We start from the raw sequence: 57671 nt of genomic DNA, 5'->3' as shown, positions 1-57671 counted from the left end.
GAATCCAGAATCAGCATCTAGCCTCGAATCTTGTCAGGCCTGACAGGATTGACCGCCCTGCCCGCCCTGGCATCCATGACAATGCAAAGAACCGGCCAAGACCGGTCAGCCTGCGAGGAAAACGGCATGTCCCTGTTGATCCGTGGCGCCACCGTGGTTACCCACGAAGAGAGTTATCCCGCCGATGTCCTGTGTGCCGATGGCCTGATCCGTGCCATCGGGCAAAACCTCGAACCACCCACCGACTGCGAGATCCTCGACGGCAGTGGCCAGTACCTGATGCCCGGCGGCATCGACCCGCACACCCACATGCAGTTGCCGTTCATGGGCACGGTGGCCAGCGAGGACTTCTTCAGCGGCACCGCTGCGGGCCTGGCTGGCGGCACCACCTCGATCATCGACTTCGTCATACCCAACCCGCAGCAGTCGTTGCTGGAGGCCTTCCACACGTGGCGCGGCTGGGCCCAGAAAAGCGCCAGCGACTATGGCTTCCACGTCGCCATCACCTGGTGGAGCGAGCAGGTGGCCGAAGAGATGGGCGAGCTGGTGGCCAAGCACGGGGTGAACAGCTTCAAGCATTTCATGGCCTACAAAAATGCAATCATGGCCGCCGACGATACCCTGGTGGCCAGCTTCGAGCGTTGCCTGCAACTGGGCGCGGTGCCCACCGTGCATGCCGAAAACGGCGAGCTGGTGTACCACCTGCAGAAAAAACTGCTCGCCCAGGGCATGACCGGGCCGGAAGCCCACCCGCTGTCGCGCCCCTCGCAGGTTGAAGGTGAAGCGGCCAGCCGCGCCATCCGCATTGCCGAAACCCTCGGCACGCCGTTGTACCTGGTGCACATTTCCAGCCGCGAGGCACTGGATGAAATCGCCTATGCCCGGGGCAAGGGCCAGCCGGTGTATGGCGAGGTGCTGCCCGGCCACCTGCTGCTGGACGACAGTGTCTACCGTGACCCGGACTGGGCCACCGCCGCCGGTTATGTGATGAGCCCGCCGTTCCGCCCACGCGAACACCAGGAGGCGCTGTGGCGCGGCTTGCAGTCGGGCAACCTGCACACCACCGCCACCGACCACTGCTGCTTCTGCGCCGAGCAGAAAGCCATGGGCCGCGACGACTTCAGCCGCATCCCCAACGGCACCGCCGGCATCGAAGACCGCATGGCAGTACTGTGGGATGCCGGGGTCAACAGCGGGCGTTTGTCGATGCACGAATTCGTTGCGCTGACCTCTACCAACACGGCGAAAATCTTCAACCTGTTCCCGCGCAAGGGCGCTATCCGGGTGGGTGCCGATGCCGACCTGGTGCTGTGGGACCCGCAGGGCACCCGCACCATCTCCGCCAAAACCCACCACCAGCAGGTGGACTTCAACATTTTCGAAGGCCGCACCGTGCGCGGCATCCCAAGCCACACCATCAGCCAGGGCAAGGTGCTCTGGGCCGATGGCGACCTGCGCGCCGAGCCGGGCGCGGGGCGCTATGTGGAACGGCCGGCGTACCCGGCGGTGTATGAGGTGCTGGGGCGCCGGGCCGAGCATCAGCGGCCGATGCCTGTTCAGCGCTGAAGTCATTGGGGCTGCTGTGCAGCCCATCGCGACGCAAGGCCGCTCCCACAAGGACCGCGATCGCCTGTGGGAGCGGCCCCAGAATCGACCGCAATACCTGTCGCCTGCACCAAAAAAAATAGAGAGGCTACAACCGTGACCAACGCCCTGAACCATTTGCCGCGCCCACGGGCCGGCGCCGACCAGTTGGCCGAGCGCTTCAGCGACCTGGCCCCACCCCTCACCGCGCGCCAGGCCGCCCTGGAAAGTGCACGCTGCCTGTACTGCTACGACGCCCCCTGCGTCAACGCTTGCCCCAGCGAAATTGACATCCCCTCGTTCATACACCGCATCAGTGACGAAAACCTGCAAGGCGCCGCCGAGCGCATTCTTTCGGCCAACATTCTGGGCGGTAGTTGCGCCCGCGTGTGCCCCACCGAAATCCTCTGCCAGCAAGCCTGCGTGCGCAACAACGCCCAGGAATGCGCGCCGGTGCTGATCGGCCAGTTGCAGCGTTACGCCCTGGACAACGCCCAGTTCAGCGCACACCCGTTCAAGCGCTCGGCAGCCACCGGCAAGCGTATCGCCGTGGTGGGCGCCGGCCCGGCAGGGCTGTCCTGCGCCCACCGCCTGGCCATGCACGGGCATGACGTGGTGGTGTTCGAGGCCTGCGACAAAGCCGGTGGCCTCAACGAGTACGGCATCGCCCGCTACAAGCTGGTAGACGACTATGCCCAGCGTGAAGTGGATTTCTTGTTGGGCATTGGCGGCATCGAAGTCCGCCATGGCCAGCGCCTGGGTGGCAACCTTAGCCTGGGCGAACTGCGCGATCAGTACGACGCGGTGTTCCTGGGCCTCGGCCTGAATGCCGTGCGCCAGCTAGGGCTGCCCGACGAGGAAGCCCCCGGTGTGGTCGCCGCCACCGAATACATCCGCGAGCTACGCCAGGCCGATGACCTGAGCCAGCTACCGTTGGCCGACCGCTGCCTGGTGATCGGTGCTGGCAACACGGCCATCGACATGGCCGTGCAGATGAGCCGTCTGGGTGCCCGCGACGTCAACCTGGTTTATCGCCGTGGCCACGCCGACATGGGCGCGACCGGCCACGAGCAGGACATTGCCAAGGCCAACCAGGTACGCCTGCACACCTGGGCCCGCCCTGATGCCGTGCTGCTGGATGACGCCGGCAAGGTCCGCGGCATGCGCTTTGCCCGCACCGAGCTGGCGGAAGGCCGCCTGCGCGATACCGGCGAAACCTTCGAGCTGGCTGCGGACGCCATTTTCAAGGCCATTGGCCAACGCTTTGACGATGCCAGCCTCGGCGACCCGGTGGCTGCGCAACTGGCCCGCGAGGGTGAGCGCATCCGCGTGGACGAAAACCTGCAGACCAGCCTGCCGGGCGTGTACGCAGGCGGCGACTGCACCGCGCTGGGGCAGGACCTTACCGTGCAGGCCGTGCAACACGGCAAGCTGGCCGCCGAAGCCATCCATGCCCAACTCATGCTCAACGTGGAGGCAGCGTAAATGGCCGACTTGTCTATCGTATTTGCCGGCATCAAGGCACCCAACCCCTTCTGGCTGGCCTCCGCACCGCCAACCGACAAGGCCTACAACGTGGTCCGCGCCTTCGAGGCCGGCTGGGGCGGCGTGGTCTGGAAGACCCTGGGCGAAGACCCTGCGGCGGTCAACGTGTCGTCGCGCTACTCGGCGCACTATGGCCCCAACCGTCAGGTACAGGGGATCAACAATATCGAGTTGATCACCGACCGCTCCCTGGAAATCAACCTGCGCGAGATCACCCAGGTGAAGAAGGACTGGCCCGACCGCGCATTGATCGTGTCGCTGATGGTGCCGTGCATAGAGGAATCGTGGAAGTTCATCCTGCCGCTGGTGGAAGCCACGGGGGCCGATGGCATCGAGCTGAACTTCGGTTGCCCACACGGTATGCCGGAGCGCGGCATGGGGGCAGCCGTCGGCCAGGTGCCGGAATATGTGGAAATGGTCACCCGCTGGTGCAAGACGTACTGCTCGCTGCCGGTGATCGTGAAGCTTACGCCGAACATCACCGATATCCGCCAGTCGGCCCGCGCCGCGCACCGAGGCGGGGCCGATGCCGTGTCGTTGATCAATACCATCAACTCCATCACCAGCGTCGACCTGGACCGCATGGTGGCCCACCCGATTGTCGGGGACCAGAGTACCCATGGCGGTTACTGCGGTTCGGCAGTGAAGCCGATTGCCTTGAACATGGTGGCGGAAATCGCCCGCGACCCGGAAACGCGGGGCTTGCCGATTTGTGGCATTGGCGGCATCGGCAACTGGCGTGACGCCGCCGAGTTCATGGCCCTGGGCAGTGGCGCCGTGCAGGTGTGCACAGCGGCGATGCTGCATGGCTTCCGTATCGTCGAGGACATGCAGGACGGCCTGGCACGCTGGATGTACCAGCATGGGCATGCCACTATCGAAGCGTTCCGCGGGCAGGCGGTGGGGCATACCACCGACTGGAAATACCTGGACATCAACTATAAATCGGTAGCGCATATTGACCAGGAGGCGTGCATTGGCTGCGGGCGCTGCCACATTGCGTGCGAGGACACCTCGCACCAGGCGATTGCCAGCACGCTGAAGCCTGACGGCACGCATGCCTACAGTGTGATCGAAGAGGAATGCGTAGGCTGCAACCTGTGCCAGATCACCTGCCCGGTGGAAAACTGCATCGAAATGGAGGCACAGGATACCGGCAAGCCGTACCTGAACTGGACGCAGGATCCGCGTAACCCGTACCGCGAGGCCAGTTGAAGCAATGGGGGCTGCCATGCAGCCCTTCGCGGGCTTGCCCGCTCCCACAGGACTGCGCCGTTTCTGAGGACAGCGCAGAACCTGTGGGAGCGGGCAAGCCCGCGAATGCCGCGCAGCGGCCTCCATCGCCGGTTCACGGCGCCAGCCCGATCCCCCGCAAGATCACGCTGGTCACCGTCTGCACCGCATTCTCGAAGGCCATGTCCGACAGCACCTCGCCGCCGTTGAGCAACTGCACCTGGTAACCAAAGTCAGCATAGTGCTGGGTAGACGCCCAGATCATGTACAACAGCGCCGACGGCTCCACCGGCAGGATGCGCCCCTCTTCCACCCAACAGCGGATCTTGGCCTCTTTCATCTTCGCCCAGGGCACCAGGCTTTCGTCGAGGTTAACCCCCAGCACCGGCGCCCCGTGCAGCATCTCTTCGGCCCAGATTTTCGAGCCCAGCGGCCGCGAGCGCGAATGGCCCATCTTCGCCCGAATGTAGCTGGTCAGCACCACACGCGGGTCGTCGAAGTTCTCGAAGCAAAGGGCGTCCTGCTTCCACACATCCAGCAGGTCCTGCAGTACCGCGCGGAACAGCTCGTCCTTGGTGCTGAAGTAATAATGCAGGTTGGAGCGTGGCAGCTCAGCCTGCTCGGCGATATCCCCCATGGAGGTGGCGCCGTAGCCCTTCTCGGCAAACACCTTTTCCGCCGCTTGCAGAATTTTTTCGATATTGCGTCGGCGGATTTCGATCTTGTGATTGGCCATCAGGCTTGCGCCGTCCACACCGCCAGCTCATAACCGTCCGGGTCGATGAAATGAAAGCGCCGCCCGCCGGGAAAGGCAAAGGACGCCCGGCTGATTTTCGCCCCGGCAGCTTCGATCCGGCGCTGCGTGGCCTCCAGGTCGTCGGCGTACAGGATGACCAGCGGGCCGCCCGGGCGCACCGGCTCACCCGTGGTGAAGCCGCCCGTCAACCGGCCATCGCTGAACTCGGTGTAGGTCGGCCCGTAGTCGGTGAAAGCCCAGCCGAATACACTGCCATAGAAGGCCTTGCTCCGTGAGATGTCGCTGACATTGAACTCGATGTTGTCGATCTGCCGGTCAGTACCGCGAATGCCCATGTATGCTCCGTGCCGAAAGGGTTTGGCCTAGTCTACTCCGGTCAAGGCAGTCGCCCTACTCATTCGCTACCCACAACGCGCCCGGTCGCGTGCCGGGCACTGTGCGCGGTGCAGATTCAGCGCGGTGTTGATGATGCCTATCTGGCTGAAGGCCTGGGGGAAGTTGCCGAGCATGCGCTGGCCGGCCGGGTCGTACTGTTCGGCCAGCAGGCCGAGGTCGTTGCACAGGCCGGTCAGGTGTTGGTACAGCGCTTCGGCTTTGGCCTGGCGCCCCAGCAATACATAAACGTCAGCCAGCCAGAACGAACACACCAGGAAGGTGCCCTCTCCCGGCGTCAGGCCGTCGCTGCAGCTGTCACTGTCATAGCGCAGCAGCAGGCCGTTCTTCATCAGACGCTGTTCGATCTGTTCCAGGGTGCGCATGAAGCGTGGGTCATTCGCCGGCAGGAAGCCGGTCAGGGCGATCTGCAACAGGCTGGCGTCCATTTCGGTCGAACCATAGGCCTGGACGAAAAACCGGCCGCTGGGGTCCAGTCCGTGCTCGCACACGTCGTGGTGAATTTCGTCAGCCACCTGGCGATAATGCTGCCCGCGCTCACGGCCTTCTTCCGTGGTGTCGGCCAGCCCTGCGGCGCGGTCGAAGGCGACCCAGGCCATCACCTTGGAGTGCACGAACTGCTGCCGGCCGCCACGCACTTCCCAGATGCCTTCGTCCGGCTCGCGCCAGATACGTTCGACATAAGGCAATATCAAGCGCGAAATGGCGGCGCTGCGCGGGTGACGGGGCAATCCGCCCTTGATCGCCTGGGTCATCGCATCGGCCAGTTCGCCATAGATGTCCAGTTGCGTCTGCGCCGAGGCGGCGTTGCCCACCCGCACCGGCTGCGAATGCTCATAACCGGCCAACCACGGCAAGGTGTACTCCTGCAGGTCACGCTCGCCAGCCAGGCCATACATGATCTGCATCTGCTCGGGGTTGCCGGCCACCGAGCGCAGCAGCCACTCGCGCCAGGCCTGTGCCTCGTCGAAATAGCCAAGGTTCATGAAGGCCAGCAGGGTCATGGTCGCGTCGCGCAGCCAACAGAAGCGGTAGTCCCAGTTGCGCTCGCCGCCCACACGCTCGGGCAGCGACGTGGTGACGGCAGCGACAATACCGCCGGTGGGAGCGTAGGTCATGGCCTTGAGGGTGAGCAGCGAGCGGCGCACCAGGGCGGTATACGGTCCTACCTGCGGGCAGCGGTCGGCGAAGGCCTGCCATTGCTCGCAAGTGTTTGCCAGGGCTTGGTCGATGTTGCAGTCAGGCTGCACCGGCAAGTGCGAGGGCTGGTGACGCAGGCTGAAGACCTGGCGCTGGCCCGTGCTGACGCGAAAGCGGCAGCCGGTATGGTGGTCGCGGGCTTGCGGGGGCACGGTGCTGCACAGGATCAATCGGTCAGGGCCGGCGACGGCGCTGAGGGTCAGTGGGTCCAGTCGTTCCACCCAGGGCACGCTGCGGCCGTAGTCGAAGCGCATGACCAGGTCCATTTCGAAATGGGTTTCGCCAGACAAGCCTTCGACGATGCGCACCACCGAATTGACTTCGCCCAGGGGCATGAAGTCGAGCACCCTGGCACGACCGCTGGCAGTGACCCAGGTGGTTTCCAGCACCAGGGTGTCGCCCAGGTATTGGCGGCTACTGTGCGTTACCGGGTCGCAAGGGGCCAGGCGCCAGCGGCCATTTTCTTCGTTGCCCAGCAGGGCCGCGAACACGGCGGGGGCGTCGAAGCGTGGCAGGCACAGCCAGTCCAGCGCACCATCGCGGCTGACCAGCGCCGCACTGCGGCAGTTGCCCAGCAGGGCGTAGTCTTCGATTTGGGCAGGCATCGAGTCTCCTTTGTGTGGTTGCCTGTGCTTGCCCGCGAAAGGGCCGGCACAGGCTTGCAAACCTCTCACCCCAACCGGTGCCACTCCCGCTTGTCGCGGGTCAGCAATTCATTGCCGGCCTCAGGCCCGTCTTCGCCAGCCGAGTACTCATGCACTTCGCCACCCTGGGCCCAGGCATCAAGAAACGGTTGCACCGCTCGCCAGCCGTTTTCGATGTTGTCAGCCCGCTGGAACAGGGTCTGGTCACCGGTCAGGCAGTCATAGATCAGCGTCTCGTAGCCAGTGGCCGGGGTCATCTTGAAGAAGTCCTTGTAGGCAAAACCCAACTCGACATTCTCCATCACCAGCTCTGGCCCGGGCCGTTTGGCTTGCAGGTCGAACCACATGCCCTCATTGGGCTGGATCTGGATTTTCAGGTAGTTGGGTTTGGGCCGTTCCAGCTCCGACTCGCGAAACTGCGCATACGGTGCGGGCTTGAAGCAGATGGCAATCTCGGTGTCACGCACGCTCATGCGCTTGCCAGTGCGCAGGTAGAACGGCACGCCGGCCCAGCGCCAGTTGTCGATCATCACTTTCAGCGCCACGTAGGTCTCGGTCTGGCTGTCCGGCGCGACGTTGGCCTCCTGACGGTAGCCTGGCAACGGCTTGCGCCCCTGCTTGCCGGCGCTGTACTGGCCTCGTACGGAATTCTTCAGGGCCATTTTTGCCGACCATGGGCGGATAGCGCCGACCACCTTGGCCTTTTCACCGCGCACCGCATCGGCGCCGAACGCGGCCGGCGGCTCCATGGCCACCATCGCCAGCAACTGGAACAGGTGGTTGGGCACCATGTCGCGCAGGGCGCCGGTGCTGTCATAGAAGGCACCACGGGTCTCGACACCGACAGTTTCCGCTGCGGTGATCTGCACGTGGTCGATATAGTGGTTGTTCCAGAACGATTCGAACAAGCCGTTGGAAAAGCGGCTGACCAGAATATTCTGCACCGTCTCTTTGCCCAGGTAATGGTCAATGCGGTAGATCTGCCGCTCGCCCATCACCTTCAGCAGGCAGGCGTTGAGCGCCTCGGCGCTGGCCAGATCGGTGCCGAACGGTTTTTCAACCACCACCCGGCGAAAGCCGCCGGCAGACTCGTCCAACAGGCCGGCCTGCCCCAGGCGCTGCGCCACCTCGGGGAAGAAGCGTGGTGACGTGGCCAGATAGAAGATGGCATTGCCGTGGCTGGTCTTGTCGATGCGCCTGGCCAGGGCCTGGTAGGTGGCCGGATCGAGAAAGTCGCCCGTCTGGTAATCCAGGCGCTTGGCCAGGCGGGCCCATAGCTTCTCGTCCAGGCACTTGGCGCTGCCCTCGCTTCCTTTGTCACGCTCGACCATGAACGCGTGCAGGCGCGCGACGAATTCTTCGGCGCTGGCCGGGTTATGGTCAACGCCGACGATGCGCAGGTTACGGTCCAGCAAACCGTCGCGGCTGAGGTTGTAAAGCGCGGGCATCAGCAGGCGCTTGACCAGGTCGCCATTGGCGCCGAACAGGAACAGGGTACAAGGGGGGGCGGCCGCAAGGGTCTGTTTAGTCATTCGCCTTTCTTCTCGACGTGGCCACCGAAGCCCAGGCGCATTGCCGAGAGGATCTTGTCACCGTAGGTGCCCTGTTGCTGGCGCGAACGGAAGCGCGCGAATAGTGCGCTGGACAACACCGGCACCGGCACCGCCTGCTCGACGGCGGCGTCGATGGTCCAGCGGCCTTCGCCACTGTCGGACACCGAGCCACTGAATTGCGACAGCTGAGGGTCGGCCACCAGCGCATCGGCGGTGAGGTCGAGCAGCCACGAGGTCACCACGCTGCCGCGTCGCCACACTTCGGCAATTTCGGCCACGTTCAGGTCGAAGCGCTGGTCTTCGGGCAGCTCGTTGCCGCCTTTGCTGCGCAGCAGGTCGAAGCCTTCGGCATAGGCCTGCATCAGGCCGTACTCGATGCCGTTATGCACCATTTTCACGTAGTGCCCGGCGCCCGGTGGGCCGGCATGGATGTAGCCGTGCTCGGCACGCTGATGCTCGCCGTTGCGGCCATGGGTACGCGGGATGTCGCCCACGCCCGGCGCCAGCGCCTTGAACAGCGGTTCAAGGCGCTCGAACACGTCCTTTTCGCCGCCGATCATCATGCAGTAGCCGCGGTCCAGGCCCCACACGCCGCCGGAAGTCCCGACGTCCAGGTAATGCAGGCCGCGCTTGGCCAGTTCGGCGGCGCGGCGCATGTCGTCCTTGTAGAAGGTGTTGCCGCCGTCGATGATCGCATCGCCCGGCTCCAGCATTTCGGCCAGCTGGGCGATGGTCTGCTCAGTGGCGTCCCCAGCCGGCAGCATCACCCATACCGCGCGCGGCGCTTTCAGCTTTTGTACCAGTGCACCGAGGTCATGCGCGCCCTGGGCGCCTTCGCCTTCCAGGCCGGTGATGGCTTCACGGTTGCGGTCGTGCACCACGGTGCGGTGACCGGCGCGCATCAGGCGCCTTGCGATATTCCCGCCCATACGGCCCAGCCCGATGATTCCCAGTTGCATGAGCCAATGCTCCCTTTTCGAAATGGATGACGACAGTCCAGCTTTTCAGATTAGTCCAGCATGCCGCCCGAGGGTTCAGCGACGAACGGCAAGACCACAATAAACAAAAAAGTTCCCAAACCCGGTGAAAGAATTCAGAATGCGCCCCGCGTGAAGCGTCTACGCTTTGACTTGTCACCAGCCAAAACCGCGAGGTGTGCTCATGGGTACATTGATGCCAGCAACCCCACCCCAGACCCTCTATGTCTCCGTGCGCCGTGATGAGCTGCGTAAACTGAAGGACGAACGTGACCAGCTGCGTCAGCAGGTCGCCCAGTTGAACTTGCTGCTGGCGCAACAGCGCGCTGGCGATAAAGCTGTCAGCCTCTGATCGATTCCCTTGCCGCCTGTGGGAGCTGCATGGCTCCCACCCGATCCTGAATCCAGTCGCCGTCTTTGAACCCTATCGGGCAACCGAAGCGGCTTTGTGCCCAAAAGGGCCTGCACTGAAGCAGAATCCTGCGCCCATACCCGCCTCTTCGCAGCCTAAAGCCATGCTTACGCTTACGCACCCAAAAGGTGCATGGCGCGTAACGAGCCACAATTTGGCGCAGCTCGAAACCCCTCTGCCCCACACTCGCCCACCCCTTTTCACAACCCCTCACAAACGCCAACGTTTGCGTCTATTGCGCACATAACAATAGTGACCAGTGGGTCACCTTTTTAGCACTTTCTCTCCTACACTCGGTTTTCGGCCCGCCATTTGCTCAACGGAAGAGTGACCCCAAAAAAGTCGAACTTTCAGGAAACCCGGCAGGTCATGAACATAAGTAGGCCAGACGCATTGGGCTATTCCCGATCCTCGGCCCACACACCACAACCAGTCCAAGCGCCTTCGGCCGGAATGCTGATCGCGTAGTGCCTGCGCGCACGACCCTGGGGCATGGAACGCACTAAGCAGATTCAAACTAGAGAGAACCAGCACGAAACATCGCCACGGGTGCCAGCACCCGACCAAGCATAGGGACGGAGAGAAGTATGATCAGTGCCGCTGTCGAGCCTCACGTAGACGCTTTCAAACCGGATAACCGCGAGCCGCTCACCCCGGACTTCGCCACGACAGGCAAGGCACCCGGCGCCCAGCGCCAGCACAACCCGAACATGCGCAAGATTCTGTTCGTGACCTCGGAAATCGCCGACCTGGTGAAAACCGGTGGCCTGGGTGACGTGTCCGCGGCCCTGCCCCGTGCCCTGGCGCACCTGCACGATGTGCGGGTCCTCATCCCCGGCTACCGCCAGGTGATGGAAAGCGATAACCCTATACATATCGTGGGTGAACTGGGCGGTCATGCGGCCCTGCCGCCATGCAAGATCGGGCGCATGGACATGGCCGACGGCCTGGTCATCTATGTGTTGATCTGCCCCGAACTGTACCAGCGCGACGGCACACCCTATGGTGCCAACAATGGCCGCGACTGGCCCGACAACCACATCCGCTTCGCCCGCCTGGGCCTGGCTGCCGCAGAAATCGCTGCCGGCGAAGGCAAGATCCACTGGACGCCGGAAGTCGTGCACGCGCATGACTGGCCCGCCGGCCTGGCCCCGGCCTACATGCACTGGCGCGGCCTGAATACGCCCACGCTATTCACCATCCACAACCTGGCGTACCAAGGTGTGTACAGCCGCGGCTGCAGCCCGGAGCTGGCGATACCCGAACATGCCATGCAGCAAGAAGGCATGGAGTTCTACGGCAAGCTGTCGTTCCTCAAGGCCGGCCTGGCCTACTCCAGCCACATCACCACAGTCAGCGCCACCTATGCCCGGGAAATCACCACCCCGGAATTCGGCTGCGGTCTGGACGGTTTCCTCGCCAGCAAGGCCCAGCAAGGCCTGCTCGGTGGCATTCCCAACGGCATCGACGAAAGCTGGGACTCGGCTACCGACAAGCACCTGCAACACAACTTCAGCATCAATGACTGGGAGGGCAAAGCGCGTAACACCCAGGAGGTGCGCGAGCTGTTCGGCCTGGAAGATTCCGAAGGCCCACTATTCGCCGTAGTGTCGCGGCTGGTCTATCAAAAGGGCCTGGACCTGACCCTGGGGGTGGCCGACTACATCGTCGAGCAAGGCGGGCAGATCGCGATCATCGGCCGCGGCGAGCCGGAAGAGGAACAGGCCATGCGCGAGCTGGCACTGCGTCACCCGGGCCGCATCGGTGTGCGTATCGGCTTCAATGAAACCGATGCCCGGCGCATGTTCGCCGGCAGCGATTTCCTGCTGATGCCGTCGCGCTACGAGCCGTGTGGCCTCAGCCAGATGTACGCACAACGCTTCGGCTCGCTGCCGGTGGCACGCAATACCGGTGGCCTGGCCGACACCATCGAGTGCGGGGTGACGGGCTTCCTGTTCAACGAGTCCACCGTCGAGAGCTACCGCGAGGCACTCAGCCGCGCCTTCTACGTTTACGGCAAGAAGGACCTGCTGAACGCCATGCGCTGCCTGTCGATGACCCAACCGTTCAACTGGTGCCAGGCGGTTGAACCCTATGCCCGCCTGTACGAGGACCTGGTCAAGCAGACACAACTGAGCCACTACTGAGCGGGGGTCGGAAGATGCACAGACATGGCGCACACTTGCTGGACGCCACGTCGGCGCGCTTCGCCCTCTGGGCGCCGGATGCGCGCAGCGTGAGCGTAGAACTGGAGCGGCAGCCGGCCATCGAACTGCTGCCGGATGATGAGGGTTGGTACAGCGGCGTGGCGCCATGCCAGGCCGGTGACCGTTACCACTACCGTATCGACGGTGAGCTGCAGGTGGCCGACCCTGCCTCGCGCTATCAGCCCGACGGCGTACACGGGCCAAGCCAGGTAGTGGATGTGGCCGGTTACGCCTGGCAACACCCGTGGCAAGGCCGACCTTGGCATGAGGCCGTGATCCAGGAGGTGCATGTCGGCCTGCTCGGGGGTTACGCCGGGGTTGCCCGGGAACTGCCGCGTCTGGCCGAACTGGGCATCAGCGCGATCGAGTTGATGCCGCTGGGGCAGTTTCCCGGAGAACGCAACTGGGGCTACGACGGCGTACTGCCATACGCCCCACAGAATACCTACGGCCGCCCCGAGCAGCTGTGCGCACTGGTCGACCAGGCCCACGGCCACGGGCTGATGGTGCTGGTCGATGTGGTGTACAACCACTTCGGACCCGACGGCAATTACCTGCACCATTACGCCAGCCCTTTCTTCCGTGAAGACCGGCAGACACCCTGGGGCGCGGCCATCGACTTTCGCCGCCCGCAGGTGCGCGAGTACTTTATCCAGAACGCCCTGATGTGGCTGTGCGACTACTGCTGCGACGGCCTGCGCCTGGATGCCGTGCATGCCATCGACCAGCCCGACTTCCTGATCGAGCTGGCCCAACGGGTGCGCGCCGCCGTAGAACCGGGCCGGCACGTGTGGCTGGTGCTGGAGAACGAGCACAACCAGGCGGGCCTGCTGGAACAGGGTTACGACGCCCAGTGGAACGATGACGGCCACAATGCCCTGCACGTGCTGCTGACCGGTGAAACCGAAGGTTACTATGCCGACTACCAGCATCGCCCCATCGACCAACTGGCACGGTGCCTTGGCGAAGGTTTCGTGTTCCAGGGCCAGGCCAACCGGCATGGCAAACCACGCGGCGAACCCAGCGGGCATTTGCCGCCCAGCGCCTTCGTGTTGTTCCTGCAGAACCACGACCAGATCGGCAACCGCGCGCTGGGTGAGCGCCTGACCCGGCTGTGCCCCGTGCCAGCCTTGCGTGCAGCCACCGGCCTGTTGCTGCTGACACCCATGATTCCGCTGCTGTTCATGGGCGACGAAGCCGGCAGCTGCCAGCCGTTCCTGTTTTTTACCGACTTCCATGACGCGTTGGCCGACGCCGTCCGCGAAGGCCGTCGTGGCGAGTTCGCCCACTTCGCCGCGTTCGCCGACCCCAAGCAGCGTGAGCACATTCCCGACCCCAACGCCGAACAGACCTTCGCCTCTTCACGCCCGCAGAACAAGGCGGTGATCGCCGGCTGGCACGGCCTTTACCAGCAACTGCTCGACCTGCGCCGCCGCCACGTCATCCCGCACTTGCCCGGCAGCCGTGCGCTGGGCGCCGAGGTGCACGCAGACAAAGCGCTGACCGCGCGCTGGCGGCTGGGCAATGGCAACACACTGCGCATCGACCTGAACCTGGCCGACACCCCGCAGGCGGTCGAACTGCCCGCGCCATCCACACGGCTGTTCGACAGCAGCGACACCCGCCACCCGGATACCCACCTGGCTGCCTACAGCTGCGTGGTCAGCCTGCTTCCCCCTGCCCTGGAGCGCCCATGAGCGAAACCGCCTTGCACCGTCTGGCAACCAGCGTCGGGCTGAGCCGCGACTGGATTGACGCCAATGCCAGGCCCCAGCGTGTCAGCGACGACGTGCTGCGCAGCATCCTCGAAGGCCTTGGCCACCCGGCCGGCGATGACGCGGACGTTGCCGCCAGCCTGCGTGCGGTGGAAACCGCCGAAGACAGCGAACACCTGCCGCCCTTGCTGACCGCCGACCTAGGCCAGCCGCTGGCGCTGTCGCGCTACTTCAGTGCCGCCAGCGTGGCCCACTGCACCCTGGAAGATCACACCTCGGTCACCCTCAGCCTCGATGACCAGGCGCGCCTGCCCGGCGAGCTGCCCATCGGCTATCACCAGGTGGAAATCGACAGCCGCCGCTTCACCGTGGCGGTGGCGCCAACACGCTGCCACAGCCTGGAAGACAAGGTGCAACAGCCGCCACCACGCTGCTGGGGCCTGGCAGTGCAGCTGTACAGCCTGCGCCGCCCCGGCGATGGTGGCTTCGGCGACTGCCTGGCGCTGGAGCAGTTGGCCCGCTCGGCCGCCGAGCGCGGCGCCGATGCCTTGGCTATCAGCCCGATTCACGCCCTGTCGGCCATCGACCAGGAACACTACAGCCCCTACTCACCTTCCAGTCGCCTGCTGCTCAACACCCTGTACACCAGCCCCGCGGCCCTGCTGGGTGAACGGGAGGTGCGCATGGCCATCGAAGCCTGCGGGCTGGAGCAACAACTCGAAGAGCTGGAGCAACGCCCTCTGGTCGACTGGCCGCGCGCCGCCAGCGCCCGGCTGCGTTTGCTTGAAGCGCTTTACCAAGGCTTCAGCCAAGGCGACCACCCGCTACGCACTGATTTTGACAGCTTCCGCGAAGCCGGCGGCCAGACCCTGGAGCACCACTGCCGCTTCGAGGTGCTGCAGGCCCAGGCGGTGGAGCACGGCCTCGGTGCCGACTGGCGCAACTGGCCCAAAGCCTGGCATGACCCCTACCACCCGGAAGTGGAGGCTTTAGCCAATGCCTACCCGGCCAAGGTCGAGTTCCACGCGTTCTGCCAGTGGCTGACCGAACGTGGCCTGCAACGTGCCCACGAAGCGGCCCGCAGCAACGGCATGGCCGTGGGCCTGATCGCCGACCTGGCGGTGGGTGCCGACGGTGCCGGCAGCCAGGCCTGGAGCCGCCAGGACGAACTGCTGGCCGGCCTGAGCGTGGGTGCGCCGCCCGACATCCTCAACCACGTCGGGCAGGATTGGGGCATTTGCGCCTTCTCGCCCGAGGGCCTCAAGCGCAATGGCTATCGCGCCTTCATCGAGATGCTTCGGGCCAACCTCGCCCACGCTGGCGGCCTGCGCATCGACCATGTGATGGGCCTGCGCCGGCTATGGCTGATCCCGCAGGGGGCCAAACCCAGCGAGGGCGCCTACCTCGACTACCCGCTAGACGACCTGTTGCGCCTGCTGGCGCTGGAGTCGGTGCGTCACCAGGCGATCATCCTCGGCGAAGACCTGGGCACCGTGCCCGACAGCTTGCGCGAAAAGCTGGCCGAGAAAGCGGTGCTGGGCATGCGCGTGCTGCCCTTCGAGCAGACCCAGCCGGGCCAGTTCAAGCCCATTCTCGACTGGCCAGACAATGCCCTGGCCACAACCGGCACCCACGACCTGGCGCCACTGGCAGGCTGGCTGGCAAACCGCGACATCGACTGGAGACACCGTTTGCAACTGATTGATGCTGCTGCCGAATTGCACTGGCGACACGAGCGTCAGAAAGAACGCGATGGCCTGCGCCGCATCCTGGAGGCCAACTACGGCGAACTGAAGGACAACGACGCGCTGATCGATGCGGCCATCCGCTTCGTTGGCCATACCCGTGCGCCGCTGGTGCTGGTTCCACTGGAAGACCTGCTGGGCTGCGACGAGCAACCCAACCTGCCGGGCACCACCAATGGCCATCCCAACTGGCGGCGGCGCTTTGCCCGCCCCGTACGCGAACTGCTCGACGACGAGGATGCCGCACGGCGCCTGGAGCTGCTGGCCCAGGCCCGTGAACAGGCGTGGGAGCGCGACCGATGAAGCCACTGACCGCGACCCTGCGCCTGCAATTTCACAGCGACTTCACCCTCGATCACGCCGTACCGCTGGTGCCATATTTCGCCCAGCTGGGCATCAGCCACCTGTATGCCTCGCCCATCCTCAAGGCCCGCGCTGGCTCGCGCCATGGCTACGACGTGGTCGATCCTACCTGCGTCAACCCGGAGCTGGGCGGCGAGGCCGCGCTGGAGCGCCTGGTCGCCGCCCTGCGCCAGCATGGCATGGGGCTGATCCTCGACACGGTGTCCAACCACATGGCCGTGGGCGGTGCCGACAACCCCTGGTGGCAAAGCCTGCTGGCCTGGGGACGGCGCAGCCCGTATGCCGAGTTCTTCGACATCCAGTGGCACTCCAGCGACCCGCTGCTGGCCGGGCAACTGCTGTTGCCGTTCCTTGGCAGCGACTACGGCGTGGCGCTCAAGAATGGTGAAATACCGCTGCAGTTCGACAAACAGCAGGGGCTGCTGCAAGTGGCCCACTACGCGCATCGTTTCCCGATCTGCCCGGTCGATTACGGCTGGATTCTCGCGCTCAGCCCAGAGCCTGCGCTTAAGGCTCTGGCCGAACGTTTCACTGCTTTGGGCGACTCGGCCACCCCGCTGGCCGATAGCCTACCGCTACAAGCCGAACTGGCACGTCTGGTGCGCGAAGGTGCCGACCTCGAATCGGCCCTGGTGGCCTTCGACAGCCGCAGCGAGGCCGGTTTCAAGCGCCTGCACCTGCTGCTGGAGCGCCAGACTTACCGCCTGGCCAGCTGGCGCACCGCCGCCGACGACATCAACTGGCGGCGCTTCTTCGACATCAACGAATTGGGCGGCCTGCGCGTGGAGCGCGCCGTGGTGTTCGAAGCCACCCATGCCAAGCTGTTCGAACTCATCGAACGCGGCCTGGTGGACGGCCTGCGCATCGACCATATAGACGGCCTTGCCGACCCGCGTGGCTACTGCCGCAAACTGCGCCGGCGGGTTGATAGCCTGCTGGCGCGGCGGCCGCTGGATGCAGGGCTGGAGCACTTCCCTCTGTACGTGGAAAAGATCCTGGGTGCCGACGAGCACCTGCACCGCGACTGGCTTACCGACGGCACCACTGGCTACGAGTTCATGAACCAGGTGTCGCTGCTGCAGCATGATCCGGCCGGCGAAGCGCCGCTGAGCGAACTGTGGAGCAACGTCAGCGAGCGCCCGGCGTTCACCGAAGAAGTGCGCCAGGCCCGTCACCTGGTGCTCAACGCCAGCCTGGCCGGTGACTGCGAATCGGTGGCCCAGGCACTGTTGCAGGTCGCGCGCAACGACCTGATGACCCGTGACCTGACCCTGGGCGCGATTCGCCGGGCCTTGCAGGCGTTGGTGGCGCATTACCCGGTTTACCGAACCTACTTCAATGCCTGCGGGCGCCCGGCGCAGGACGAAACGTTCTTCCAGCAGGCCCTGACCAACGCACGGCAAGACCTTGCCGAAGCTGACTGGCCGCTACTGGACCAACTTGAACGGTGGCTGGGCGGGCAAGCCTGGCGGCATCTACCACCGGGGCGCGCCCGCAAGCAACTGCGCCACGCCTGCGTGCGCTTCCAGCAACTGACAGCGCCCAGCGCCGCCAAAGCCGTGGAAGACACCGCCTTCTACCGCAGCGCGCGGCTGCTGTCGCGTAACGACGTGGGTTTCGAGGCCGAGCGCTTCAGCGCCCCGACCATGCATTTCCACAACGAGGCCCAGCGGCGCCTGCGCGATTTCCCCGACAACCTGCTGACCACCGCCACCCACGACCACAAGCGCGGCGAAGACACGCGGGCACGCCTGGCTGTACTCAGCGAGCGCGGCACGTGGCTGGCCAGCCGGGTGGAGCACTGGCGTGAGCTGGCCGCCCCCCTGCGCGCGCAGTTGGACGACGGGCTGGCACCCAGCCCCGGCGACGAGTTGATGCTGCTACAAACCCTGCTCGGCAGTTGGCCGTTGGACCTCGACCTGAACGACGACAATGCCCTGCGCCAATACGCCGAGCGTGTTCGCCAGTGGCAGCAGAAGGCCCTGCGCGAGGGCAAGCTGCGCAGTAGCTGGAGTGCACCGAACGAGGCCTACGAAGGCGCCTGTGCTCATTACCTCGACGGCCTGCTGCTGGACAGCGAGAACCAGCAACTGCGCAAGTCACTGGCCGACGCGGCGCAGCTGCTGGCCTGCCCCGGCGCACTCAATGGCTTGGTCCAGGCCCTGTTGCGCATGACCACACCCGGTGTGCCCGACCTGTACCAAGGTAACGAATACTGGGACTTCAGCCTGGTCGACCCGGACAACCGCCGCGCCGTGGACTACGCTTCGAGGCGTCGCACGCTGGACGACACGCCGGCAGCCGAGCTGCTGGCGCAATGGCGTGACGGCCGTGTCAAGCAGGCCTTGATCGCCCGCGTGCTGGACTGCCGCCAGGCCCATGCCGAGCTGTTCCGCCGCGGTGCCTACCTGCCACTGACCGTACAGGGCCGGCACGCTGACAAGGTCATTGCCTTTGCTCGCCTGGGGGAAGGCGAGCACGCCATCGTCGTCGCCCCCCGCCTGGCCAGCAGCCTGCTCGGAGGTGCCGCTACACCGTTGATCCCGGCGCAGAACTGGGACGACACCCGGCTGGTATTGCCGTTTGCCTTGTCACCTGCCAACTCGACGGGACTTTTCGCTTGTGCGGCGGTCAGCTCTTCAAAGGAGTTGCCGTTGAGCGCCGTGCTGGCGGAGTTTCCGGTCAATGTGTTGATACAAAAATCTTGAGCATCAGGAGCGTCATGATGAGTGTCGATGAAAAGCGTATTCGCGAATTTGCCTACCAGATCTGGGAATCCGAAGGTAAGCCCGTAGGGGAGGAAGAACGCCACTGGGAAATGGCCCGCAAGCTGGCCGAGGCCGAAGCGCTGGCGCCCAAGGCAGCCCCGCGCAAGAAAGCAGCGGCCAAGCCGAAGCCGCCTGCCGAACCCAAGGCGGCTGCCCTGCCGGGGGTTAAACCCGCTGCAGCGAAAAAGCCCCGGGCGGTGAAAAAGCCTACTGCCAGTTAAACCTGTCCTGGCCTCTTCGCGGGTAAACCCGCTCCTACAGGTTCATCACAGGTGCATGCAGGAGCGGGTTTACCCGCGAAGAGGCCCATGCAGGACAGCCCGATTCCCCTTCCATCACGGCCACTCGAGGATCGTCATGAGCCCCCGCACCCCAAAGAAAACCCGCTCGGTCGCACCATCGCGCATCCGCGAAGGCATGCCCTTCCCCCTCGGCGCCACCTGGGATGGCCTTGGGGTCAACTTCGCCCTCTTCTCGGCCAACGCCACCAAGGTCGAGCTGTGCCTGTTCGACTCCACCGGCGAACAGGAAATCGAGCGCATAGAGCTGCCCGAATACACCGATGAGATCTACCATGGCTACCTCCCCGACGCTCACCCCGGCCTGGTCTATGGCTACCGGGTGTATGGCCCCTACGAGCCGGAAAACGGCCACCGCTTCAACCCCAACAAACTGCTGATCGACCCGTACGCCAAGCAACTGGTCGGCAGCCTGAAATGGTCCGAGGCACTGTTCGGCTACACCATCGGCCACCCCGACGGTGACCTGTCGTTCGACGAGCGCGACAGCGCGCCTTTCGTGCCCAAATGCAAAGTCATCGACCCGGCGTTCACCTGGGGCCGCGACCAGCGCGTGCAGATCCCATGGGAGCGCACGATCATCTATGAAGCGCATGCCCGCGGCATCAGCATGCGCCACCCGGCTGTGCCTGAAAAACTGCGCGGCACCTTCGCAGGCCTGGCCAACGACGAGTTGCTCAAACACATCAAGGACCTTGGCGTGTCGAGCATCGAGCTGCTGCCGATTCACGCCTTCGTCAACGACCAGCACCTGCTGGACAAGGGCCTGAACAACTACTGGGGCTACAACAGCATCGCCTTTTTCGCCCCACACCCGCGCTACCTGGCCAGCGGCAAGATCGCCGAGTTCAAGGAGATGGTCGCGCACCTGCACGACGCCGGGCTCGAGGTGATCCTGGACGTGGTCTACAACCACACCGCCGAAGGCAACGAACGCGGCCCGACCCTGTCGATGCGCGGCATCGACAACGCCTCGTACTACCGCCTGATGCCGGACGACAAGCGCTACTACATCAACGACTCCGGCACCGGCAACACCCTGGACCTGAGCCACCCCTGCGTGCTGCAGTTGGTTACCGACTCGCTTCGCTACTGGGCCGGCGAAATGCACGTGGATGGCTTTCGCTTCGACCTGGCGACCATCCTTGGCCGTTACCACGATGGCTACAGCGAGCGTCATGGCTTCCTGGTCGCCTGCCGCCAGGACCCGATGCTGAGCCAGGTCAAGCTGATTGCCGAACCATGGGACTGCGGCCCCGGCGGCTACCAGGTAGGCAACTTCGCCCCGGGCTGGGCGGAATGGAACGACCGCTTCCGCGATACCGCACGCGCCTTCTGGAAAGGTGACGAAGGCCAGTTGGCCGATTTTGCCGCCCGCTTGACCGCCTCGGGCGACATGTTCAACAACCGCGGGCGCCGGCCCTATTCCTCGGTCAACTTCATCACCGCCCACGATGGTTTCACCCTGCGCGACCTGGTGTCCTACAACCACAAGCACAACGAAGACAACGACGAAAATAACCAGGACGGCACCGACAACAACCTGTCCTGGAACTGCGGCGTCGAAGGGCCGACCGACGACCCGGGGATCAATGCCCTGCGCATGCGCCAGATGCGCAACTACTTCGCCACCCTGCTGCTGGCCCAGGGCACGCCAATGATCGTTGCAGGTGACGAATTCAGCCGCACCCAGCACGGCAACAACAATGCCTACTGCCAGGACAGCGAGATCGGCTGGGTGAACTGGGACCTGGACGAGGAAGGCCAGGAGCTGCTGGCTTTCGTCAAACGCCTGACCCGCCTGCGCCTGGCCTACCCGGTGCTGCGCCGGTCACGCTTCCTGGTGGGTGACTACAATGAGGCAATTGGGGTCAAGGACGTGACTTGGCTGGCTCCCGATGGCAACGAGATGAGTGTTGAGCAATGGGAAGACCCACACGGGCGTTGCCTGGGCATGCTGATAGATGGTCGGGCACAGGTCAGCGGTATTGCCCGGCCAGGTGCCGAGGCCACCGTGCTGCTGATCGTCAATGCCCACCATGACGTGGTGCCATTCAAGCTGCCGGCCGTGCCCGAAGGCGATTACTGGAGCTGCCTGGTCGATACCGACCGGCCGGAGTTGCGCAAGGGGCAGCACCTGCAGTTCGACAGTACCTTCGAGGTGAAGGGCCGATCGATGCTGCTGATGGTGTTGCAGCGCGACGATGAGTGAACCGTGATAACCCAGGCAGGTCTTACGTTTTGATCGCTACGCCATACCTGTGGGAGCGGGCATGCCCGCTGCCACAGGTTTTAGCGGCGACAGTAAGGCAGGGTTACTTTCAGGAGGATTTGTGAGCCTCGAAGCCGGCAGTAATGGTTTCGCCAGCGTCAGCCAGGCCCCAGCCGTGAAACGCCTGCGGGTACTGACGGTGAACACCCACAAGGGCTTCACCGCCTTCAACCGGCGCTTTATCTTGCCAGAGCTGCGCGAGGCTGTGCGCAGCACCCAGGCCGACATTGTCTTCCTTCAGGAAGTGCTAGGCAGCCACGACCGCCACGCCGCGCGCTATCCCGGCTGGCCACAGACCTCGCAGTACGAATTCCTCGCCGACAGCATGTGGAGCGACTTTGCCTATGGCCGCAACGCGGTCTACCCTGACGGCCACCACGGCAATGCGTTGCTGTCCAAATACCCGATCATCGAGCACCGCAACCTGGACGTGTCGATCACCGGCCCCGAACGCCGCGGCCTGTTGCACTGTGTGCTGGAGGTGCCGGGGCAAGGCCAGGTGCATGCGGTCTGCGTGCACCTGTCGTTGCTGGAAAGCCACCGGCAAAAGCAGCTGCAGTTGCTGCGTAAACTGCTGGACGCCCTGCCGGCCAACGCCCCGGTGATCATCGCCGGCGACTTCAACGACTGGAAAAGCCATGGCAACCGCACCCTTGGCCTGCAACGCGACTTGCACGAAGCCTTCGAACGCCACCACGGCCACCTCGCCCGCACCTATCCTGCCCGCCTGCCACTGCTGCGACTGGACCGCATTTACCTGCGTAATGCCGAAAGCCATGGGCCGCGGATTCTGGGGCACAAACCTTGGTCACACCTGTCAGATCACCTCCCGCTGGCCGTTGAAGTGCGACTTTAGCAATCATTCTTCATAGCCACGGCACGGCAAATAGCGATCCCCGCTATGCCCTGCTGTTTTTACCGATAAAACAACAGGTTGAGCGTTACGACGCACTTTGAACACTTCCTTCACGCTTTCTTGACGCAAGCGGCGACCTCTCCTTAGCTGAACAGTACCAAGCTGTAAAAAACTTGCGCCGGGCCTCTAGCTCGCGCCTTCGTGCGCGTTTGCGATAGCTGGCGTGCTGGTTTGGGTCGCCCACTGTTTTTGCCGTACAGCTCGTGACAACAGGCCAGGTCTCTCGGGCTGCACCACAAAAACAAAGGAGATCCGCCATGAAAAGCAACTCGAACCCCTTGCGCTTCGACGGCATTTTCTACGCGGTTTCCACGTCGCTGCTTCTGGCAACCCCGGTGGAAACGATCGCGTACGAACTGCAGGGTGACCCCACCTCCCCCAGCTTTCTGCAGCAACCCGTGGAGGCGCAACTGTCGCTCGACCCGCTCAGTGCCAGTGGGTTGAGTCTGGGCACCCTCAATGCGTTTTCGCAGCAGATGAGCGAACGCCACCAGCAGCCGGCACCCGACCTGATTGCCAGTCAGTGGGCGCAGTTCTTCCCCACCAGTGCGCGCGGCCGCGCGCTGCCCCCGGCACAGCTGGAGGCGCCCAGCCAGCAACTGATGATCGGCCCGGACCTGTTCGTGCGTGAAACAGCAGCAGGCGATGTGCACCGCGCTGGGATTTTCGTGGGGCACAACAACCTGCAAAGCAGCTTCAAAGGCGCGCGCCCTCTGCTGGGCGACAAGCAGCGCAAAGCGGTGAACCTGAGCGGTGAAAGCCTGGGGGTGTACTGGAGCATGACCCATGAACAGGGTTGGCACCTGGATGCCGTGGCCATGGGCTCGCGGATCGACGTGATGGGCCGTGGCGAAAACGGCCAGCGCCTGGACGACAGTGGCCACGCAATGACCTTCTCGGTAGAGGGCGGTTACCCGATCCGCCTGGGTGGCAACTGGGTCATCGAGCCCCAGGCACAGTTGATCAACCAGCAGTTCTTCCCTGGCAACCAGGTGCAGGAAGAGACCTTGCAAGCCTTTGACAGCCAGCCGAGCTGGAGCGGCCGGGTCGGTGCCAAGTTGTCCGGGCGCTACGAAGTGCGCGGCATGCCCATCGAACCCTATGTGCGGACCAACGTGTGGTATGACTTCAGCAATGCCAATGAGGTGAAGCTGGACGAGGTCGACAAGATCTCCAGTTCGCGCTACTCGACCACGGTGGAGTTAGGCTTGGGGCTGGTGGCGCGGGTGACGCCTTCGGTTGCTTTGTTCGTCAGCGCCGATTACAGCAGTGATGTGGACGACAATGACCTGAACGGGCTGATCGGCAGCCTTGGGGTGCGGATGCGGTGGTAGGCAGGGCCGGCCTCTTCGCGGGTAAACCCGCTCCTACACGGGTCACCGCCGGGTGCGGTATGTGTAGGAGCGGGTTTACCCGCGAAGGGGCCAGCACAGCCAACCGATCAGGCGGGCTTCATGATCAACACCCCCAGCGGCGGCAGGTTCAGGGCCAGCGATAATGGCTGCCCGTGGCTGGCCACTGGCTCACTGGCCACTGCCCCCAGATTACCCACGTTCGACCCGGCATACAGCTCGGCATCACTGTTCAGCAACTCCTGCCAACGCTCGCCGAACGGCACGCCAATGCGGTAGCCCTCACGGGGTACCGGGGTGAAGTTGGCCACCACCAGCACCGGCTCGCCGCTGCTGCTCCAGCGCAGCCAGGCGTACACGCTGTTCTGTGCGTCGTCACCGATCAGCCACTGGAAGCCCTGCGGCTGGCAATCCTGCTCGTGCAGCGCCGGCACTTCGCGGTACAGGCGGTTGAGGTCACCCACCAGGCGCTGCACGCCCTGGTGCTCGGGATACTGCAGCAGGTACCAGTCCAGTTCGCTGTCGTGGTTCCACTCACGCCACTGGCCGAACTCGCAGCCCATGAACAGCAGCTTCTTGCCCGGGTGTGCCCACATGAAGGTGAGGTAGGCGCGCAGATTGGCGAACTTCTGCCAGCGGTCGCCGGGCATCTTGTCGATCAGCGAATGCTTGCCGTGCACCACCTCATCATGGGAAATGGGCAGGATGAAGTGCTCGGAATAGGCATAGATCAGCCCGAAGCTCATCTCGTTGTGGTGGTAGGTGCGGTGCACCGGGTCGTTCTGAATGTAGTGCAGGGTGTCGTGCATCCAGCCCATGTTCCACTTGTAGGCAAAACCCAGGCCGCCCTGTTGGGTAGGTTGACTGACCCCGGGCCAGGCGGTGGACTCTTCAGCGATGATCAGCGCGCCAGGGGCCTCGTGGGCAGCCACGCCGTTAAGGTGGCGGATGAAGTCGATGGCTTCCAGGTTCTCGCGCCCGCCGTGGCGGTTGGGTACCCATTCGCCAGCCTTGCGCGAGTAGTCGCGGTACAGCATCGAGGCCACCGCATCGACGCGCAGGCCGTCGATGTGGAAATGCTTCAACCAGTGCAGCGCCGAAGCCATCATGAAGCCGCGCACTTCATTGCGCCCGAGGTTGTAGATCAGCGTGTTCCAGTCCTGGTGGTAGCCCTCCAGGGGGTTGTCGTATTCGTAGAGCGCAGTGCCATCGAAGCGCGCCAGGCCATGTTCGTCGGTGGGAAAATGCGCCGGCACCCAGTCCAGCAGCACACCAATGCCTCCCTGGTGGCAGGCGTCGATGAACGCGGCGAAATCCTCGGCACTGCCATAGCGCGAGGTGGGCGCGAACATTGACAGTGGTTGATAGCCCCAGGAGCCGCCGAACGGGTGCTCCATGATCGGCAGCAGTTCGATGTGGGTAAAGCCCAGTTCCTGCACATAGGGCACCAGCCGCTCGGCCAGTTCGCGCCAATTGTAGAAACGCCCGATTTCCCCCGCTTCGTCCAGCTCGCAGCGCCATGACCCTGGGTGCAGCTCGTAGATCGACAACGGCGCGTTGTAGGCATGGCGCTGGGCGCGTTGCGCCATCCAGTCATGGTCCTGCCAGGCGTGGCTGAGTTCACCGGCTACCTTGGACGCCGTGCTCGGCGGCAGCTCGGTGGCACGGGCCAGCGGGTCGGCCTTCAGCGGCAGTATGCCGTCCTTGCCGAGTACTTCGAACTTGTAGGTTTCGCCCACGCCCAGACGCGGAATGAACAGCTCCCACACCCCGGCACCGTGGCGCAGGCGCATGGGGTGACGGCGGCCATCCCAGTTGTTGAAATCACCCACCACCGACACCCGCCGGGCATTCGGCGCCCAGACCGAGAAACACACGCCGTCGATGCCATCGACCTGAGTCGGCTGGGCACCGAAGCGCCCGGACAAATCGCGGTGATTGCCTTCCGCGAACAAGTGAAGGTCCATGTCTCCCAATTGCGGGCCAAAGCTGTAGGGGTCTTCGGTAACCTGCTCGCCACCGGCCCAGACGATGTGAAGCTGATAGGGCTGTGCCTTATCGAGGTGCGCGCTGAACAACCCGGGCAGGCTGCCCTGCTCCATTTCGGCAAGGACTCGCCCGTCCTCCCGGGCCTGAATGTGCACTTTCAGGGCATTGGGCAGAAAGGCGCGGACCAGCTGCCCGCCTGCGCCGTCGCCGTGGGGGCCGAGTACCGCAAAAGGATCGGCGTGTTCGGCGCGGGCCAGGGCGTCGAGGTCCCGTTGCCGAAGGCCACCGTTTTCACGCGTTGTAACGTTCATTCTGACTCTCCCCAGGTACTGATCAGTCCATGCAGACCATGCAAAGGCACGGCCAGCCAGCTCGGACGGTTTTCGGCTTCGTATGTAATCTCGTAGGCGGCTTTTTCCAGGCAGAACAGCTCCAGCGCCGCGCGCTCGCCCTCGGCGTGCTGCCAGGCGTGGGGCATGGCGGCAGTGGCCAGGCCATAGGCTTCGACAAAGGCATGCCGGGACTGGTGCAGGTACTGCCGGGCAACCCGCTGCCGGGCTTGCCGCGCCGGTTCGGAAAGGTCCACCGCAGACGCGCTGCGCAAGATCATCGCAGCAGCATAGTCGAAGGATCGCAGCACGCCGCTGACATCCTTGTAGGGGCTGTGTTTTGCCCGGCGCTCTTCAAGGGGCCGGGCGGGTTCGCCTTCAAAATCGATGAGGTAGGCATCCCCCTGCACCACCAGCACCTGGCCCAGATGCAGGTCGCCGTGTACACGCATCAGCAGGCCCCCCTGAGCCTGCTTGCTCAGGGTGTCGATGTGCTGGGCCAGGCCGTCACGCTGTTGCTGCAGGTCGTCGACCAAGGCCTGGCTGTCGCGGTCTAAGGTGTCACGGTGCTGGGCCAGCAGGTCGAGGGCGTGGGTCAGTTCAGTGCTGATCTGTACACACCAGCGCTCGCTGTCCTGCGCATCGCTGGGGCGCGGCTGGAAGGCCGGGTCTTCGGTGGGTGCGGCCAGCAGCAGGTGCATCTCGCCCAGGCGCTGGCCAAGCAAGGCCGCAAAGCCGCTGAGTTCGGCCAGGGCGTCAGTGTGCGCTTCGGCGTCGTTGCGGGTGGGCTCCATCTGGTCGCGGATGGCCCTTTCCAGCGTGTTCTGAGTCCAGCCCCAGGCGTCGCCCTGGTTACTCAGGTAACCTTGGGCAATCATCAGCAGGTGCGGCGCGTGTTGCTCGTCCACCCGGCTGACCCAGGCCAGCAGCGGCGAGATATTGGCAAAACCGGCGGCGGTCAGGTAGGCACTCATTTCCAGCTCTGGATGGATACCCGGGTTGACCCGGCGGATCAGCTTGAGCACCACGCGGTCGCCGATGACCACCGAACTGTTGGACTGCTCGGCGCTGAGGTAGCGCACTTCGCTCTCCTCGTCGAGCGCCAGGCCGGCCAGTTGCTCTGTGCATTCGAAGCGCAATTCACCCTCACCGTCCTCACCGTCGCCACACGGCAGACGCAGGCCATCCTGGCAGGCCTGCATCACGGCGTGAATGAACGGCTCGAGGACGAAGGCGTCTGTAATCAAGCCAACCTGGTGGGCACGGCGCACCCGCGACAACGCCAGCTGCTGCGGCAGCGCGGTATGAATCTGTTCCTCACGCAGCAGGCCGAACGGCAGCTGGTAGCGGGTGGCCGTGCCGTCACTGAGCACCTCGATTTCGCTGAGCAACACCGGCGTGGTGGCGGTGCCGAAACGCACGCCGTAACACAGGCGCACGGCATCGATCGGCCCTTCCTTGCCGGCGAACCAGCGGCGCTTGGGCAGGTACTGCGGCAGGATGGTGCTTTGCAGCGTATCGCTTGCGGGGGCTTGCAGCAGTTCTTCCATGCGCTTGCGCAGTACCAATGTGGTCAATTCGGGTAACCCCTCGGTGGGCTGGATGTGCCAGCTGGGCATGCGATCGCGGCTGGCCAGCAGGAACCAGTAGAACGCATAAGGTGGCAAGGTCAGCAGAAACGGCAGTTGGCCGATTGGCGGGAACGCGCTGCCACCCAGCATCTCCACCGGTACTTTGTCGGCGTATTGTGACAATTCGAGTTCGGCAGCCTGGGCGGCGCGGGACACGTTGGCCACGCAGAGGATGACCTCGGTATTGCCGTCGGCGTCGGTGTACTCGCGGATATAGGCAAGGATGCGCCGGTTGCTGGGTGTGAGGGTGCGCAGGCTGCCGCGACCAAAGGCCTTCTGCTGCTTGCGCACCGCCAGCATGCGCCGGGTCCAGTTCAGCAGCGAATGCGGATCGTGGCTTTGCGCCTCGACGTTGACGGTCTGGTAACCGTAGAGCGGGTCCATGATCGGCGGCAGCACCAGGCGCTGCGGGTCGGCGCGGGAAAAACCGCCGTTGCGGTCTGGCGACCACTGCATGGGTGTGCGAACGCCATCGCGGTCACCCAGATAGATATTGTCGCCCATACCCAGTTCGTCGCCGTAATACAGGGTTGGCGTGCCGGGCATCGACAACAGCAGGCTGGTCAGCAGCTCTATGCGCCGACGGTCACGCTGCAGCAGGGGCGCCAGGCGCCGGCGAATGCCTAGGTTGATGCGCGCTCGGCGGTCTTCGGCGTAATAGTTCCACAGGTAATCACGCTCGCGGTCGGTGACCATTTCCAAGGTCAGTTCATCATGGTTGCGCAAAAAGATCGCCCACTGGCAGTTGGCCGGGATTTCCGGGGTCTGGCGCAGGATGTCGGTGATAGGGAAGCGGTCTTCCATGGCCAAGGCCATGTACATGCGCGGCATCAACGGAAAGTGGAAGGCCATATGGCATTCGTCGCCGTCGCCCTCGCCGAAGTACGGGCGCGTGTCTTCCGGCCACTGGTTGGCTTCGGCCAGCAGCATGCGATCGGGGTAGTTGGCATCGATCTCGGCGCGGATCGCCTTGAGCACGTCGTGGGTTTCGACAAGGTTTTCGTTGTTGGTGCCGTCGCGCTCGATCAGGTAAGGGATCGCGTCCAGCCGCAGGCCATCTACACCCAGGTCCAGCCAGAAGCGCATGACGCCGATCACCGCCTTGAGCACCTGCGGGTTGTCGAAGTTGAGGTCCGGCTGGTGGGAGTAGAACCGGTGCCAGAAGTACTGGCCGGCGACCGGGTCCCAGGTCCAGTTGGACTTTTCGGTGTCGAGGAAGATGATGCGCGTGCCGTCGTACTTCTGGTCGTCGTCCGACCACACGTAGAACTCGCGCGCCTTGCTGCCGCGCTTGGCGTGGCGGGCGCGCTGGAACCACGGGTGCTGGTCGCTGGTGTGGTTGATGACCAGCTCGGTGATCACCCGCAGGCCGCGCTTGTGGGCCTCGGCGATGAAACGGCGGGCGTCGGCCATGCTGCCGTAGTCGGGGTGCACGGCCTTGTATTCGGCAATGTCGTAGCCGTCGTCACGGCGTGGCGAGGGATAGAACGGCAGCAGCCACAGGGTGTTGACGCCCAGCTCGGCGATATAGTCGAGCTTGCTGATCAGCCCGGCGAAGTCGCCGATGCCGTCATTGTTCGAGTCGAAGAACGACTTGATGTGCAGTTGGTAGATGACGGCGTCCTTGTACCACAGCGGGTCGTCGATGAAGGCTGCCGGGCGGGAACGCTTGGCCATGTGCGACTCCTTTCAATTGCATGCACAGACATCCGAGCTTGCTCGATCCCCCGTAGGAGCGGGTTTACCCGCGAAGATGACAGCGCGGTGCCGAGGTGCATGGCACCGGCTTCGCCGGTGTTCGCGGGTAAACCCGCTCCTACGGGGGGCACAGTCTGAGCCTTGTTAACGGGCTTTCTCGATGCGCCAGATGCCGAACGGCAGGTGCCAGGGCTCTATGCGCATCCATTGGGTCTTGCCGTACCAGGACCAGCGGTGGCCGTTCATCAGGTCTTCACCCTGGGTTTCGGCGTTGTCGTCCAGCCCCAACTCCCACAGTGGCAATTCGAAGTGCGCCTCCTGGGCGTTGTGCGGGTCGAGGCTGACGGCCACCAGGATGTAGTTGTCACGCTCGGGCGTACGCTTGGCGAAGTACAGAATGTTGTCGTTCCAGCAATTGAAGAAGGCCACGCCCAGGTGGGTTTGCAAGGCGCGGTTCTGCCGGCGAATACGGTTGAGCTGGGCGATCTCGGCGATGATGTTGCCGGGCTGGGTGAAATCGCGTGGACGGATTTCGTACTTCTCCGAATCCAGGTACTCCTCCTTGCCCGGCAACGGCGTGCCCTCGCACAGCTCGAAGCCCGAATACATGCCCCACAAGCCTGAGCCCATGGTCGCCAGCGCGGCACGGATAAGGAAACCTGCGCGGCCTGAGGTGTGCAGGAAAAACGGGTTGATGTCCGGTGTATTGACGAAGAAGTTGGGCCGGTAGCACTGGCTCCACGGCGGCTGGTTGAGCTGCTCGAAATATTCGCGCAGCTCCTGCTTGTGGTTACGCCAGGTGAAATAGGTATAGCTCTGTGCGTAGCCGACCTTGCCCAGGCGCGCCATCATCGCCGGTTTGGTAAAGGCTTCGGCGAGGAAGATGACGTCGGGGTGCTGGCTGCGCACATTGGCGATCAGCCATTGCCAGAACGGCAACGGCTTGGTGTGCGGGTTGTCGACGCGGAAGGTCTTGACGCCCTCCTCGACCCAGCCGACCACCACATCGCGCAGGGCGAGCCACAACGAAGGCACGGCCTCTGGCGCATAGAAATCGACGTTGACGATGTCCTGGTACTTTTTCGGCGGGTTTTCGGCGTAGCGGATGGTGCCGTCCGGGCGCCAGCTGAACCAGCCCGGGTGCTCCTTGAGCCAGGGGTGGTCCTGGGAGCACTGGATGGCGAAATCGAGGGCAATTTCCAGGCCGTGTTCCGCCGCCGCAGCCACCAGTCGACGGAAGTCATCGCGGCTGCCCAGTTGCGGGTGAATGGCATCGTGGCCACCCTCCGGGCTGCCGATGGCATAGGGGCTGCCCGGGTCGCCCGGCTCGGCCTTGAGGGCGTTGTTGCGGCCCTTGCGATGCTGCATGCCGATGGGGTGGATGGGCGGGAAGTACAGTACGTCGAAGCCCATGTCGCGGATCATCGGCAGCCGTTCGTGCACGTCGTTGAAGGTGCCGTGACGCTGCGGGTCGTCGGTCATCGAGCGCGGGAACAGCTCGTACCAGCTGGCGAACAGGGCGGCCGGGCGGTCGACATCAAGGGGGAAATCAGGGCTGCGGGTCAGGTAGCTGCGGTGTTCGGCTTCGCCCATCAGGCGGGCGGTGGTCGGGTCGAGAAACACGGCCACCTGATCATCGGTACTGAGGGTGGCCAGGCGGTTCTGCACGGCCTCGAGCTCCTCGCGCAGGGCGCCGCTGCACAGCTCGATGCCTTTGCCCAGCATCAAACGGCCTTCTTCCAGCTCCAGTTTGACCTCGACGCCGGCGTGGTACTTCTTCTCCAGATCGTGGCAATAGGTGGCAAACGGGTCGATCCAGGCCTCGATACTGAACCGGTGCGGGCCCAGCTCGGTGGGGGTGAATTCGGCCTGCCACAGGTCGTTGCCCGCCGACTGCATCGGCACACAATGCCAGCGCCTGCTGTGGGCCTGGCGCCAGTTGAGCATCACCGCCAGGCGGTCGTGGCCGTCGCTGTACGCCTTGGTGCTGACTGTCACGGGCTGGCCGCTGACGGCCTTGGCGGCGAAGCTGCCGGCGTCGAGCACGGGTTGGGTGTCTTCGATCACGATGCGTGGCGCCAACAGCGCCTGGGCAAGGCTAATGGCCTGGTCCGGGTGATCGTTCGCCATGGGCACGCTTTCAAAGGGCTCGTTTCGTGACATCGACCTTGCTCCCTCAGGCTGGTGGCGGTAAGGGTTCAGAGCCGGGCACAGGCGCGGGGTTCAAAATAATTGAGCGAACGGCAGCTGCCAGCGGTCAGAGCCTACAGCACCTCTTCACTCACCCACGCGAGGTCAGGCCATGAACATTCCCATTCCACCGGAGACACCCGATCCCAATATCGACGACCCCAGCTTGCCACCACCCGTACCGGAAGAAGACCCGGACGAGCTGCCGATCAAGCCGACCGTACCGCCGACAGTGGGCGACCCGCCGAGCCAGGAGCCACCGGTGAAGGCTTAAGGGTAGACCACGCCATCGGCGTGAACAGCTAATGTCCGCTGCTCCATTGAAAGGTTGAGGATGACCGGGTGCTTGGCAAGGTGAAGATCTTGCATTGATCGGGCCGGCCTCTTCGCGGGTAAACCCGCTCCTACACAGGGACCGTGCCGGCCTTGAATGCGGCGCTGTCCCTGTGTAGGAGCGGGTTTACCCGCGAAGAGGCCGGCCGCGCCAGCACATCAACCCGCAGATGCAGCTGCAATCTCCGCCACACTGATCTCACGCATCCGGAACTTTTGCACCTTCCCCGTCACTGTCATCGGGTACTCGTCGACGAAGCGGATATACCGCGGCACCTTGAAGTGGGCAATGCGTGCCTTGCACCAGCCCTGCAGCTCCTCGACCGTGGCGCTGTGCCCCGGGTGCAGCTTGATCCAGGCGACGATCTCTTCGCCATAGCGGCTACACGGAATGCCGATCACCTGTGCATCGGCCACCGCCGGGTGGGTGTAGAAAAACTCTTCCAGCTCACGCGGATAAATGTTCTCGCCGCCGCGAATGATCATGTCCTTGTTGCGCCCGACGATGCGCACATAGCCCTGCTCGTCCATCACCGCCAGGTCACCCGAATGCATCCAGCCAGCCGGGTCGATGGCATCCGCCGTGGCCTGGGGGTTGTCCCAGTAGCCCAGCATCACGCTGTAGCCGCGGGTGCACAGCTCGCCAATCTCACCGCGCGGGACGATGCAGCCATCGGCGTCCACCAGTTTGTTTTCCAGCTGCGGCTGGGTGCGGCCGACGGTGGTCACGCGCAGCTCCAGGTCGTCGTCCGGGCCGGTCTGCAGTGACACCGGGCTGGTTTCGGTCATGCCGTAGGCGATCTGCACTTCTGCCATGTGCATCTGGTCGATGACCCGGCGCATCACTTCGATCGGGCAGGTAGCGCCGGCCATGATGCCGCTGCGCAGGGTCGACAGGTCCATCTGCGCACGCGAGGGGTGATCAAGCATCGCGATGAACATGGTCGGCACGCCGTACAGGATGCTGGCACGCTCCTCGGCCACGGCGCGCAGGGTGAGCTCGGCGTCGAAGGCGTCGTTGGGGTAGATCATGGTGCTGCCGTGGGTGATGCAACCGAGGTTGGCCATGACCATGCCGAAACAGTGGTACAGCGGCACCGGGATCACCATACGGTCGCGGGCCGTCAGGCCAAGGCTTTCACCCACCATGAAACCGTTGTTGAGGATGTTGTAGTGACTGAGCGTGGCACCTTTGGGCGCACCGGTGGTGCCGGAGGTGTACTGGATGTTTACCGGCTGGTCGAATTGCAGGCTTTGCTGACGGGCTGTGCAGGCTTCGGCAGACGTCTGCCCTGCCCGCTCGGCCAGTGCGTGCCAGGGCAGGAAACCGGCAGGCGGGTTGGCGGCCAGGCTGATGACGCCACGCAACTGGGGCAGGCATTCACTGGCCAGCTCACCAGGCCGGGCGCTGGCCAGCTCAGGCACCAGCTCCTGCAGCATGGCGTGGTAATCAGATGTCTTGAAGGCTTCAGCGCAGACCAGCCAGCGGCAGCCGGACTGGCGCAACACGTATTCCAGCTCACCCACACGGTAGGCCGGGTTTATGTTGACCAGGATGGCGCCGACCTTGGCACTGGCCAGCTGCAAGATGCACCACTGGGCGCAGTTGGGCGACCAGATGCCAACACGGTCGCCGGTGTTCACGCCCAGTGCGATCAGGGCGCGGGCGTGTATTTCGACCTGCTCGGCCAGCTGCCGCCAGCTGTAACGCAGGCCCTGGTGGCGGGACACCAGGGCCTCGCTGTCGCAACAGCGGGCCACGGTGGCATCGAAGGCCTGGCCGATGGTCTGTGTCAGCAAGGGTCGGTCCTGGCGACCGCGGGTATAGCTCGGTTGACTCATGGGTGTCCCTTCTTGTGGTTGTTTTGGGCACGGCTGAAGCAAGCGGGAATACTCTGGCGCAGATTTACGTTTACGTAAAGGTGACGAGTGGATTGACAGTGCCTCCCTGCAGGTTTACGTTAACGTAAAGGTGATGAACGATACCCACTTGAGGCGCCACGCCGCCCTCTGTGGGAGCGGGCTTGCCCGCGAATGCGACCGATCAGGTAATGACGGTGACCCTGCTGACGTATTCGCGGGCATGCCCGCTCCCACAGGGGGCGGGGCTGGATCCCAAGCTATGGTGTAACCCAATTTCAAGAACAAGAAGGTGCCTCAGCATGCATTACCCCTCCCTGAACTTCGCCCTGGGCGAAACCATCGACATGCTCCGTGACCAGGTTCGCACCTTCGTCGCCGCCGAACTGGCCCCGCGCGCCGCGCAGATCGACCACGACAACCTGTTCCCCGCCGACATGTGGCGCAAGTTCGGTGACATGGGCCTGCTGGGCATCACCGTACCGGAAGAGTACGGCGGCGCTGGCCTGGGCTACCTGGCCCATGTAGTGTCGATGGAAGAGATCAGCCGTGGCTCAGCCTCGGTGGCACTGTCCTACGGCGCCCATTCCAACCTGTGCGTCAACCAGATCAACCGCAACGGCACCCATGAGCAGAAGCTCAAGTACCTGCCCAAGCTGATCAGCGGCGAGCACATCGGCGCCTTGGCCATGAGCGAGCCCAATGCCGGCTCCGACGTGGTGTCGATGAAGCTGCGCGCAGAAAAACGCGGCGATCACTACGTGCTCAATGGCAGCAAGACCTGGATCACCAACGGCCCCGACGCCAACACCTACGTGATTTACGCCAAGACCGACCTGGACAAGGGTGCGCACGGCATCACCGCGTTCATCGTCGAGCGTGACTGGAAAGGCTTCAGCCGCAGCAACAAGTTCGACAAGCTGGGCATGCGCGGGTCCAACACCTGCGAGCTGTTCTTCGATGGCGTGGAAGTGCCGGCAGAGAACATCCTGGGCCAACTCAACGGCGGCGTGCGCGTCCTCATGAGCGGCCTGGACTACGAACGTGTGGTGCTGTCCGGCGGCCCGACCGGCATCATGCAAAGCTGCATGGATCTGGTGGTTCCGTATATCCACGACCGCAAGCAATTCGGCCAGAGCATCGGCGAGTTCCAGCTGATCCAGGGCAAGATTGCCGACATGTACACCCAGCTGAACGCCAGCCGCGCCTACCTGTATGCCGTGGCCCAGGCCTGCGACCGTGGCGAGACCACCCGCAAGGACGCTGCCGGCGTGATCCTGTACACCGCCGAGCGCGCCACGCAAATGGCCCTGGAGGCGATCCAGATTCTTGGCGGCAACGGCTATATCAACGAATTCCCGGCTGGGCGCCTGTTGCGCGACGCCAAACTGTACGAAATCGGTGCCGGCACCAGCGAAATCCGCCGGATGCTGATCGGCCGCGAGCTGTTCAACGAAACCCGCTGAACATAAGGGACGGGCGCACATGGCTACCTTGCACACCCAGATCAACCCGCGTTCGGCAGAATTTGCCGTCAACAGCGCGGCCATGCTCGAACAGGTCCAGGCCCTGCGCGGCCTGCTCGCCCAGGTTGCCCAGGGCGGCGGGCCCAAGGCCCAGGAACGGCATACCTCGCGTGGCAAACTGCTGCCGCGCGAGCGTATCGACCGCCTGCTGGACCCGGGCTCGCCGTTCCTCGAAATCGGCCAGTTGGCCGCCCATGAGGTGTACGGCGAAGACGTGCCAGCGGCGGGCGTGATCGCCGGCATCGGCCGCGTGGAAGGCGTGGAATGCATGATCGTGGCCAACGACGCCACGGTAAAAGGCGGTTCGTACTACCCGCTGACGGTCAAGAAGCACCTGCGTGCGCAAACCATCGCCCTGCAGAACCGCCTGCCGTGCATCTATCTGGTGGACTCCGGCGGCGCCAACTTGCCACGCCAGGATGAAGTGTTCCCCGACCGCGAGCATTTCGGGCGCATCTTCTTCAACCAGGCCAACATGAGCGCGCAAGGCATCCCGCAGATCGCCGTGGTGATGGGCTCGTGCACCGCTGGCGGCGCGTACGTGCCGGCCATGGCCGACGAAGCGATCATGGTGCGCCAGCAGGCGACCATCTTCCTCGCCGGCCCGCCGCTGGTGAAAGCCGCCACCGGCGAAGTGGTGAGCGCCGAAGACCTCGGCGGCGCCGATGTGCATTGCCGTACCAGCGGCGTCGCCGACCATTATGCCGACAACGACGAACACGCCCTGGCCATCGCGCGACGCAGTGTGGCCAACCTCAACTGGCACAAGCTCGGCAAGCTGCAGCGGTTTGCACCAGTGGCACCGCTTTATGCGGCCGACGAGCTGTACGGCGTGGTTCCGGCCGATGCCAAGCAACCGTTCGACGTGCGCGAGGTGATCGCACGCCTGGTCGATGGCTCGGTGTTCGATGAATTCAAGGCGCTGTTCGGCACCACCCTGGTGTGCGGCTTCGCCCACCTGCATGGCTACCCGGTGGCCATCCTGGCCAACAACGGCATCCTGTTCGCCGAAGCCGCGCAAAAAGGCGCGCACTTCATCGAACTGGCCTGCCAGCGTGGCATCCCTTTGCTGTTCCTGCAGAACATCACCGGTTTCATGGTCGGTAAGAAATACGAAGAAGGCGGCATCGCCAAGCACGGCGCCAAACTGGTCACCGCCGTGGCCTGCGCCCAGGTGCCGAAGTTCACGGTGATCATCGGCGGCAGCTTTGGCGCCGGCAACTACGGCATGTGCGGCCGCGCCTACGACCCACGCTTCCTGTGGATGTGGCCCAACGCGCGGATTGGCGTGATGGGCGCCGAACAGGCCGCCGGGGTGCTGGCCCAGGTCAAGCGCGAGCAGAGCGAACGCAGCGGCCAGCCATTCAGTGCCGAAGACGAAGCCAGGCTCAAGCAGCCGATCCTCGACCAGTACGAGCGTCAGGGCCACCCCTATTATTCCAGCGCCCGCCTGTGGGACGACGGCGTCATCGACCCGGCACAGACCCGCGACGTCCTCGGCCTGGCGTTGTCTGCCGCGCTGAACGCGCCGATCGAACAGAGCCGCTTCGGCATTTTCCGGATGTGACCCATGAGCGATTTCAGCACCCTCGAAGTGATCCGCGACCCACGCGGCTTCGCCACCCTGTGGTTAAGCCGTGAGGACAAGAACAACGCCTTCAATGCGCAGATGATCCGCGAGCTGATCGTGGCCATCGACCAGTTGGCCGAAGACGCCAGCCTGCGCTTTGTGCTGCTGCGCGGCCGTGGCCGGCACTTCAGCGCCGGTGCCGACCTGGCCTGGATGCAGCAGTCGGCACAACTGGACTTCAACACCAACCTGGATGACGCCCACGAACTGGGTGAGCTGATGTACGCCCTGCACCGCCTCAAGGCCCCGACCCTGGCCGTGGTGCAAGGCGCAGCCTTCGGCGGCGCGCTGGGCCTGATCAGTTGCTGCGACATGGCCATCGGCGCCGAAGACGCCCAGCTGTGCCTGTCGGAAGTACGCATCGGCCTGGCCCCGGCGGTGATCAGCCCGTTCGTGGTCAAGGCCATTGGCGAACGCGCCGCGCGCCGCTACGCCCTCACCGCCGAGCGTTTCACTGGCGTGCGCGCCCGCGAGCTGGGCCTGCTGGCCGAGGTGTACCCGGCCAGCGAACTGGACGACCACGTCGAAGCCTGGGTAAGCAACCTGCTGCAGAACAGCCCACAAGCGTTGCGCGCCACCAAGGACTTGCTGCGCGAAGTGGACGACGGCGAACTCAGCCCGGCCCTGCGCCGTTACTGCGAAAACACCATCGCCCGTATCCGCGTCAGCGCCGAAGGCCAGGAGGGCCTGCGCGCTTTCCTGGAAAAACGCCGCCCCGCCTGGCAAACCGTTGACAAGAAGGAGCCGCGCCCATGAGCCGCCCCGCTTTGACCACCCTGCTGGTCGCCAACCGCGGCGAAATCGCCTGCCGGGTGATGCGCACCGCCAAGGCCATGGGCCTGACCACTGTTGCCGTGCACAGCGCCACCGACCGTGACGCCCGGCATAGCCGCGAAGCTGATATCCGCGTGGATCTCGGTGGCACCAAGGCCGCCGAAAGCTACCTGCTGAGCGACAAGCTGCTGGCAGCAGCCAAGGCCAGCGGTGCCCAGGCCATTCACCCAGGTTATGGTTTCTTGTCCGAGAACGCAGGTTTCGCCCGCGCCATCGAGCAGGCCGGGCTGATATTCCTCGGCCCACCGGCCAGCGCCATCGACGCCATGGGCAGCAAATCGGCAGCCAAGGCGCTCATGGAGGCAGCCGGCGTGCCGTTGGTTCCGGGCTACCATGGCGAGGCCCAGGACCTGGACACGTTCCGCGCCGCGGCCGAACGCATCGGCTACCCGGTGCTGCTCAAGGCCAGCGCTGGCGGCGGTGGCAAGGGCATGAAAGTGGTCGAGGAAGAAAGCCAGTTGGCCGACGCCCTGGCCTCGGCCCAGCGTGAGGCACAGTCGTCGTTCGGCGATGCGCGCATGCTGGTGGAAAAGTACGTGCTCAAGCCGCGCCATGTCGAAATCCAGGTGTTTGCCGACCAGCACGGCAACTGCCTGTACCTTAACGAACGCGACTGTTCCATTCAGCGCCGCCATCAGAAGGTGGTGGAAGAGGCCCCTGCCCCCGGCCTGTCGCCCGAACTGCGCCGGGCCATGGGCGAAGCGGCGGTGCGTGCCGCCCAGGCTATCGGTTACGTGGGTGCCGGCACCGTGGAGTTTCTGCTTGATGCACGTGGCGAGTTCTTCTTCATGGAGATGAACACCCGCCTGCAGGTGGAACACCCGGTCACTGAGGCCATAACCGGCCTGGACCTTGTTGCCTGGCAAATTCGCGTGGCCTGTGGCGAAGCCCTGCCGATCACACAGGAACAGGTGCCGCTGATCGGCCATGCCATCGAAGTACGCTTGTATGCCGAAGACCCGGCCAATGATTTTTTACCCGCGACCGGCAAATTGGCGCTGTACCGTGAATCGGCGCCTGGCGAAGGCCGGCGGGTGGACAGCGGGGTCAGCGAAGGCGATGTGGTGTCGCCGTTCTACGACCCGATGCTGGGCAAGCTGATTGCCTGGGGCGAAGACCGCGAGCAGGCGCGCTTGCGCTTGCTGGCCATGCTCGATGAGTTCGCCATTGGCGGGCTGAAGACCAACATTGCCTTCCTGCGGCGCATTCTCGCCCACCCGGCATTTGCTGCGGCGGAGCTGGATACCGGCTTCATTCCGCGTCATCAGCAGGTTCTGCTGCCTGCGCCGCAAGCACTACCGGCAGCCTTCTGGGAAGCGGCGGCAGAGGCGTGGCTGCAGGGCCAGGGGGTCCATCAGCGCGAAGACGACCACCATTCACCTTGGGGCGGGCGTAACGGCCTGCGCTTGGGCCTGCCGGCACGCAGCAGCTTGCATCTGGTGAGCGCTGGCCAAGACCAGGCAGTGGCCCTGGAACGCAGCGCTGCTTCCACCTGGCAGCTGCAAGGTGAGCAGTTGGTGCTTGATCAGAACGGCGTGCGTCGCCAGCATCTGGCAATCCGTCGGGGTGGCACGCTGTACCTGCACTGGGATGGCGAAATGCATGCCATCGAAGCCTTCGACCCGATTGCCGAGGCCGAAGCCAGCCACAGCCACCAGGGCGGGCTGGGTGCGCCCATGAACGGCAGTATCGTGCGGGTGCTGGTCGAACCTGGGCAGGTGGTGGAAGCCGGTACTGCGCTGGTGGTATTGGAGGCCATGAAGATGGAGCACAGCATTCGTGCGCCGCATGCCGGCACGGTGAAGGCGCTGTTCTGCCTGGAGGGGGATATGGTCAGCGAAGGGACTGTGCTGGTCGAACTGGTGGAATAACGGTGCCGGAGGGCCGCTTTGCGGCCCTAACGCAACACAAGGCCGCCCCTGCAACAGCCCGTAGGAGCGGGTTTACCCGCGAAAGGGCCGGGCCTGCTGGCCAATTTCCACTCGCCGTTCACCGTTTCCGCCGCTACCGTATTCGCGGGTAAACCCGCTCCTACACCTATCGGGGGTGGACACACATTGGTGATTGGGCGCAGGCCGTCGTGTAGGAGCGGGTTTACCCGCGAAGAGGCCGTGCCTGCTGGCCAATCTCCACCCGCCGTTCACCGTAGCCGCCACCACTCAAACCCTTTCAAAAGGCCCCATGCACCCGCACGACCACCCCAAGAAATTCGCAACCCTCTTCGCACAACAGCGCCGGGTAGTTACTGTTCAATGCCTTCAGATAACGCTGCCCACCTTCCTCGGCCAGCTCGCGGAAAATCGCCGGCTTGCCCGGCTGACGAGCGATAACCAAACGCCCCGCCTCAGCCTCTACACCGGGGTCCACCAGCATCCGCATGCCCTGCGGCACACTGCGGCCACTGACAGCGCTCATGGCATCGTTTTCCACGGTTAGCCAGAACGCCTTGCCCTGTGCCAGGTAGTCAGTCTGCTCGAAAACAGCAGGCTCTACAGCCGTTGCAGCATCTAACTCACTCCAACCCAGCACCGGGTAACGGAAGCAAACGATGTATCGCATGAGGTCGAGTTCATCATCGTCCGCTATCTCGTAAACACTACGCTCCTCGCCAACCTGCCCCTGGATGCGCAGCTGCAGGCTGACGTTGTAATGAGGCATGCCAATCTCGACGAACGTGCGGTTCATCGATTCGATTTTCGGCTGACGCCGCTTGTTCACCCAATGACCGACACTGCCTTGAGACACACCAACGCGCTCGGCAAGCTGCTCTTGAGTGAGCCCTAGCTCCTCCATCCGGTCACGGACGAGGGCAATCCATTTATCCATATTCATCGCTGGCACGATACGGACTGCCTTCAAGCGCTCAATAAACATTCAGTATTATTTATCGGGAAGAATAAAAATACTGTAGGTATTACCATCGACCTGACCCCTTCCCTACTGGCTCCGGCAGGTATCAGGATGAAACTACCGAAAAACGACGAAACAGATCTCGACAGCGAAGCCGCACGCCGCGCGCTCGACTATTACCTCAACCCCAACCCACCGCGGCCCACCCTGGACAACAGGATCTGGACCCTGCACGAAGGCGTAACCGGCGACCAGGCCCAGGAACACGCCATCGCCCTGCTGCGCTGCGCTGCGGCCACCGCCCAGGAAACCGCCACCCACCAGCACGGCAGCCAGCGAGAACTGACGTTCGCTTTGATGCACATGATGGACATGGCCCGCGCACTGCTGGAGCACAAACGCACCGAGTGAGCGGGTTCATAGACAAAAAAAAGGGAGAGGACGTGATGGCCAGGTAACGGCAAAAGCCCCGATTGCCGGGACAAGGAAGCGCGCCGGTACAACTTTTTTACCGGATCAGCAAAAAATCATTTGACTGGCAAATGATAACGATTATTATTGCACTCAGCTGATCGCGAGATCCGCTGGATAACCTGAAAGCTTAGGTCGCTCTCAGATTATCTCCTCATCAGGCTAATCACGGTTTTTGACCCGGCTTTTTTGCCGGGTCTTTTTTTTGGCTCTTCAGGCTAATGAAGATCGTGATGGCGCGCATGATAGCAAAGGTGTTTCAGGGCGTGAACGCTCGTTACAAAACTTTGCGGAATCAGCACTTGAGAATCAATCTCGTTTCGCCTACTCTGGTTCCGCATCAAGGAAGATGCCCCCTCCCCCCCTTTATAGAGCAAGGAGCTGTCCATGACCCGTCTGCTGCTGCCCCTTGAGCACCCCACTCCTGCTACCGAGCATGATGCCGACGATGCCCTGCTGCATGCACTGAAGCGGTTACCACGGCGCGTACAGCAAGTATTCCTGCTCAACCGCCTCGATCAGCTGGACTTCGCCAGCATTGCTGTGCGCCTTGACCTGCCACTGGCGAGTGTCGAGCGCAACATGGACCAGGCGCTGCAAGCTGGCCGCTCGCGCCGGGATGTGCTGGCGAGCGTGGCCGGGCAGTGGTATGTGCGCTTGCAGAGCCCGCAGGTGACGGCGTGCGAGCGTATCGACTTCCGCCGCTGGCTGGATGCGGATCCGGCGAACTTGCAGGCGTTTCACGATACGGAACTGCGGTGGCGCAGCCTGCTGGCGCCGGCACGGCAACTGGGCCATGACGGCTGGTATCGGCAAGGTCGGGCGGCGCTGTCGCTGGGCGGCTGCTCGGTTGCGGTCGGGCTGGGTGTGGCGGCGTTGGTGCTGGTTGGGTTCTGGGCTTGAACAGCGCTTCAGCATGGCTGTACGTCCCCGCCCCTGAGCATGCACCGTGCGCATGACCGACTTCAGTTGCGCGATAGCTTGGGTACAGTCATGCAGTGCCTGGACTCGCTCTTCGTTTTACACCGCCTCCTGCTTACATGACAGACACATCCGCCTGTTCGACCGCTATGAAATTGATGTCGCTGGTCAACTGACGCGCTACGTCGACCCTGAACAGAAAAACTTGCGATTTCACTACGACACCAGCGACCGTTTGGTCGAAACCGGGCAAAATAGCCGAGATATAAAATTTAGGCATAAAAAAAGAGGCCCTGAAGGCCTCTTCTTTTTGATCCCAGCGACGCACTGAGGATCGAATTTGGAGCGGGAAACGAGACTCGAACTCGCGACCCCGACCTTGGCAAGGTCGTGCTCTACCAACTGAGCTATTCCCGCGTCGTGATGGGTGCCATTCTAGCGATTTCTAAAACAGCGTCAACCCCTTGATTCAAAAAACTTTTATTTTTTTTCCGAACCTTCGCGCAGGTGCGGCCAGGCGGCCAGCAGGTAGTGCACCATCGACCACAGCGTCAGCCCCGCTGCCACCAGCAGCAGCCCGTAGCCCAGGATCACCCAGAAGGTCACCGCCGGTGGGTTGCCCAGCAGGATCACTAGCGCCAGCATCTGCGCCGCAGTCTTCCACTTACCGAGGTTGGACACCGCCACATGCGCCCGCGCCCCTAGCTCAGCCATCCACTCACGCAGCGCAGACACCACGATCTCGCGGCCGATGATCACCGCGGCTGGCAGGGTCAGCCAGAAGTTGGCGTGGGTCTGCACCAGCAGCACCAGGGCCACTGCCACCATTAGCTTGTCAGCCACCGGGTCGAGGAAGGCGCCGAACGGCGTGCTCTGCTGCAGGCGTCGTGCCAGGTAGCCATCCAGCCAATCGGTGGCGGCGGCAACGGCGAATACACTGCTGGCGGCCATGTAACTCCACTGATAGGGCATGTAGAACAGCAGAATGAAGCACGGAATGAGCAGGACGCGTAGAACGGTGAGCAGGTTTGGAATATTCATCGGTACGACTGGCTGCAAGTTGAGCCCGGCATTCTACTCGCTATGCAGGCTGGCATAAATCGACTCGGCAAGCTTTTTACTGATGCCGGGGGCTTTGGCGATTTCATCGATACTGGCGCGGTTGAGCTCCTGCAGGCCGCCGAAATGTTTCAGCAGGTCGCGGCGGCGCTTGGGCCCTACCCCGGCCACATCTTCAAGGCTGGAAACTCGACGGGCCTTGCCACGGCGGGCGCGGTGGCCGGTGATAGCGAAGCGGTGAGCTTCGTCGCGGATCTGCTGGATCAGGTGCAACGCCGATGAATCGCCCTTGAGGGTAAATTCGTGATGGACATCGTTCAGGTACAGGGTTTCGAAACCCGCCTTGCGTGTGACACCCTTGGCCACACCCAGCAGGGTCAGGTCGGTGAAGCCCAGCTCCTGCATCACATCGCGCGCCATGTTCAGCTGGCCCTTGCCGCCGTCCACCAGCAGCACGTCGGGCAGCTTGCCCTCGCCGTCCTTGATGCGCCCATAGCGGCGGGTCAGGGCCTGATGCATGGCCGCGTAATCGTCACCTGCGGTGACGCCTTCGATGTTGAAGCGGCGGTAGTCGGACTTGATCGGCCCTTCGGGGCCGAATACCACGCAACTGGCCACGGTAGCTTCACCACTGGAGTGGCTTATGTCGTAGCATTCCAGGCGTTGCGGCACTTCATCCAGGCCCAGCACTTCGGCCAGGGCTTCGAAGCGAGCAGCCATGTGCTGGCGGTTGGCCAGGCGGGCATTCAGCGCCTGCTCGGCATTGGTCACGGCCAGTTGCTGCCAGCGGGCGCGGGTGCCACGCACCCGGTGGCTGATGGTCAGTTCGCGGCCACGCAGCGTGTGCAGCGCTTCGGTGATGGCGTTGAAGTCTTCGTGAACAACATTGACGATCAACTCGCCGGGCAGCTCGCGCTCTGCGTTGCCCAGATAGTACTGGGAAAGGAATGCGGCCATGACCTCGGCCACCTCCTCCTCGATGCCCACCTGCGGGAAGAAGTTCTTGCTGCCCAGTACTCGCCCGCCGCGCACGCTGATCAGGTGCACACAGGCACCACCTGGGTTGACGAAGGCGGCGATGACGTCGACATCGCCGCTGCCGCCCTCGATGTACTGTTGGTCCTGCACGCGGCGCAACAAGGCGATCTGGTCGCGCAACTCGGCGGCTTTTTCGAAATCGAGCGCCATGGCGGCCTTTTCCATCTCGGCGTTCAACTCATTGCCCAGTTGCTGGCTACGCCCTTCCAGAAACATCACCGAATGACGCACGTCTTCTGCGTATTCCTCGGCAGTCACCAGGTCGGTGCAGGGCGCTTTGCAGCGTTTTATCTGGTACTGCAGGCATGGCCGGGTGCGGTTGGCGTAGTAGCTATCTTCGCACTGACGCACAGAAAAAGCCTTTTGCAGCAGGCTAAGGCTTTCGCGAATGGCCCCGGCGCTGGGGTACGGGCCAAAGTAACGGCCCTTGGCTTTTTTCGCCCCACGGTGAATGCCCAGGCGCGGGAACTCGCCATCGGACAGAAACACGTAGGGGTAGGACTTATCGTCGCGCAGCAGGATGTTGTAAGGCGGCCGCCACTCCTTGATCAGGTTCTGCTCCAGCAGCAACGCCTCGGTTTCGTTGGCGGTGATGGTGGTTTCAACCTGGGCGATACGCGCAACCAGCGCGGCGGTCTTGGGCGCAAGGCCAGCCTTGCGGAAATAGCTGGCCAGGCGTTTCTTCAGGTTCTTGGCCTTGCCCACGTAAAGCAGCCGGGCTTCGCCATCGAACATCCGGTAAACGCCCGGGCGACCGCTGCAGGTCGCCAGGAATGCGCTGGCATCAAAGACTTGGGACATGAGGTTTTACAGACTTGCGTCAACCATACCGTGGCGAACGGCCAGCAACGTCAGTTCAACGTCGCTGGTGACCGAGAGTTTTTCAAAGATCCGATAACGGTAAGTATTGACGGTCTTGGGCGAGAGGCACAACTTGTCGGAGATGATCTGCACTTTCTGGCAGCCGACAATCATCAGGGCAATCTGGATTTCCCGCTCGGACAACGCGTCGAACGGCGAGCCCTGCGGCTGGAACGGTTTCAGCGCCAACTGCTGGGCGATCTGCGGGCTGATATAGCGCTGGCCGGCAAAGGCCAGTCGAATGGCCTGGACCATTTCGTCAAGGCCTGCACCCTTGGTCAGGTAGCCGGCAGCGCCGGCCTGCAACAAGCGTGTGGGGAACGGGTCTTCCTCGCACACCGTCACCGCCACTACCTTGATGTCAGGATGGCTGCGCAGCAGCTTGCGGGTGGCCTCCAAGCCGCCGATGCCGGGCATTTTCACATCCATCAGCACAACGTCCGGTTTCAGCTCCCGGGCCAGTTTCAGCGCCGACTCGCCGGAATCTCCCTCACCCACCACCTGCAGGCCGTCGATGTCGGCCAACATGCGTGTAATACCGGTTCGTACCAGATCGTGATCATCGACCACTAAGACCCTAATCAAGCACACACCTCGTCAGCAGGGCGATTGGATCCCGCCACCTTAACAAAATTTTTCACGGTGGGCCTAACGCATTGCTTCCGTCAGAAACGACTGACGTTCGACTGTGAGAGGCCTCACTATTTGCCGGGGCGTGGCGTCGTTGGCCAACCGCCCCAAAAGGTGCAAGAGCGCGGCCTGATCTTCCGACCGCAATTTCCGAAAAGCCCCCAGCAAACCGGACTCATCCGCGTTCAAACCTTCGAGCGCTGCCGGGGTGCGCAGGCCGCTGAGGACATACAACGCATCCACGCCCCGGGTCGCCAATGCCGCCAGGTAATCTAGCCGCGGCGTGCGCTCACCGCTTTCGTACTTGCCCTGAGCATTGGGCTCGACGCCACCGATATCGCCAAATACACGCTGGGTCATGCCCAACCGCTCACGCTCTTCCCGCAGCCGTGGACCGATTCCGTTCATAGGGGCTTCTCCTTTTCCCTTATATCCTCAAACACGGTCTACCCGCCTGCAGGCAGCCGTAAACGTACGGATTCACTATGCCCATACGCTGCGGTCGCGACAAGCCATCATTTAGCCACTAATTTGATATCCCGCTGCATCCGCACAAAGCATTCGTCTTCACCCATTTCGACGAAGCCATGACGCTGGTACAGCAGGCGGGCCGGGTTGCTGCGGAACACCATCAGCCGCAACAGGGGAAGGCGCCGCTGCCTGGCCCACAGCGCCAGTTCTTCCAGCACCCAGCTACCGACGCCCCGCCCACGGTGCTCAGGCAACAGGTGCAACTCGCGGATGAACAGCGCCTGGCGGTCCTGGCTGAGGCTGCAAAAACCCAACAAGACGTCGCCTTCGATCACCAGCCACTGCTCGCGCCAGTCCCAGGCTGCATCGAAGGCTTCCTCGATCCACAGCAGGTCGTATTCACGGTAGTAAGGCAGCATGGCGCGGCGCGTGAGATCGCGGGCAAAGGTGCAGTGGATGTCTTTGGCGGGAATCAACTGTAAGGACATCGCATCGCACTCATTGGGCATAGCACACTGGCGAACTGCCAGGGCCACACCTGTCCAGTTCGTTTTCCAACCAATCGGCCAGCACCCGGGCATTGTTGTGCTCAGTGTCCTTGCCGGCATAAAGCAATGTCAGCGTCCCCTTCCTGGCCATGTCCATTAGCGGATACCAGTGCTCGGGGTGGGCCGCCAGCGCTTGCTGGTAACGCTGGGTAAAACCGGCGAAATCTACGTCTCCCTGGTGGAACGCCTTACGCAATTCATTCGAAGGTGCCACTTCGCGCAACCACTGCCCATGGAGGTCTTCCTTGCGCTTGTTGCGCGGCCAAAGGCGGTCGACCAGTACACGCTGGCCATCTTCATCCTCAACCGCATCATAGACACGTTTGCAGCGAATCATGGGCGTCTCCTGCCATTACCGTCCGTCTTGAGCCTAGATAATTCATTGATCGAGGTCACGGCCGGGTTACGAATTGTTTCTATGCTCAAGGCCTTCGGCACTTTCGCCCAATGCCAACCGGAGCCCCCATGGCAACCCCGTCAGTGGCCAGCAGCCCACTACTGGCCAAACACGACGCTCGCCCGCAGCTCTCCCAAAAACCTGGGCGTGCCACCTTAACGTTGTTCTTCTGCCTGCTGCTGGCGGGTATCGCCTACACCGCCTGGAGCCTCAAGCAGGATGTGACCGCAAGCGGTACGGTCATCACCACGGCTACACCGTTCCTTCTGCTGGGCCTGGCGCTGCTGATTGCCCTGGGCTTCGAGTTCGTCAACGGCTTCCACGACACCGCCAACGCGGTAGCCACCGTGATATACACCCATTCGTTGCCGGCGCCGATAGCGGTGGTGTGGTCTGGGCTGTGCAACTTCCTGGGCGTGCTTTTTTCCAGCGGCGCGGTGGCCTTCGGCATCATCGCCTTGCTACCGGTAGAACTGATTCTACAGGTGGGTTCTTCGGCCGGCTTCGCCATGGTCTTCGCCCTGCTGCTGGCGGCGATCATCTGGAACCTTGGCACCTGGTGGCTGGGCCTGCCGGCATCGTCCTCGCACACCCTGATTGGCTCGATCATCGGCGTGGGCGTGGCCAATGCGCTGATGCATGGGCGTGACGGCACCAGCGGCGTGGACTGGGCCCAGGCCAGCAAGGTGGGTTATGCCCTGCTGTTCTCTCCGCTGATTGGTTTTGCTTGCGCAGCCCTGCTGCTGCTGGCCCTGCGCGCGCTGGTCAAACGCAAGGCGCTTTACCAGGCACCGGAAGGCCAAACGCCACCACCGTGGTGGATCCGCAGCATACTGATTCTGACCTGCACGGGGGTATCTTTTGCCCACGGCTCCAACGATGGCCAGAAAGGCATGGGGCTGATCATGCTGATTCTGGTCGGCACCCTGCCGATGGCTTATGCGCTGAACAAGACCATGCCCAACGGGCAGGCCCTGCAGTTTTCCGCTGTCGCCGAGGTGACCCGCCAGGCACTGGTACGCAGCGATCCGCAAGCGGCCCCGGCTGACCCGCGCCAGGTACTGACCCTATTCATTGCCGAGCCCAAGGCCAGCCCGCACCTGGTACCGGCATTGGCGGCGCTGACCGGGATGATCGGCGAAGAGGTCAAAGGCTATGGCTCGCTCAAGCGCGTACCGGCTGAAGCCATGGCCAACGTGCGCAATGACATGTACCTGACCAGTGAAGCCATCCGCCTCATGGAGAAAAACCACCTGGTGACATTCGATGCCGACACCCGCAGCCATGTGCAGCTGTTCAAGACCCAGCTGGACGACGCCACCCGCTATATTCCGCTGTGGGTGAAGGTGGCTGTAGCCATCGCGCTGGGGCTGGGGACCATGGTTGGCTGGCGACGTATTGTGGTCACCGTTGGCGAGAAGATCGGCAAGACCCACCTCAGCTATGCCCAAGGCGCATCGGCCGAAGTGGTGGCGATGTGCACTATTGGCGCGGCGGATATGTTCGGGCTGCCGGTGTCGACCACGCATGTGCTGAGTTCGGGGGTGGCCGGCGCCATGGTCGCCAATGGGTCGGGGATTCAGAAACGCACTTTGTTCAATCTGCTGATGGCCTGGGTGCTGACCCTGCCAGCGGCAATGCTGTTGGCTGGCAGCCTGTACTGGTTGCTGAACCACATCTTCTGAACCCGTACGCCGCCTTCTGTAGGAGCGGGTTTACCCGCGAATACGGTAGCAGCGGCAGCGGTGAACGGCGGGTGGTAATTGGCCAGCAGGCCCGGCCTCTTCGCGGGTAAACCCGCTCCTACACGACGGCCTGTGCCCAACCACCGAGCTGTGTCCACCCCCCGATCAGGTGTAGGAGCGGGTTTACCCGCGAATACGGTAGCGGCGGCAACGGTGAACGGCGGGTGAAAATTGGCCAGCAGGGCCGACCCTTTCGCGGGTAAACCCGCTCCTACGGGCGACCGTCCAGGCCTTTCGAAGTTTGCGCAAGGCAGTTGTCCCTGCACTGGTTGATCAGCCCGGGATTTTCAGGCCACGCTGCACGGCTGGCCGTTCGAGGAAATTCGCCAGCACGCGCTGCACTTCCTTGAACTGGTCGAAGCCCACCAGGTCACGGGCGTTGTAGCGCTCCACCAGGTTACGCACCCAAGGGAAGATGGCGATGTCGGCGATGCTGTATTCCTCAGCCATCCACTGCCGACCTTTCAAATGCCGATCCAGCACGCCCAGCAGCCGCTTGGACTCGTTGACATAGCGGTCGCGCGGGCGCTTGTCTTCATATTCCTTGCCAGCAAAGAAATGGAAGAACCCGACCTGGCCGAACATCGGCCCGATGCCGCCCATCTGGAACATCAGCCACTGCAGGGTCTGGTAGCGCTGGGCGGGGTCCTGGCTGAGCAGCTGGCCGCTCTTCTCCGCCAGGTACTGCAAGATCGCCCCCGACTCGAACAGCGGCAGCGGCTGACCGCCCGGGCCGTTCGGGTCGAGGATGGCGGGGATCTTGTTGTTCGCGCTGAGCGAGATGAACTCGGGGCTCATTTGGTCATCGTTGTCGAAGCTGACCTTGTGCGCCTCGTAAGCCAAGCCAATCTCTTCAAGCATGATCGACACCTTCACCCCGTTGGGCGTCGGCAGCGAGTACAACTGCAGGCGTTCGGGATGTTTGGCGGGCCATTTGCGGGTAATGGGGAAAGCACTGAGTTCGGTCATGATCAACCTTGCCAAGGGAATGAACCTGTCACTCTAGAGACATCCCCAGCCACTGACCATCACCGACCACTCATCAGCGTTGGCAGCTCAGGCCTGGCCGTGGGCCTTGAGCTTGAGCTTTTCGGTATCGACGCGGACAAACACGGAGTCGGCGGTCACAGTCAGTACATCCTCTGCCCAGACTTCGCAGATGACACGGCTCTTGCGCCCCACGTCGCCTTCGACACGCGCCTTGAGCAACAGCTCGACGCCCATCGGCGTAGGTTTCAGGTAGGTCAGGTTGAGCGTACCGGTAACGCAGTCGATACGCGGCAGGCTGCCCGGTTCTCGGCCTTCGTTACGGTAGTGGTAGGCCATCGCCGTCCAGTTGGAGTGGCAGTCGACCAGCATCGCCAGCAGGCCACCGTAAACCAGGCCAGGCCAGCCAATGAAGGTGCTGTCGGGCGAGTGCCGGCACACCAGGTGAACACCGTCCGCGTCCCAGTGGCTTTGCAGGTGCAGGCCACTGGGGTGGGAACAGCCGCAGCCATAGCAGGTACCCTCAGGGGCCGCGAGGGCTTGAAGGGAAAGTGTGTGATCAGTCATACGCATCCTGTGCTTGTTGGAATGGGGGCGCGCAACGCCCCCATTAAAGCAGAAACATCAGGCCGTCTGGGCAACCATCTTCGCACGCCGTTGGGTCAGCGAAACCAGCAGGATGAACGCGGTCACCCCGGCAGTCATCAGCGTCTCATAGCGGTAGGCATCGCTGAACAGCATGTAGCCCAGCACCATGACGATGGTGCCGATCACCAACCAGGTCAGCCATGGGAACAGCCACATCTTCAGTTCCAGCGGGCGCCCTTCACGCTCGGCACGGGCACGCATGCGCAGCTGCGACACGGCAATGACCAGGTACACCAGCAAAGCGATGGCGCCGGTGGTCGACAGCAAGAAGCCAAACACCTTGCCCGGGAACACATAGTTGACGAAGCAGCCAGCGAAGCCCGCCAGGGTGGAGAAGATCACCGCCACGGTCGGCACGCCGGAACCGGAGATGCGCTTGGTCACGCTCAGCGCCTGACCACGCGCGCCAAGCGAATAGAGCATGCGAGACGCCGTGTAGAGCCCTGAGTTCATGCAACTTGTCACCGCCACCAGCACCACCAGGTCAACCAGCAACTTGGCGCCCGGCACGTTGAGCACTTCCAGTACACGCTGGAACGACCCTACCGCTTTCAGCCCGGGGTCGTTCCAGGCCACCAGCGACACCACCAGGAAGATCGACGCCAGATAGAAAATGGCAATGCGGTACACCACCAGGTTGGTGGCGCGGCGAATCTTGTCTTTCGGGTTGGCGGTTTCGTCAGCCGCGATGGTGACAATTTCGGCACCGAAGAACGAGAAGATGGTGATCAGCACGCCCCCAAGCACCGTCCCGAACCCATTGGGCATGAAACCACCACTGTCCCACAGCCGGCTGACCCCGGAGACCTCCGCCAGCGGCCAGAAGCCGAACACCGCCAAGGTGCACACCCCGATGAAGCCAATGATCGCGACCACCTTGACCAACGCGAACCAGTACTCGAAAGCACCGAAGTTCTTAACGCTGACCAGGTTGGTGCCCGACAGCACCAGCATGATCAGGAAGGCGAACAGCCAGGACGGCACGCCAGGGAAGTAGGCATGCAGGATGTCAGCACCGGCAATGGCTTCCACCGGAATGATCAACACCCAGAACCACCAGTACAGCCAGCCAATGGTAAAGCCCGCCCAAGGCCCGATGGCTTCCGAAGCGTAGGTGGAAAAAGAGCCGCTGTTGGGGTTTGCGATGGCCATTTCACCCAGCATGCGCATCACCAGCAATACCAGCAGGCCAGTCATGGCGTAGGAGATGAGGATGGCCGGGCCGGCGGTGGCGATGGCGTTGGAGGACCCGATGAACAGCCCGGCGCCGATGATGCCGGCAATGGAGATCATGGAAACCTGACGGGAAGTCAGGCCGTGCTGCAGTGAGCGCTGTTTCTTGTTGTCTTGCGAAGCCATGAAGAACCCTCGAATGGGTCGGCCGCAGCAAAGCGGCTGAAGGTCTGAGCAGAATTCTTATAAATTTCTGATGTGTGTTGTTGTTGTTTTGCAGATGACCGAAGCGGGTATTGACCTCCTCTTCGCATGACCGGTTGTAATCGTTGATCCAGGTCAGTATTAATCTATAGGCCGGGGTCAACAAACGACCTTTTCGAACCACATAATTCCTTTACGGAATGAACTCCTTCCTTTTTTGCTCGGTATTCGCCCGTCATGTCCAAACGCCTGATGCCTTCGACCACCGCCCTTCAGTGCTTCGAAGCGGCCGCTCGCCACCTCAGCTTCACCCGCGCGGCCCAGGAACTGCACCTGACCCAGAGCGCCGTCAGCAAGCAGGTCGCGCAGCTTGAGGACATGCTCTCGCACTCGCTGTTCCAGCGCATTCGCCGGCGCCTGCACCTGACCCCGGCCGGCGCGCTGTACCTCACCGAAGTGAACAAGATCCTCACCCAGATCGACATATCCAGCCGCTACATCCTCAGCTACGGCGACGAAACCGAAGTGCTGCGCATCGCCACCCAGCCGACCTTCGGCGCCCGCTGGCTGGTCCCCAGGCTCAAGGGTTTTGGTGACCGCTACCCACGCATTCACCTGGATGTGCGCAACGAGCTGGAGCCATTCGACCTGGTACAGGCGAAGGCTGACGTCGCCTTTTTCTTCGGCCAGGGCACCTGGCCCGGGGCGACCTGCATCGAGTTGTTCAGCGAAGAAGTGGTGCCGGTGTGCAGCCCGCAACTGCTGGCCAGCCACCGTTTCGACAGCGCCCAGGCATTGACTGATCACCGCCTGTTGCAATGCGTGTCGCGGCCGGAAGCCTGGCATGAGTGGTTCCTGGGGCTTGGGTTACATAGCCAGAACAGCTACCACGGGCCGCGCTTCGACACGTTCTACCTGTGTATCCGCGCGGCCATCTCCGGCTGCGGCATAGCCCTGATTCCCCGCTATCTGGTGGCCGAGGAGCTGAGCGAAGGCAAGCTGGTGGTGGCCTGGGACCACCCTGTGGCAAGCAACGGGAGGCACTTCATTGCGCATGCCGAGCATGCGGCCGAAGTGCCCAAGATCAGGGCCTTTGTGCAGTGGATCCGGGAACGGGTGGCTGAAGGCGATTGATTTGACCTGCCCCGGCCTCTGGCAGGAGCGGGCTTGCCCGCGAAGAGGCCGGCACAGCCAACCAAAAAAACCGCCCAGATCACGAATCCATGGAATGACCGCAATCGAATAATTCGTTTGCGGAATAACCCGACGACACGCTTGGATAATAAGAAACTCGAACAAGGTCCGCGTGCCCCCATGAACCAGGAAAGTATCAGCCAATCCATTGCCATCGTTCACCCGATCACACTTTCCCATGGCCGTAATGCCGAAGTCTGGGACACTGACGGCAAACGTTACATCGACTTCGTCGGCGGTATCGGCGTGCTCAACCTGGGCCACTGCAACCCCGCTGTAGTCGAGGCCATCCAGGCTCAGGCCACCCGCCTGACCCACTACGCCTTCAACGCCGCCCCTCACGGCCCGTACCTGGCCCTGATGGAGCAACTGAGCCAGTTTGTGCCAGTCAGCTACCCACTGGCCGGCATGCTCACCAACAGCGGCGCGGAAGCGGCGGAAAACGCCCTGAAAGTGGCCCGTGGCGCCACCGGCAAACGTGCCATCATCGCTTTCGACGGCGGCTTCCATGGGCGCACCCTGGCCACCCTGAACCTCAATGGCAAGGTTGCCCCCTACAAGCAGCGGGTCGGCGAACTGCCCGGGCCGGTGTATCACCTGCCCTACCCCAGCGCGGATACCGGGGTTACCTGCGAGCAGGCGCTCAAGGCCATGGACCGCCTGTTCAGCGTCGAGCTGGCGGTGGAGGACGTCGCGGCGTTCATCTTCGAGCCGGTGCAGGGTGAAGGCGGCTTCCTTGCCTTGGACCCAGTCTTCGCCCAGGCCCTGCGCCGCTTCTGCGACGAGCGTGGCATCCTGATCATCATCGACGAGATCCAGTCGGGCTTCGGCCGCACCGGCCAGCGCTTCGCGTTTCCGCGCCTGGGTATCGAGCCCGACCTGCTGCTGCTGGCCAAGAGCATCGCTGGCGGTATGCCGTTGGGTGCAGTGGTCGGGCGCAAGGAATTGATGGCGGCGCTGCCCAAAGGCGGCCTGGGTGGCACCTATTCGGGCAACCCGATTGCCTGTGCGGCGGCCTTGGCCAGCCTGGCGCAGATGACCGACGAAAACGTTGCAACCTGGGGGGAACGGCAGGAACAGGCCATCGTCAGCCGTCATGAGCGCTGGAAGGCTTCGGGCCTGAGCCCGTACATCGGCCGCCTGACCGGCGTGGGCGCCATGCGAGGAATCGAGTTCGCCAATGCCGATGGCAGTCCGGCACCGGCACAACTGGCCAAGGTGATGGAAGCGGCCCGCACCAAGGGCCTGCTGCTGATGCCCAGCGGCAAGGCGCGGCACATCATTCGCCTGCTGGCTCCGTTGACCATCGAGGCCGAGGTGCTCGAGGAAGGGCTGGATATCCTCGAGCAGTGCCTGGCAGAACTGAACTGAGGCTTACAGGCCGAGCTCTTCCGGGGTAAGCATGTCGGACTCGAAGGCGATCCAGCCGCCTTCAAGTTCGGCATGGCCGTTGACGATCGGGCCGTAATAGGTCAGGCCGTTCTCCAGGGTCACGCAAATGTGCGTGGCCGGTTTCTCTGGGGCCGCGAGCGTACCGACGAAATGCACCTTCTTCAGGGTTTCGGTCACCGCTTCCAGGCCCACGCGCATCTTGGGGTTTTCCGAGGCTTCGGTATCTCCGCCACGGTCTTCGGCGCTGATGGTCACGGTGGCGATGTACGGGTACTTGATGCTCAAACGGGGTTACCTCGGTGGGTGTATAGGCGTACGGGCGCGTAGAGTACGGCAGGCCGTCTCTGTTGTCTCTACTGGCCTGTTCGCGGGCATGCCCGCCCCCCAGGGATTGCATGTTGCTTGGGGTATGCAGGCACCTGCAACAGGTGATCTGAATGCCCCGATCTGTTAGGGTGCCCGCCGATGCACGCCACACCACACGAGGATCCCGAGTGAGCGCCGAAGAACCCCTGATCGCCGACCTGTTCGAAGTCGACAAACGCCTGTCCCTCAAGCCCGTCGTGGACTTCAACAGCTACCTGCGCAACGCCTTCGGCGAGGGCCCATGCCGCTGCCACCGCTGCGTAGAAGGTGCCGACCAAAGCACCTACAGCCACGCGCACAACTTCACCTTCGAAGGCCGCCAGTGGCACCGCCGGTTCGCCAGCACCGCTGGCAGCGACGTCGCCCAAGTGTTGAAAAAAGCCTGGCTGTCGTACACCAAGGCTGATCTCAACCTGGTCGGCGCGCTGGACCTGACCACCCTCAAGACCTTCACCGAGGCCGCCCTGCACACGCGCCTGCTGGCCTTGCTGCCAGCCAGCGGCCTGGCCCGTGAAGTGGATGGCCAGTGGATGCTGCAAGCCCAGACCGACTGACGGCCCGGTGGCAGGGCAGGATTCCACCGGTCTGCTAACTTGGTGGAATCCGTCCACCCACAGGTAGTCCGCCATGGCCCGCACAACGCCCATCGAGCTGTACCGCAATATCGGCATCGTCGCCCACGTTGATGCCGGCAAGACCACGACCACCGAGCGGATCCTGTTCTATACCGGGGTCAACCACAAGATGGGCGAAGTGCACGATGGCGCGGCGACCATGGACTGGATGGCCCAGGAGCAGGAACGCGGCATCACCATCACCTCGGCGGCGACCACAGCGTTCTGGCAAGGCTCGACCAAGCAGTTCGCCCACAAGTACCGTTTCAACATCATCGACACCCCAGGCCACGTCGATTTCACCATCGAGGTGGAGCGCTCACTACGCGTGCTTGATGGCGCGGTCGTGGTATTCAGCGGCGCTGACGGCGTCGAGCCGCAGTCAGAGACAGTCTGGCGCCAAGCCAACAAGTACCACGTGCCACGCTTGGCCTACATCAACAAGATGGACCGCCAGGGGGCCGACTTCCTGCGCGTGGTCAAGCAGATCGATCAGCGCCTGGGGCACCACCCGGTACCCATCCAGCTGGCCATCGGCAGCGAAGAAAACTTCATGGGCCAGATCGACCTGGTGAAGATGAAGGCCATTTACTGGAACGATGCCGACCAGGGCACCAGTTACCGTGAAGAAGATATTCCCGCCGATCTGCAGAAACTTGCTGACGAATGGCGCGCGCACATGATAGAAGCCGCCGCCGAGGCCAATGACGAACTGCTCAACAAGTTTCTCGAAGGCGAAGAGCTGAGCGTCGAAGAGATCAAGGCCGGATTGCGTAAACGCACCATCGCTAACGAAATCGTGCCGACCATCCTCGGCTCCTCTTTCAAGAACAAGGGTGTGCCGCTGATGCTTGATGCGGTAATCGATTACCTGCCCGCCCCCTCGGAAATTCCTGCCATCCGCGGCACCGACCCGGATGATGAAGAAAAGCACCTGGAACGGCACGCCGACGACAAAGAGCCGTTCTCGGCACTGGCTTTCAAGATCGCCACCGACCCGTTCGTCGGCACCCTCACCTTCGCCCGCGTTTATTCCGGCGTCCTCAGTTCAGGCAATGCGGTACTCAACTCGGTCAAAGGCAAGAAGGAACGCATCGGCCGCATGGTGCAGATGCACGCCAACCAGCGTGCCGAAATCAAGGACGTGTGCGCAGGCGACATCGCCGCACTGATCGGCATGAAGGACGTGACCACCGGCGACACCCTGTGCGACATGGACAAACCGATCATCCTCGAACGCATGGACTTCCCCGACCCGGTGATTTCCGTCGCGGTAGAGCCGAAAACCAAGGCCGACCAGGAAAAAATGGGGATCGCGCTGGGCAAGCTGGCCCAGGAAGACCCCTCATTCCGCGTGCGTACCGATGAAGAGACTGGCCAGACCATCATCTCGGGCATGGGCGAGCTGCACCTGGACATCATCGTCGACCGCATGCGCCGCGAGTTCAACGTCGAGGCCAACATCGGCAAGCCGCAGGTGGCCTACCGGGAAAAAATCCGCAATACCTGCGAGATCGAGGGGCGTTTCGTGCGCCAGTCCGGTGGCCGTGGCCAATACGGTCATTGCTGGATCCGTTTCGCCCCCGGTGATGAAGGCAAAGAAGGCCTGGAGTTCATCAACGAGATCGTCGGCGGCGTGGTGCCGCGCGAGTACATCCCGGCAATCCAGAAGGGTATCGAAGAGCAAATGAAGAACGGCGTGCTTGCCGGCTACCCACTGATCAACCTCAAGGCCGCCGTGTTCGACGGCTCGTACCACGATGTCGACTCCAACGAGATGGCCTACAAGATCGCCGCGTCGATGGCCACCAAGCAGTTGTCGCAGAAAGGCGGCGCAGTGTTGCTGGAGCCGGTGATGAAGGTAGAGGTGGTGACGCCGGAGGAATATCAGGGCGACATCCTCGGCGACTTGAGCCGACGTCGCGGCATGATCCAGGATGGTGATGAAACACCGGCTGGCAAGGTCATACGTGCCGAAGTGCCGTTGGGTGAAATGTTCGGCTACGCCACCTCGATGCGCTCGATGACCCAGGGCCGGGCCAGCTTCTCGATGGAGTTCACCCGCTATGCCGAGGCCCCGGCGAGCATTGCCGATGGCATCGTCAAGAAGAGCCGCGGGGAGTAAGCGGTTCTCCTGTGCCGGCCTC

Annotated in this window: 46 protein-coding genes and 1 tRNA gene; 25 read left to right on the top strand and 22 right to left on the bottom strand. The window is 63.2% G+C overall.

The window, feature by feature from the left end; genetic code table 11:
- The first annotated feature begins 126 nt into the window (after positions 1-126).
- From hydA to preA, 3 genes are all read left to right on the top strand, one after another.
- The gene (gene hydA, locus ACF8FG_RS15135; protein ID WP_014590358.1) at positions 127-1566 is read left to right on the top strand and encodes a dihydropyrimidinase; all 1440 of its coding nucleotides are present in this window, start codon (positions 127-129) and stop codon (positions 1564-1566) included.
- Positions 1567-1701: 135 nt separating this feature from the next.
- Positions 1702-3069, top strand: coding sequence for an NAD(P)-dependent oxidoreductase (locus ACF8FG_RS15130; protein WP_010954834.1), 1368 nt, complete (start codon positions 1702-1704; stop codon positions 3067-3069).
- Positions 3070-4344: an NAD-dependent dihydropyrimidine dehydrogenase subunit PreA gene (preA, locus tag ACF8FG_RS15125; protein ID WP_019437251.1), complete on the top strand. Its 1275-nt coding sequence runs from the start codon at positions 3070-3072 to the stop codon at positions 4342-4344.
- A 133-nt stretch (positions 4345-4477) separates the two neighbouring features.
- Here the strand turns inward: preA and ACF8FG_RS15120 are convergent, their stop codons facing one another.
- The 5 genes from ACF8FG_RS15120 to gnd all read right to left on the bottom strand — a co-directional run bounded on the left by ACF8FG_RS15120 (position 4478) and on the right by gnd (position 9868).
- A complete protein-coding gene (locus tag ACF8FG_RS15120) occupies positions 4478-5098 on the bottom strand; it encodes a TetR/AcrR family transcriptional regulator (protein WP_026031824.1) in 621 nt (206 codons plus the stop codon).
- Entirely contained in the window at positions 5098-5454 is a 357-nt protein-coding gene (locus ACF8FG_RS15115; RefSeq protein ID WP_014590354.1) for a VOC family protein, read from the bottom strand. The genes ACF8FG_RS15120 and ACF8FG_RS15115 overlap by 1 nt, the downstream gene beginning before the upstream one ends.
- Positions 5455-5520: 66 nt before the next feature.
- Positions 5521-7317 (bottom strand): glycoside hydrolase family 15 protein, encoded by a 1797-nt coding sequence (locus tag ACF8FG_RS15110; RefSeq protein ID WP_019437013.1) that lies wholly within the window; start codon positions 7315-7317, stop codon positions 5521-5523.
- Between the two features lie 65 nt (positions 7318-7382).
- Entirely contained in the window at positions 7383-8888 is a 1506-nt protein-coding gene (gene zwf, locus ACF8FG_RS15105; RefSeq protein ID WP_014590352.1) for a glucose-6-phosphate dehydrogenase, read from the bottom strand.
- Positions 8885-9868 carry a phosphogluconate dehydrogenase (NAD(+)-dependent, decarboxylating) gene (gene gnd, locus ACF8FG_RS15100; RefSeq protein WP_014590351.1) on the bottom strand — a complete coding sequence of 328 codons (984 nt, stop codon included), beginning with the start codon at positions 9866-9868 and terminating at the stop codon, positions 8885-8887. The genes zwf and gnd overlap by 4 nt, the downstream gene beginning before the upstream one ends.
- Before the next feature lie 202 nt (positions 9869-10070).
- On the opposite strand from gnd, the gene ACF8FG_RS15095 reads away from it, so the two are divergent.
- The 8 genes from ACF8FG_RS15095 to ACF8FG_RS15060 all read left to right on the top strand — a co-directional run bounded on the left by ACF8FG_RS15095 (position 10071) and on the right by ACF8FG_RS15060 (position 22523).
- A complete protein-coding gene (locus ACF8FG_RS15095) occupies positions 10071-10238 on the top strand; it encodes a DUF6026 family protein (RefSeq protein ID WP_003251280.1) in 168 nt (55 codons plus the stop codon).
- Positions 10239-10885: 647 nt separating this feature from the next.
- Positions 10886-12445: a glycogen synthase GlgA gene (glgA, locus tag ACF8FG_RS15090; RefSeq protein ID WP_014590350.1), complete on the top strand. Its 1560-nt coding sequence runs from the start codon at positions 10886-10888 to the stop codon at positions 12443-12445.
- 14 nt (positions 12446-12459) lie between these two features.
- Complete coding sequence (gene treZ / locus ACF8FG_RS15085) at positions 12460-14202, top strand: malto-oligosyltrehalose trehalohydrolase (RefSeq protein ID WP_019437012.1); 1743 nt, start codon at positions 12460-12462, stop codon at positions 14200-14202.
- On the top strand, positions 14199-16268 hold the full coding sequence (gene malQ, locus ACF8FG_RS15080) for a 4-alpha-glucanotransferase (RefSeq protein ID WP_318078977.1): 2070 nt from the start codon (positions 14199-14201) through the stop codon (positions 16266-16268). Before treZ ends, malQ begins: the two co-directional genes overlap by 4 nt.
- On the top strand, positions 16265-19036 hold the full coding sequence (locus tag ACF8FG_RS15075; protein ID WP_014590347.1) for a malto-oligosyltrehalose synthase: 2772 nt from the start codon (positions 16265-16267) through the stop codon (positions 19034-19036). Before malQ ends, ACF8FG_RS15075 begins: the two co-directional genes overlap by 4 nt.
- A gap of 14 nt (positions 19037-19050) precedes the next feature.
- Positions 19051-19317, top strand: a complete 267-nt coding sequence (locus tag ACF8FG_RS15070; protein WP_019437010.1) for a DUF2934 domain-containing protein — start codon at positions 19051-19053, stop codon at positions 19315-19317.
- A gap of 136 nt (positions 19318-19453) precedes the next feature.
- Positions 19454-21607, top strand: coding sequence for a glycogen debranching protein GlgX (gene glgX / locus ACF8FG_RS15065; RefSeq protein WP_019437494.1), 2154 nt, complete (start codon positions 19454-19456; stop codon positions 21605-21607).
- Between the two features lie 121 nt (positions 21608-21728).
- Entirely contained in the window at positions 21729-22523 is a 795-nt protein-coding gene (locus ACF8FG_RS15060) for an endonuclease/exonuclease/phosphatase family protein (RefSeq protein WP_003251297.1), read from the top strand.
- Positions 22524-22526: 3 nt separating this feature from the next.
- Here ACF8FG_RS15060 and ACF8FG_RS15055 read toward each other — a convergent pair whose 3' ends face one another.
- Positions 22527-22652, bottom strand: coding sequence for a hypothetical protein (locus ACF8FG_RS15055; RefSeq protein WP_256677223.1), 126 nt, complete (start codon positions 22650-22652; stop codon positions 22527-22529).
- Positions 22653-22840: 188 nt separating this feature from the next.
- Here ACF8FG_RS15055 and ACF8FG_RS15050 point away from each other — a divergent pair, with 188 nt between their 5' ends.
- Positions 22841-23917, top strand: a complete 1077-nt coding sequence (locus ACF8FG_RS15050; protein WP_014590343.1) for an autotransporter outer membrane beta-barrel domain-containing protein — start codon at positions 22841-22843, stop codon at positions 23915-23917.
- Positions 23918-24024: 107 nt separating this feature from the next.
- On the opposite strand, the gene glgB is transcribed toward ACF8FG_RS15050, so the two are convergent.
- From glgB to ACF8FG_RS15035, 3 genes are all read right to left on the bottom strand, one after another.
- Positions 24025-26235: a 1,4-alpha-glucan branching protein GlgB gene (gene glgB / locus ACF8FG_RS15045; protein ID WP_014590342.1), complete on the bottom strand. Its 2211-nt coding sequence runs from the start codon at positions 26233-26235 to the stop codon at positions 24025-24027.
- Positions 26232-29561, bottom strand: coding sequence for a maltose alpha-D-glucosyltransferase (gene treS / locus ACF8FG_RS15040; protein WP_019438081.1), 3330 nt, complete (start codon positions 29559-29561; stop codon positions 26232-26234). Before treS ends, glgB begins: the two co-directional genes overlap by 4 nt.
- A gap of 165 nt (positions 29562-29726) precedes the next feature.
- Complete coding sequence (locus ACF8FG_RS15035) at positions 29727-31745, bottom strand: alpha-1,4-glucan--maltose-1-phosphate maltosyltransferase (RefSeq protein ID WP_135198416.1); 2019 nt, start codon at positions 31743-31745, stop codon at positions 29727-29729.
- Positions 31746-31884: 139 nt separating this feature from the next.
- Here ACF8FG_RS15035 and ACF8FG_RS15030 point away from each other — a divergent pair, with 139 nt between their 5' ends.
- A complete protein-coding gene (locus ACF8FG_RS15030) occupies positions 31885-32046 on the top strand; it encodes a hypothetical protein (RefSeq protein WP_003251307.1) in 162 nt (53 codons plus the stop codon).
- 218 nt (positions 32047-32264) lie between these two features.
- On the opposite strand, the gene ACF8FG_RS15025 is transcribed toward ACF8FG_RS15030, so the two are convergent.
- Positions 32265-33947: an AMP-binding protein gene (locus ACF8FG_RS15025; protein ID WP_014590339.1), complete on the bottom strand. Its 1683-nt coding sequence runs from the start codon at positions 33945-33947 to the stop codon at positions 32265-32267.
- A gap of 320 nt (positions 33948-34267) precedes the next feature.
- Here ACF8FG_RS15025 and ACF8FG_RS15020 point away from each other — a divergent pair, with 320 nt between their 5' ends.
- The 4 genes from ACF8FG_RS15020 to ACF8FG_RS15005 are packed head-to-tail and all read left to right on the top strand — an operon-like array spanning position 34268 to position 39826.
- Positions 34268-35431: an isovaleryl-CoA dehydrogenase gene (locus tag ACF8FG_RS15020; protein WP_003251317.1), complete on the top strand. Its 1164-nt coding sequence runs from the start codon at positions 34268-34270 to the stop codon at positions 35429-35431.
- A gap of 19 nt (positions 35432-35450) precedes the next feature.
- The gene (locus ACF8FG_RS15015) at positions 35451-37058 is read left to right on the top strand and encodes a carboxyl transferase domain-containing protein (RefSeq protein WP_014590338.1); all 1608 of its coding nucleotides are present in this window, start codon (positions 35451-35453) and stop codon (positions 37056-37058) included.
- A gap of 3 nt (positions 37059-37061) precedes the next feature.
- On the top strand, positions 37062-37877 hold the full coding sequence (locus ACF8FG_RS15010; RefSeq protein WP_003251320.1) for a gamma-carboxygeranoyl-CoA hydratase: 816 nt from the start codon (positions 37062-37064) through the stop codon (positions 37875-37877).
- Entirely contained in the window at positions 37874-39826 is a 1953-nt protein-coding gene (locus tag ACF8FG_RS15005) for an acetyl/propionyl/methylcrotonyl-CoA carboxylase subunit alpha (protein ID WP_135198415.1), read from the top strand. The genes ACF8FG_RS15010 and ACF8FG_RS15005 overlap by 4 nt, the downstream gene beginning before the upstream one ends.
- A 298-nt stretch (positions 39827-40124) precedes the next feature.
- Here the strand turns inward: ACF8FG_RS15005 and ACF8FG_RS15000 are convergent, their stop codons facing one another.
- On the bottom strand, positions 40125-40829 hold the full coding sequence (locus ACF8FG_RS15000) for a LexA family transcriptional regulator (RefSeq protein ID WP_014590336.1): 705 nt from the start codon (positions 40827-40829) through the stop codon (positions 40125-40127).
- Positions 40830-40916: 87 nt separating this feature from the next.
- Between ACF8FG_RS15000 and ACF8FG_RS14995 the strand changes: the two genes are divergently transcribed.
- From ACF8FG_RS14995 to ACF8FG_RS14985, 3 genes are all read left to right on the top strand, one after another.
- Positions 40917-41216: a DUF6124 family protein gene (locus ACF8FG_RS14995; protein WP_014590335.1), complete on the top strand. Its 300-nt coding sequence runs from the start codon at positions 40917-40919 to the stop codon at positions 41214-41216.
- A gap of 447 nt (positions 41217-41663) precedes the next feature.
- On the top strand, positions 41664-42179 hold the full coding sequence (locus ACF8FG_RS14990; protein WP_014590334.1) for a DUF4880 domain-containing protein: 516 nt from the start codon (positions 41664-41666) through the stop codon (positions 42177-42179).
- Positions 42180-42231: 52 nt separating this feature from the next.
- Complete coding sequence (locus ACF8FG_RS14985; RefSeq protein WP_080557777.1) at positions 42232-42528, top strand: RHS repeat domain-containing protein; 297 nt, start codon at positions 42232-42234, stop codon at positions 42526-42528.
- A 10-nt stretch (positions 42529-42538) separates the two neighbouring features.
- On the opposite strand, the gene ACF8FG_RS14980 is transcribed toward ACF8FG_RS14985, so the two are convergent.
- The 7 genes from ACF8FG_RS14980 to ACF8FG_RS14950 form a co-directional block, all read right to left on the bottom strand.
- Positions 42539-42614 (bottom strand) — tRNA-Gly (locus ACF8FG_RS14980).
- Positions 42615-42677: 63 nt separating this feature from the next.
- Positions 42678-43238 carry a CDP-diacylglycerol--glycerol-3-phosphate 3-phosphatidyltransferase gene (pgsA, locus tag ACF8FG_RS14975; RefSeq protein WP_003251374.1) on the bottom strand — a complete coding sequence of 187 codons (561 nt, stop codon included), beginning with the start codon at positions 43236-43238 and terminating at the stop codon, positions 42678-42680.
- A 33-nt stretch (positions 43239-43271) separates the two neighbouring features.
- Positions 43272-45095 carry an excinuclease ABC subunit UvrC gene (uvrC, locus tag ACF8FG_RS14970; RefSeq protein ID WP_014590333.1) on the bottom strand — a complete coding sequence of 608 codons (1824 nt, stop codon included), beginning with the start codon at positions 45093-45095 and terminating at the stop codon, positions 43272-43274.
- Positions 45096-45101: 6 nt separating this feature from the next.
- Positions 45102-45740, bottom strand: a complete 639-nt coding sequence (gene uvrY / locus ACF8FG_RS14965) for a UvrY/SirA/GacA family response regulator transcription factor (RefSeq protein WP_003251380.1) — start codon at positions 45738-45740, stop codon at positions 45102-45104.
- A 63-nt stretch (positions 45741-45803) separates the two neighbouring features.
- Positions 45804-46193 (bottom strand): helix-turn-helix domain-containing protein, encoded by a 390-nt coding sequence (locus tag ACF8FG_RS14960; protein WP_014590331.1) that lies wholly within the window; start codon positions 46191-46193, stop codon positions 45804-45806.
- 107 nt (positions 46194-46300) lie between these two features.
- Positions 46301-46744 (bottom strand): GNAT family N-acetyltransferase, encoded by a 444-nt coding sequence (locus tag ACF8FG_RS14955; protein WP_014590330.1) that lies wholly within the window; start codon positions 46742-46744, stop codon positions 46301-46303.
- A 10-nt stretch (positions 46745-46754) separates the two neighbouring features.
- Complete coding sequence (locus ACF8FG_RS14950) at positions 46755-47141, bottom strand: DUF488 domain-containing protein (protein WP_014590329.1); 387 nt, start codon at positions 47139-47141, stop codon at positions 46755-46757.
- Between the two features lie 128 nt (positions 47142-47269).
- On the opposite strand from ACF8FG_RS14950, the gene ACF8FG_RS14945 reads away from it, so the two are divergent.
- Positions 47270-48886: an inorganic phosphate transporter gene (locus ACF8FG_RS14945; RefSeq protein ID WP_318080669.1), complete on the top strand. Its 1617-nt coding sequence runs from the start codon at positions 47270-47272 to the stop codon at positions 48884-48886.
- A 333-nt stretch (positions 48887-49219) separates the two neighbouring features.
- On the opposite strand, the gene ACF8FG_RS14940 is transcribed toward ACF8FG_RS14945, so the two are convergent.
- From ACF8FG_RS14940 to ACF8FG_RS14930, 3 genes are all read right to left on the bottom strand, one after another.
- Positions 49220-49915 carry a glutathione S-transferase N-terminal domain-containing protein gene (locus tag ACF8FG_RS14940; RefSeq protein WP_019438090.1) on the bottom strand — a complete coding sequence of 232 codons (696 nt, stop codon included), beginning with the start codon at positions 49913-49915 and terminating at the stop codon, positions 49220-49222.
- 87 nt (positions 49916-50002) lie between these two features.
- Complete coding sequence (locus tag ACF8FG_RS14935; RefSeq protein ID WP_014590326.1) at positions 50003-50500, bottom strand: PaaI family thioesterase; 498 nt, start codon at positions 50498-50500, stop codon at positions 50003-50005.
- A gap of 57 nt (positions 50501-50557) precedes the next feature.
- On the bottom strand, positions 50558-51940 hold the full coding sequence (locus ACF8FG_RS14930; protein WP_010954889.1) for an amino acid permease: 1383 nt from the start codon (positions 51938-51940) through the stop codon (positions 50558-50560).
- A 255-nt stretch (positions 51941-52195) separates the two neighbouring features.
- Here ACF8FG_RS14930 and gcvA point away from each other — a divergent pair, with 255 nt between their 5' ends.
- On the top strand, positions 52196-53092 hold the full coding sequence (gcvA, locus tag ACF8FG_RS14925) for a transcriptional regulator GcvA (protein WP_076402764.1): 897 nt from the start codon (positions 52196-52198) through the stop codon (positions 53090-53092).
- A 180-nt stretch (positions 53093-53272) separates the two neighbouring features.
- On the top strand, positions 53273-54523 hold the full coding sequence (locus ACF8FG_RS14920) for an aspartate aminotransferase family protein (protein ID WP_076402763.1): 1251 nt from the start codon (positions 53273-53275) through the stop codon (positions 54521-54523).
- 3 nt (positions 54524-54526) lie between these two features.
- Here the strand turns inward: ACF8FG_RS14920 and ACF8FG_RS14915 are convergent, their stop codons facing one another.
- Positions 54527-54829 (bottom strand): hypothetical protein, encoded by a 303-nt coding sequence (locus ACF8FG_RS14915; RefSeq protein WP_014590324.1) that lies wholly within the window; start codon positions 54827-54829, stop codon positions 54527-54529.
- A 209-nt stretch (positions 54830-55038) separates the two neighbouring features.
- Between ACF8FG_RS14915 and ACF8FG_RS14910 the strand changes: the two genes are divergently transcribed.
- Together ACF8FG_RS14910 and fusA are read left to right on the top strand one after the other, a co-directional pair.
- The gene (locus ACF8FG_RS14910) at positions 55039-55464 is read left to right on the top strand and encodes a hypothetical protein (RefSeq protein WP_014590323.1); all 426 of its coding nucleotides are present in this window, start codon (positions 55039-55041) and stop codon (positions 55462-55464) included.
- A 73-nt stretch (positions 55465-55537) separates the two neighbouring features.
- The gene (gene fusA, locus ACF8FG_RS14905) at positions 55538-57649 is read left to right on the top strand and encodes an elongation factor G (protein WP_014590322.1); all 2112 of its coding nucleotides are present in this window, start codon (positions 55538-55540) and stop codon (positions 57647-57649) included.
- Positions 57650-57671: the final 22 nt, after the last annotated feature.

Origin of the sequence: Pseudomonas sp. YQ_6, from assembly GCF_043103245.1 — a bacterium.
Lineage (GTDB): Bacteria > Pseudomonadota > Gammaproteobacteria > Pseudomonadales > Pseudomonadaceae > Aquipseudomonas > Aquipseudomonas alloputida.
The sequence above is the reverse complement of the archived record's forward strand: the minus strand, read 5'-3'. Positions and strand labels throughout refer to the sequence as shown.

What these genes read in the sequence shown, in the direction of transcription:
- hydA (WP_014590358.1), top strand. Translation starts at nt 127, where the DNA reads ATGTCCCTGTTGATCCGTGGCGCCACCGTGGTTACCCACGAAGAGAGT.
- preA (WP_019437251.1), top strand. Translation starts at nt 3,070, where the DNA reads ATGGCCGACTTGTCTATCGTATTTGCCGGCATCAAGGCACCCAACCCC.
- ACF8FG_RS15120 (WP_026031824.1), bottom strand. Translation starts at nt 5,098, where the DNA reads ATGGCCAATCACAAGATCGAAATCCGCCGACGCAATATCGAAAAAATT.
- ACF8FG_RS15115 (WP_014590354.1), bottom strand. Translation starts at nt 5,454, where the DNA reads ATGGGCATTCGCGGTACTGACCGGCAGATCGACAACATCGAGTTCAAT.
- ACF8FG_RS15110 (WP_019437013.1), bottom strand. Translation starts at nt 7,317, where the DNA reads ATGCCTGCCCAAATCGAAGACTACGCCCTGCTGGGCAACTGCCGCAGT.
- zwf (WP_014590352.1), bottom strand. Translation starts at nt 8,888, where the DNA reads ATGACTAAACAGACCCTTGCGGCCGCCCCCCCTTGTACCCTGTTCCTG.
- gnd (WP_014590351.1), bottom strand. Translation starts at nt 9,868, where the DNA reads ATGCAACTGGGAATCATCGGGCTGGGCCGTATGGGCGGGAATATCGCA.
- ACF8FG_RS15095 (WP_003251280.1), top strand. Translation starts at nt 10,071, where the DNA reads ATGGGTACATTGATGCCAGCAACCCCACCCCAGACCCTCTATGTCTCC.
- glgA (WP_014590350.1), top strand. Translation starts at nt 10,886, where the DNA reads ATGATCAGTGCCGCTGTCGAGCCTCACGTAGACGCTTTCAAACCGGAT.
- treZ (WP_019437012.1), top strand. Translation starts at nt 12,460, where the DNA reads ATGCACAGACATGGCGCACACTTGCTGGACGCCACGTCGGCGCGCTTC.
- malQ (WP_318078977.1), top strand. Translation starts at nt 14,199, where the DNA reads ATGAGCGAAACCGCCTTGCACCGTCTGGCAACCAGCGTCGGGCTGAGC.
- ACF8FG_RS15075 (WP_014590347.1), top strand. Translation starts at nt 16,265, where the DNA reads ATGAAGCCACTGACCGCGACCCTGCGCCTGCAATTTCACAGCGACTTC.
- ACF8FG_RS15070 (WP_019437010.1), top strand. Translation starts at nt 19,051, where the DNA reads ATGATGAGTGTCGATGAAAAGCGTATTCGCGAATTTGCCTACCAGATC.
- glgX (WP_019437494.1), top strand. Translation starts at nt 19,454, where the DNA reads ATGAGCCCCCGCACCCCAAAGAAAACCCGCTCGGTCGCACCATCGCGC.
- ACF8FG_RS15050 (WP_014590343.1), top strand. Translation starts at nt 22,841, where the DNA reads ATGAAAAGCAACTCGAACCCCTTGCGCTTCGACGGCATTTTCTACGCG.
- glgB (WP_014590342.1), bottom strand. Translation starts at nt 26,235, where the DNA reads ATGAACGTTACAACGCGTGAAAACGGTGGCCTTCGGCAACGGGACCTC.
- treS (WP_019438081.1), bottom strand. Translation starts at nt 29,561, where the DNA reads ATGGCCAAGCGTTCCCGCCCGGCAGCCTTCATCGACGACCCGCTGTGG.
- ACF8FG_RS15035 (WP_135198416.1), bottom strand. Translation starts at nt 31,745, where the DNA reads ATGTCACGAAACGAGCCCTTTGAAAGCGTGCCCATGGCGAACGATCAC.
- ACF8FG_RS15030 (WP_003251307.1), top strand. Translation starts at nt 31,885, where the DNA reads ATGAACATTCCCATTCCACCGGAGACACCCGATCCCAATATCGACGAC.
- ACF8FG_RS15025 (WP_014590339.1), bottom strand. Translation starts at nt 33,947, where the DNA reads ATGAGTCAACCGAGCTATACCCGCGGTCGCCAGGACCGACCCTTGCTG.
- ACF8FG_RS15020 (WP_003251317.1), top strand. Translation starts at nt 34,268, where the DNA reads ATGCATTACCCCTCCCTGAACTTCGCCCTGGGCGAAACCATCGACATG.
- ACF8FG_RS15015 (WP_014590338.1), top strand. Translation starts at nt 35,451, where the DNA reads ATGGCTACCTTGCACACCCAGATCAACCCGCGTTCGGCAGAATTTGCC.
- ACF8FG_RS15010 (WP_003251320.1), top strand. Translation starts at nt 37,062, where the DNA reads ATGAGCGATTTCAGCACCCTCGAAGTGATCCGCGACCCACGCGGCTTC.
- ACF8FG_RS15005 (WP_135198415.1), top strand. Translation starts at nt 37,874, where the DNA reads ATGAGCCGCCCCGCTTTGACCACCCTGCTGGTCGCCAACCGCGGCGAA.
- ACF8FG_RS15000 (WP_014590336.1), bottom strand. Translation starts at nt 40,829, where the DNA reads ATGTTTATTGAGCGCTTGAAGGCAGTCCGTATCGTGCCAGCGATGAAT.
- ACF8FG_RS14995 (WP_014590335.1), top strand. Translation starts at nt 40,917, where the DNA reads ATGAAACTACCGAAAAACGACGAAACAGATCTCGACAGCGAAGCCGCA.
- ACF8FG_RS14990 (WP_014590334.1), top strand. Translation starts at nt 41,664, where the DNA reads ATGACCCGTCTGCTGCTGCCCCTTGAGCACCCCACTCCTGCTACCGAG.
- ACF8FG_RS14985 (WP_080557777.1), top strand. Translation starts at nt 42,232, where the DNA reads ATGACCGACTTCAGTTGCGCGATAGCTTGGGTACAGTCATGCAGTGCC.
- pgsA (WP_003251374.1), bottom strand. Translation starts at nt 43,238, where the DNA reads ATGAATATTCCAAACCTGCTCACCGTTCTACGCGTCCTGCTCATTCCG.
- uvrC (WP_014590333.1), bottom strand. Translation starts at nt 45,095, where the DNA reads ATGTCCCAAGTCTTTGATGCCAGCGCATTCCTGGCGACCTGCAGCGGT.
- ACF8FG_RS14960 (WP_014590331.1), bottom strand. Translation starts at nt 46,193, where the DNA reads ATGAACGGAATCGGTCCACGGCTGCGGGAAGAGCGTGAGCGGTTGGGC.
- ACF8FG_RS14955 (WP_014590330.1), bottom strand. Translation starts at nt 46,744, where the DNA reads ATGTCCTTACAGTTGATTCCCGCCAAAGACATCCACTGCACCTTTGCC.
- ACF8FG_RS14950 (WP_014590329.1), bottom strand. Translation starts at nt 47,141, where the DNA reads ATGATTCGCTGCAAACGTGTCTATGATGCGGTTGAGGATGAAGATGGC.
- ACF8FG_RS14945 (WP_318080669.1), top strand. Translation starts at nt 47,270, where the DNA reads ATGGCAACCCCGTCAGTGGCCAGCAGCCCACTACTGGCCAAACACGAC.
- ACF8FG_RS14940 (WP_019438090.1), bottom strand. Translation starts at nt 49,915, where the DNA reads ATGACCGAACTCAGTGCTTTCCCCATTACCCGCAAATGGCCCGCCAAA.
- ACF8FG_RS14935 (WP_014590326.1), bottom strand. Translation starts at nt 50,500, where the DNA reads ATGACTGATCACACACTTTCCCTTCAAGCCCTCGCGGCCCCTGAGGGT.
- ACF8FG_RS14930 (WP_010954889.1), bottom strand. Translation starts at nt 51,940, where the DNA reads ATGGCTTCGCAAGACAACAAGAAACAGCGCTCACTGCAGCACGGCCTG.
- gcvA (WP_076402764.1), top strand. Translation starts at nt 52,196, where the DNA reads ATGTCCAAACGCCTGATGCCTTCGACCACCGCCCTTCAGTGCTTCGAA.
- ACF8FG_RS14920 (WP_076402763.1), top strand. Translation starts at nt 53,273, where the DNA reads ATGAACCAGGAAAGTATCAGCCAATCCATTGCCATCGTTCACCCGATC.
- fusA (WP_014590322.1), top strand. Translation starts at nt 55,538, where the DNA reads ATGGCCCGCACAACGCCCATCGAGCTGTACCGCAATATCGGCATCGTC.